General features: G+C 60.2%; 38 protein-coding genes, 2 tRNA genes and 1 riboswitch. Of the genes, 20 read left to right on the top strand and 20 right to left on the bottom strand.

Translation table 11 applies throughout. The features are described 5' to 3' along the window. Nucleotides 1-108 precede the first annotated feature (108 nt). The 6 genes from ACN0X0_RS19410 to ACN0X0_RS19385 form a co-directional block, all read right to left on the bottom strand. Nucleotides 109-183: transfer RNA gene (locus ACN0X0_RS19410), tRNA-Gln, on the bottom strand. 144 nt (nt 184-327) lie between these two features. Then, nucleotides 328-2130: a capsule biosynthesis protein gene (locus tag ACN0X0_RS19405; protein WP_417280530.1), complete on the bottom strand. Its 1803-nt coding sequence runs from the start codon at nt 2128-2130 to the stop codon at nt 328-330. Continuing rightward, the gene (locus ACN0X0_RS19400) at nt 2114-2767 is read right to left on the bottom strand and encodes an ABC transporter ATP-binding protein (protein WP_226552364.1); all 654 of its coding nucleotides are present in this window, start codon (nt 2765-2767) and stop codon (nt 2114-2116) included. Before ACN0X0_RS19400 ends, ACN0X0_RS19405 begins: the two co-directional genes overlap by 17 nt. Nucleotides 2768-2968: 201 nt before the next feature. Then, the gene (locus tag ACN0X0_RS19395; RefSeq protein WP_417280529.1) at nt 2969-4249 is read right to left on the bottom strand and encodes a Na+/H+ antiporter NhaA; all 1281 of its coding nucleotides are present in this window, start codon (nt 4247-4249) and stop codon (nt 2969-2971) included. A 138-nt stretch (nt 4250-4387) separates the two neighbouring features. Next, a complete protein-coding gene (locus tag ACN0X0_RS19390; protein WP_417280528.1) occupies nt 4388-5413 on the bottom strand; it encodes a permease in 1026 nt (341 codons plus the stop codon). After that, on the bottom strand, nt 5406-5771 hold the full coding sequence (locus ACN0X0_RS19385) for an ArsR/SmtB family transcription factor (RefSeq protein ID WP_417280527.1): 366 nt from the start codon (nt 5769-5771) through the stop codon (nt 5406-5408). The genes ACN0X0_RS19390 and ACN0X0_RS19385 overlap by 8 nt, the downstream gene beginning before the upstream one ends. A gap of 93 nt (nt 5772-5864) precedes the next feature. On the opposite strand from ACN0X0_RS19385, the gene ACN0X0_RS19380 reads away from it, so the two are divergent. Continuing rightward, nucleotides 5865-6443, top strand: coding sequence for a uracil-DNA glycosylase family protein (locus ACN0X0_RS19380; protein WP_417280532.1), 579 nt, complete (start codon nt 5865-5867; stop codon nt 6441-6443). An 8-nt stretch (nt 6444-6451) separates the two neighbouring features. Then, nucleotides 6452-7240, top strand: coding sequence for an SseB family protein (locus ACN0X0_RS19375; protein WP_417280526.1), 789 nt, complete (start codon nt 6452-6454; stop codon nt 7238-7240). 41 nt (nt 7241-7281) lie between these two features. Here ACN0X0_RS19375 and ACN0X0_RS19370 read toward each other — a convergent pair whose 3' ends face one another. The 7 genes from ACN0X0_RS19370 to ACN0X0_RS19340 form a co-directional block, all read right to left on the bottom strand. Then, entirely contained in the window at nt 7282-8214 is a 933-nt protein-coding gene (locus tag ACN0X0_RS19370) for a 2-hydroxyacid dehydrogenase (RefSeq protein WP_417280525.1), read from the bottom strand. An 8-nt stretch (nt 8215-8222) separates the two neighbouring features. Continuing rightward, nucleotides 8223-9371: a rod shape-determining protein RodA gene (rodA, locus tag ACN0X0_RS19365; protein WP_417280524.1), complete on the bottom strand. Its 1149-nt coding sequence runs from the start codon at nt 9369-9371 to the stop codon at nt 8223-8225. After that, nucleotides 9368-11287 (bottom strand): penicillin-binding protein 2, encoded by a 1920-nt coding sequence (mrdA, locus tag ACN0X0_RS19360; RefSeq protein ID WP_417280523.1) that lies wholly within the window; start codon nt 11285-11287, stop codon nt 9368-9370. The genes rodA and mrdA overlap by 4 nt, the downstream gene beginning before the upstream one ends. Then, on the bottom strand, nt 11284-11823 hold the full coding sequence (locus ACN0X0_RS19355) for a rod shape-determining protein MreD (RefSeq protein WP_417280522.1): 540 nt from the start codon (nt 11821-11823) through the stop codon (nt 11284-11286). Before ACN0X0_RS19355 ends, mrdA begins: the two co-directional genes overlap by 4 nt. Beyond that, nucleotides 11816-12745 carry a rod shape-determining protein MreC gene (gene mreC / locus ACN0X0_RS19350; protein WP_417280521.1) on the bottom strand — a complete coding sequence of 310 codons (930 nt, stop codon included), beginning with the start codon at nt 12743-12745 and terminating at the stop codon, nt 11816-11818. Before mreC ends, ACN0X0_RS19355 begins: the two co-directional genes overlap by 8 nt. 73 nt (nt 12746-12818) lie before the next feature. Continuing rightward, nucleotides 12819-13856 (bottom strand): rod shape-determining protein, encoded by a 1038-nt coding sequence (locus ACN0X0_RS19345; RefSeq protein WP_321364936.1) that lies wholly within the window; start codon nt 13854-13856, stop codon nt 12819-12821. Nucleotides 13857-14134: 278 nt separating this feature from the next. Continuing rightward, nucleotides 14135-15712 carry a 2-isopropylmalate synthase gene (locus tag ACN0X0_RS19340; protein WP_417264109.1) on the bottom strand — a complete coding sequence of 526 codons (1578 nt, stop codon included), beginning with the start codon at nt 15710-15712 and terminating at the stop codon, nt 14135-14137. 286 nt (nt 15713-15998) lie between these two features. Here ACN0X0_RS19340 and ACN0X0_RS19335 point away from each other — a divergent pair, with 286 nt between their 5' ends. Continuing rightward, on the top strand, nt 15999-16655 hold the full coding sequence (locus ACN0X0_RS19335) for an SDR family NAD(P)-dependent oxidoreductase (RefSeq protein ID WP_417280520.1): 657 nt from the start codon (nt 15999-16001) through the stop codon (nt 16653-16655). Next, complete coding sequence (locus tag ACN0X0_RS19330) at nt 16649-18178, top strand: cryptochrome/photolyase family protein (RefSeq protein WP_417280519.1); 1530 nt, start codon at nt 16649-16651, stop codon at nt 18176-18178. The genes ACN0X0_RS19335 and ACN0X0_RS19330 overlap by 7 nt, the downstream gene beginning before the upstream one ends. Before the next feature lie 2 nt (nt 18179-18180). Here ACN0X0_RS19330 and ACN0X0_RS19325 read toward each other — a convergent pair whose 3' ends face one another. Beyond that, complete coding sequence (locus tag ACN0X0_RS19325) at nt 18181-19617, bottom strand: MORN repeat-containing protein (protein WP_417280531.1); 1437 nt, start codon at nt 19615-19617, stop codon at nt 18181-18183. 234 nt (nt 19618-19851) lie between these two features. Here ACN0X0_RS19325 and ACN0X0_RS19320 point away from each other — a divergent pair, with 234 nt between their 5' ends. Continuing rightward, entirely contained in the window at nt 19852-21525 is a 1674-nt protein-coding gene (locus tag ACN0X0_RS19320) for an NAD+ synthase (RefSeq protein ID WP_417280518.1), read from the top strand. Between the two features lie 66 nt (nt 21526-21591). Then, nucleotides 21592-22827, top strand: coding sequence for an Hsp70 family protein (locus ACN0X0_RS19315; protein ID WP_417280517.1), 1236 nt, complete (start codon nt 21592-21594; stop codon nt 22825-22827). 3 nt (nt 22828-22830) lie between these two features. On the opposite strand, the gene ACN0X0_RS19310 is transcribed toward ACN0X0_RS19315, so the two are convergent. From ACN0X0_RS19310 to ACN0X0_RS19300, 3 genes are all read right to left on the bottom strand, one after another. After that, nucleotides 22831-23784, bottom strand: a complete 954-nt coding sequence (locus tag ACN0X0_RS19310) for a 1-phosphofructokinase family hexose kinase (protein WP_417280516.1) — start codon at nt 23782-23784, stop codon at nt 22831-22833. Between the two features lie 191 nt (nt 23785-23975). Continuing rightward, the gene (locus tag ACN0X0_RS19305; protein WP_417280515.1) at nt 23976-24917 is read right to left on the bottom strand and encodes an MBL fold metallo-hydrolase; all 942 of its coding nucleotides are present in this window, start codon (nt 24915-24917) and stop codon (nt 23976-23978) included. A 96-nt stretch (nt 24918-25013) separates the two neighbouring features. Continuing rightward, nucleotides 25014-25430: a metallopeptidase family protein gene (locus tag ACN0X0_RS19300; protein ID WP_417280514.1), complete on the bottom strand. Its 417-nt coding sequence runs from the start codon at nt 25428-25430 to the stop codon at nt 25014-25016. Nucleotides 25431-25511: 81 nt separating this feature from the next. Between ACN0X0_RS19300 and gltX the strand changes: the two genes are divergently transcribed. From gltX to ACN0X0_RS19240, 12 genes are all read left to right on the top strand, one after another. Beyond that, entirely contained in the window at nt 25512-26834 is a 1323-nt protein-coding gene (gene gltX / locus ACN0X0_RS19295) for a glutamate--tRNA ligase (RefSeq protein WP_417280513.1), read from the top strand. A 139-nt stretch (nt 26835-26973) separates the two neighbouring features. Next, a riboswitch (glycine riboswitch) is annotated at nt 26974-27057 on the top strand. 132 nt (nt 27058-27189) lie between these two features. Beyond that, nucleotides 27190-28329 carry a glycine cleavage system aminomethyltransferase GcvT gene (gene gcvT / locus ACN0X0_RS19290; protein ID WP_417280512.1) on the top strand — a complete coding sequence of 380 codons (1140 nt, stop codon included), beginning with the start codon at nt 27190-27192 and terminating at the stop codon, nt 28327-28329. A gap of 33 nt (nt 28330-28362) precedes the next feature. Then, nucleotides 28363-28722: a glycine cleavage system protein GcvH gene (gcvH, locus tag ACN0X0_RS19285; RefSeq protein ID WP_219786678.1), complete on the top strand. Its 360-nt coding sequence runs from the start codon at nt 28363-28365 to the stop codon at nt 28720-28722. A 12-nt stretch (nt 28723-28734) separates the two neighbouring features. Beyond that, entirely contained in the window at nt 28735-31581 is a 2847-nt protein-coding gene (gcvP, locus tag ACN0X0_RS19280) for an aminomethyl-transferring glycine dehydrogenase (RefSeq protein WP_417280511.1), read from the top strand. A gap of 100 nt (nt 31582-31681) precedes the next feature. Further along, nucleotides 31682-32143: a thioredoxin TrxC gene (trxC, locus tag ACN0X0_RS19275; RefSeq protein ID WP_417280510.1), complete on the top strand. Its 462-nt coding sequence runs from the start codon at nt 31682-31684 to the stop codon at nt 32141-32143. A 167-nt stretch (nt 32144-32310) separates the two neighbouring features. Next, a tRNA-Ala gene (locus ACN0X0_RS19270) sits at nt 32311-32386 on the top strand. A 40-nt stretch (nt 32387-32426) separates the two neighbouring features. Further along, nucleotides 32427-33128, top strand: coding sequence for a recombinase family protein (locus tag ACN0X0_RS19265; protein ID WP_417280509.1), 702 nt, complete (start codon nt 32427-32429; stop codon nt 33126-33128). Between the two features lie 618 nt (nt 33129-33746). Next, nucleotides 33747-34721 (top strand): DUF4123 domain-containing protein, encoded by a 975-nt coding sequence (locus ACN0X0_RS19260; protein WP_417280508.1) that lies wholly within the window; start codon nt 33747-33749, stop codon nt 34719-34721. Continuing rightward, on the top strand, nt 34705-36600 hold the full coding sequence (locus tag ACN0X0_RS19255) for a hypothetical protein (RefSeq protein WP_417280507.1): 1896 nt from the start codon (nt 34705-34707) through the stop codon (nt 36598-36600). Before ACN0X0_RS19260 ends, ACN0X0_RS19255 begins: the two co-directional genes overlap by 17 nt. Before the next feature lie 41 nt (nt 36601-36641). Continuing rightward, complete coding sequence (locus tag ACN0X0_RS19250) at nt 36642-36908, top strand: hypothetical protein (protein WP_417280506.1); 267 nt, start codon at nt 36642-36644, stop codon at nt 36906-36908. Nucleotides 36909-37257: 349 nt separating this feature from the next. After that, the gene (locus ACN0X0_RS19245; protein WP_417280505.1) at nt 37258-37623 is read left to right on the top strand and encodes a hypothetical protein; all 366 of its coding nucleotides are present in this window, start codon (nt 37258-37260) and stop codon (nt 37621-37623) included. A gap of 90 nt (nt 37624-37713) precedes the next feature. Further along, nucleotides 37714-39123: a PepSY-associated TM helix domain-containing protein gene (locus tag ACN0X0_RS19240; RefSeq protein ID WP_417280504.1), complete on the top strand. Its 1410-nt coding sequence runs from the start codon at nt 37714-37716 to the stop codon at nt 39121-39123. Between the two features lie 188 nt (nt 39124-39311). On the opposite strand, the gene ACN0X0_RS19235 is transcribed toward ACN0X0_RS19240, so the two are convergent. Then, nucleotides 39312-40004 (bottom strand): anti-sigma factor domain-containing protein, encoded by a 693-nt coding sequence (locus ACN0X0_RS19235; RefSeq protein WP_417280503.1) that lies wholly within the window; start codon nt 40002-40004, stop codon nt 39312-39314. Next, nucleotides 40001-40582: a sigma-70 family RNA polymerase sigma factor gene (locus ACN0X0_RS19230; RefSeq protein ID WP_417280502.1), complete on the bottom strand. Its 582-nt coding sequence runs from the start codon at nt 40580-40582 to the stop codon at nt 40001-40003. Before ACN0X0_RS19230 ends, ACN0X0_RS19235 begins: the two co-directional genes overlap by 4 nt. A gap of 133 nt (nt 40583-40715) precedes the next feature. Here ACN0X0_RS19230 and ACN0X0_RS19225 point away from each other — a divergent pair, with 133 nt between their 5' ends. Continuing rightward, the gene (locus tag ACN0X0_RS19225; protein WP_417280501.1) at nt 40716-41570 is read left to right on the top strand and encodes a DUF4394 domain-containing protein; all 855 of its coding nucleotides are present in this window, start codon (nt 40716-40718) and stop codon (nt 41568-41570) included. A gap of 342 nt (nt 41571-41912) precedes the next feature. Next, the gene (locus ACN0X0_RS19220) at nt 41913-43670 is read left to right on the top strand and encodes an ABC transporter ATP-binding protein (RefSeq protein ID WP_417280500.1); all 1758 of its coding nucleotides are present in this window, start codon (nt 41913-41915) and stop codon (nt 43668-43670) included. Between the two features lie 46 nt (nt 43671-43716). Here ACN0X0_RS19220 and ACN0X0_RS19215 read toward each other — a convergent pair whose 3' ends face one another. After that, entirely contained in the window at nt 43717-44346 is a 630-nt protein-coding gene (locus ACN0X0_RS19215) for a helix-turn-helix domain-containing protein (protein WP_417280499.1), read from the bottom strand. Nucleotides 44347-44528 lie beyond the last annotated feature (182 nt).

Genomic DNA, 44528 nt, shown 5'->3' with positions numbered 1-44528 from the left:
CGTCCCTCCCTTTCATCGGGGAGGGGCAATCTTAACCGGGGCATAAAACAGGGGCATTTTCCGGCGGGGTTGGTCCGTCGGGTCTTGTTTCATTGTTCTAGAGGAAGATGGCTGGGGTGGTAGGATTCGAACCTACGGTACACTGTACCAAAAACAGTTGCCTTACCACTTGGCTACACCCCAACGTGGGGGGCTAATTAGTCCGTCCCCGCGTCCTGTGCAAGCCCTTTTTCGAGCCTTTTGTGAAAAACCTGAAGGACAAAGGAAAAAGCGCTCAGACGGGGGGATGCAGGCGGAGGCGCCGCGCCGGGAAGGCGCGGCGTTCCATCAGGCCGAAACCTGTTCGCGCAGCACCGCAGCGGTGAGCGAGGCCAGAAGGTAGATGCCGGAAAACACCAGCATTGCCAAAAGCGTATTCTCGAATTTGCGCGGATATGTCGGCTCATCGGGGGCGACGGGGCGGGAGGACAACGACAGGTAGCGCACCTGACGGTTGGCCTCGACACGCGCCATTTCAAGCGCCTGAATGGCAGAGGCGGCCATCGCCTGACGTGTCGCCAGATCGACCTCGGCCATGCGCAATTCGGCGGTGATCCGGGCCAGAGAGTCGGCGCCTTCGTTCGCCTGCGTCAGCTGCGCGCGCAAATCCGTGATCAGGTTGTCAAGCCGACGGATGTCGCCCTGCGTGCCCTCGACACGCGCCTGGTTCGGGCGCGAGTTGTCCAGAAGTTGTTGCAGTTGCAGCCGCTTTTGCTGCAGTTGCGTCTCAAAGGCGGAGACCTGCGACATGATCGCGGCGGTTTCCGCATCCGGCGAAATGATCCCCAGCTGTTCCTGCAGCTGCACGATCTTTTCCTGCGCCGCGATCATCTTGGCCTCAGTGTCATCGAGGCTCTCGCGCGCACCCTTCATCTGGTCCTCGCGCAGGCGCTGGGTCATCTGGTCGACCTGTTCCTCGGCATAGGCGATGAGGTGGTCGGAGAAATCCTGTGAAACCTGCGGATCGGCGGCCACGACCTCCATCCGCAACAGGCCTTCTGTCGGGTCATAGCCGATGGAAACACGATCCAGATAGACCTTGTAGGCCTCTTCATTGGTCGGGTTTTCCGGCAGGCGTTGCAGCGGGTCGATGGCGTCGGAGGAGAAATGCGCCTTGAAACCGGTGTCGGCGTCAAGACGCAGCATCGCTTCGCGTGAGGTCAGGTAATCCTGCACGGTGATCGAATCCTGCGACGTGGCCAGAGGGCTGCCGGACAACAGTCCGCCAATGCTACCGCCAGCCGAAGGGGCTTCGGATTGCTGGATGATAAAGGCCGATTTGGTCGCATACATCGGCGTCGCCAATGTATAGAAATAAATCCCCGCGAGGATCGTCGGAATGCCGACAAAAACCGCCAGGCGGGCGGCAAGCAAGGCCATTTTGCGGCGACGCCGCCGGGCGATGTCTTGCTGGATTTGCGAAATCTCACCATCGCGGGTCAACCGGTCAAGGATGTCCTTGGAGGGCAGATTGGGTTTGTTCTCCACGGTCTTGGGCAGTTTCGGCCCCTCTGTCGTGGTCAGTTCACGCGACGGTTCCTTGCCTTCCGTGGTCACCATATCGAGCATGGCACCGCGTTGAAACGGGTCGATCCCCGCCTTGCGCAAAAGCCGTACCGCGTCGAAATCCGAGGTCGCAGGAAGCCCGTGTTTCTGTGCCACGCGCCGGGCCAGACGCAATTGCCGACCCGTTAGCCCCTCGCGTCGGATCGCGTCGATGTCGGCGTCGATCGCGGTCTCGTCCGCCGGGGTGATGTCGCCATGAAGGGCGTTGTCCTCAGGCGCGTCACCACGCCCCAGAGAGCGCGCGACGCCGCCTTGCGGACGGGCGCGTCGGCTGGGTTGCGATTTGGCCTCAGCGGCCTCTGCGGCGGCGGAGCCAGGGAAGGGCGCGTCGCCAAAGCCATCTGTGCTGGCGTCCGTGTCAAAGAGTTTGTCGTCATCTAGGATGTCGCCGGTCTTCGCCGCAGAAGGCGCCGGGTTCTCAATGATCGGATCGAGCTCCGGCGCAGCAGAGGCCCCCGCCTGAGACGAAGCGGCGCGCGGTGTCCGACGGACGCGGAATTTCTGGGCTTTAACCTTCGTAGTCATAGAGTGCCTTTGCCTCTTCCAGCGTGTCGAACATATAAAGTTGGCCGTTTCTGAGAACGGCAGCAGAACGACAGAATTTTTCTAGTGTGGCGGCCTGATGCGAGACCACGACGATGGTGGTGCGCTCAAGCCGTTCGCGCAGGATGCTGCCTGCTTTGCGGTTGAAATTGACATCTGCGGTGGAGGGCATGCCCTCGTCGATCAGATACATATCGAAATCGAGCGCCAGCAACAGCGCGAAGGACAGGCGTGACCGCATCCCGGCGGAAAATGTCGCCACGGGCATTTCGAAATATTCGTCCAACTCGCAGAGCCAACGGCAAAACGCCTCCACGTAGTCGGGATCGAGATCGTAAAGCTCGGCGATGAACCGCACGTTTTCGCGCGCGGTGTGTTTGCCCAACAGCCCACCCATGAACCCCAAAGGGAAGGACACGCGACAACTGCGGCGAATTTCGCCCTCGTCGGGTTTCTCAAGGCCCGACATCATGTTGATGATCGTGGTCTTGCCCGTGCCGTTGGGCGCCAAAATGCCGAGAGAATTGCCAAGCTCCACGCGAAAAGAGGCGCGATCAAGGATCACCTTGCGCTGCTTGCCGGTCCAGAAGGACTTGCTGACATTGTCAAATTCGAGCATCTCTACGCGCCCTGATACTGCCTCAACACCCAACCCTTAACGGGGCTTGTTAAGGGAACGTCTTAAACGGTCATTCCGGCCATATTATGTCGCCGCGCGCGCGGTAAATCCATCTATGATCGCGCAAATGTGGCAGGAATGCGGCCAAATCGCAAGTTTTTGACCTTGCGAGGGAAACGGTGGCGCGGTCGCAGGGCCGATTCACGCGGATTGTTTCTTCACCCCGCACAGCTTGCCCGCCACGATCGAAACGGCAGCTGCGACAAAGGAGAACAGCGCACCCATCTTAGCCGCCGCCTGAATCGGGGTGTCGCCGAGCATGGCCGTGCCGTCAAAGGCCACCGCCGCAATAAACAGCGACACGGTAAATCCGATGGCCGCGACACAACCGATCACCAGAAGATCGATGGTTCGCATCCCGGCAGGCAGACCCAGCCGCAACACATGCGCGGCAAAGGCGCCCATGACCAGAACGCCCACAGGTTTGCCGATCAAAAGTCCTGCCAGAACCAACCATGTCGGATCGCCGATGGCGTTGAACTCAACGCCCGCGTTCAGCAAGCCAAAGAAGAACAGGATGACCTCGACCGGACTTTTGAGCTTGTGCTCGATGTCGTTCAACAGGTCATGCAGGTGCTCTTCTGCGGCGGCAAAAATCCCGAAGGCGCGGTCCGCGTGCGGGATGGTCGGCACGATGGGCAAGAGGCCCAGAGCCGGGTGAATGCCCGCGCGCATGAAGCCGTACCAGGAAATGCAGCCCGCGATCAGATAGGGCCAGAAGGTCATGTTTTTGCGCACCCAGGTCGAATTCGGACGCAGCTGATTGCCCGCATCCATCTTGCGCGGCAGCCAGTTGGCGAGGACAAATACCAACACGGCGGCAGCCAAGGACAGCAAGAGCCACTGCGGGGCCAATTCGCCGGTCGGATAGAATATCGCCAGGATCACAAGGCCAGCCGCATCGTCTGCGATGGCCAAAAGCAACAGGAAGCGCACCGCCGGATGCCCTGCGCCAAAGACCACGCGGCCCACCAGATAGGAAAACGCGATGTCGGTCGCGGTCGGCACGGCCCAGCCGTTTTTCACCGCATCGAAGGTGTCGGAGCCCATGATCAACGCGAGGCCCAGATAGACCGCGATGGGGCCCAGCATCCCGCCAGAGGTGGCGATCAGGGGCGTGGCGGCTTTCTTACCGCGCAGGCTGCCGTTCTTGAGGATCACCGCCTCCCAGACCTCTTTCGCGGCGATGGCAAAGAAGAAGGCCATGAAGAGATCGTTGAACAGGTAATGCAGCGTCAAGGTGCGATGGACATGACCGTGATCGTCGACATGGGCGTGGCCGATAAAGAAATTCTCGGCAATCGGGTATTCGACAAACGCGTGGTAGGACTGGGCATCCACATTCGCCCAGATCAGCGCCAAAATCGCACCGATGATCAAGAGCAGCGAATAGTTGGTGATAAAATTCCAGACCTTATACATGCTCAGCCCTTTTTAACCCGATCCCGTCGGTTTGGGGGCACCCTGTGGTCGGATGTTCACCAAACCCTATAGCCGGGATAATTCAACTGGGCTTTCAGAGCAAGCGCGGGCCGTGAAAGCCCGCGCGTGCAAGTGGGATTAGAAGGCTGACCAGATCACCCCGGCCAGAACCGCGCCGATGAGGGCAAAGCCGATATAGGCGGCAAAGACGCGGGGTTTCACAAGTGCCCAGACCGCCACCGCCGCCGGGATACAGGAAATGCCGCCCGCAATCATAAAGGACATGGCGGCGCCCTCGGCCATACCTTGCGAGATCAGCCCGGACATCAGCGGCACGGCGGCAAAGCCGTTGAGATAGGCGGGCGCACCGATGACGGCGCCGATCAGGATCGGCTTGAGGCCCTCACCGCCCATCACAGAGGCGATCACATCGGCGGGCAGGTAGGACAGCATGACGCTTTCGAGCGCATAGGCCACCAGCATCCATTTGCCCAAGAAAAGAAGGTTCTTGAGAAAGCTCGATTTGAAGGTCTCGATGCGATCCTGATCGCGCCAAAACGTCCAATTCGGTTTGCCACGCAGGCCGGACGTGGCGCAGCAGGAGGGTTTGTCAAAGGCCTTGAGCGGGTCGGCAAACAAAGCGGTCCCGCCCAAAAGTTTGACGCCCAATCCGCCCAAAAGCCCGATGCCCACGGCGGCGACGGTTTTGGCGACGGCGAAATCCATGCCCAACTCGCCCGCAGTGACAAAGAACATCGCCGGGTCCATCAGCGGCGAGGCCAGCCAAAAGGCCATGACGGCGGACAAAGGCACGCCGACGGCCAGCGAGGCGGCGATAAAGGGGATGACTTGACAGGAGCAAAAGGGCGAAATGCCGCCCACAAGCGCCGCGACAAAGATCATCTGCATCTCGCGGCCTGCGAAGGCCCTGCTCAACAGGGTCTCGGCGCCCGTGGCCTGAACGTAGGCGGTGGCGAGAATGGCGAACAATAGGAAGGGCGCGGCCTCCCACAGGGCTTCCAGTGTGAATTTGAAAGTCGGGAGCAGGTTTGCGGGGTCAAAGAGCGCAACCGCCAAGATCACCATCCCTGTGAGCAGGAGCGCCTTGTCGAGCCGCTTCCAAAGTTGCGGGAGGCGGGGCGGAGTTTGGGTGAGATCAGTCATGGCAATGGGCCTCCGGGGTGCAGGTGTCATCTGTGCAGTCGGCGCAGCATTCGTCCAAAAGACCGGTGAGCTGGCTTTGCAGCTGGTCGTAATCGGCGGCGATGCATATCACCGACCGGCCTTGTTTTTCCTGTTTCACGACGCCGACGGCGGCGAGTGTTTTCATGTGATGCGTGAGCGTCGCGCCGGTGATGCCGGTGCGATTGCCCAGCTCTCCGATCGACAATCCTTTCGGTCCGGCGCGCAAAAGCGTGCGTAGAACGGACAGGCGTTGTTCGGAGCCCAAGGCGGAAAACAGGCTTGCGGCCTCCGCGAGGGATAGATCATCGAATTGCGCGTGCGGTCTTGGGGCGGACATAGGGAACTCCGAAATGTGATTCATTTCTATATTTCTAAAAATATCAAAATGAGTCAAGTGGCCAATTCCCTGCCGCCGCGCTACAACCTCAAAATGACACTCGCTCAGGACATCCAGACCTGTCGCCTCTGCGCGGATCGCTTTGCCGTCACGGCCACGCGGCACAGCCCGCGGCCGGTGGTCTGGTTCCGCCCCACGGCGCGCATTCTGGTCGCCGGACAGGCCCCCGGCGCGCGGGTGCATGAAAGCGGGCGGCCCTTTACCGATGCCTCGGGCGAGCGGCTGCGGGCGTGGTTGGGGCTGGATGAGGCGGTGTTTTATGACCGCGACCGGATCGCGATCGTGCCGATGGGCTTTTGCTTTCCGGGCTACGACGCCAAGGGATCGGACCTGCCGCCGCCCGCGCTCTGTCGAGAAACCTGGCACGACAAGGTGATGGCGGAGCTGACCGATCTGGAGCTGATCCTGCCCGTGGGTCTGCATGCGATCCGTTATCATACGGGTCACAAAGGTAGCCTGACCGAGGCGGTGATGAACTGGCGCGCCGATGCGCCGCGTCTCTTTCCCTTGCCTCATCCGTCCTGGCGCAATACGGCTTGGCTCAGGAAAAATCCGTGGTTCGAGGCCGAGCTATTGCCGGACCTGCGCGCCCGTATCCAAACGCTGTTGTGAGAGATGAAATGACCGAACAGACCCCGATTGATCTGGCCCATGCCGCGATGCAGGCCTCCCCCGACGACGACAACGCCCGTCTGCGGTTTTTCGAACGGGTGGCCGATGGCGAATGGTTCCTGCTTTTGGAGGAGGAACATGACGGCGAAGGCCCGATCACGCCGCGTGTCTTTCCGGTCGAGGCGGATAACTTTGTGCTGGCCTTTGACCGCGAGCAACGTCTGGCGGAATTCGCGGGCCATGCGCCCTATGCCGCCATGTCGGGACGCGTTTTGGCGGAGATGCTGGCGGGGTCGGGCTATGGTCTGGGGCTGAACCTGTCGGTGGCGCCGTCTGAAATGCTTTTGCCGGGGGCGGCGGTAGATTGGCTTCATGCGACTTTGGGCAATGCGCCCTCAGAGGCCCACGGCAAAGCCGAGGAGATTTTTCCGCCCGCAGGTCTTCCCGAAGCGCTGATCGTGGCGCTCGATGCCAAACTGGCGATTGCAGGCGGTTTGGCGAAGCTCGTCTATCTGTCCGGCGTGAAATACGAAGACGGGGTGCGCTCGCATCTCTTGGCTTTCGTGGATCACATCCCCGGTGCTGAGGATGCTTTGGCAAAACTGGTTTCTGAAGCGCTGATCTTTTCGGGTGTCGAAGCGGGGGCTTTGGATGTGGCGTTTTTCAAATCCTCTGACCCGCTCTGTGCGCCTTTGGCCCGCTTTGGCCTGCGGTTCGATTTGCCAGCCCCCGAGCCGATCTCGACCGGCCCGTCGGCGCCGGGCATGGACCCGACCGCCCCGCCGAAACTGCGGTGATGTGAGTATTTTTCGCAGCAAAGGAAACGCAATGGTTGAGGTCAGTAGCCTGCGCTGCGGTCCACGAGATGCAGGAGCGGCTCACCCGCCTCCGAGCGCCGGATGTTTTCCGCGATGACGCCGGAGGCGGTGTTGGCGCGGGTCTCGGCGGCGATATGGGGCGTGACCGTGACGTTGGGATGCGCCCAATAGGGATGATCGGCGGGCAGGGGCTCTGTGCGAAAGACGTCGAGCGTGGCGTGGCCGATCTGATCGCTGTTCAAGGCGGCCAAAAGCGCGTCATCGTCGATCAGCGTGCCGCGCCCCGGATTCACGATCCGCGCGCCTTTGGGCATCAGCGCAAGCGTGTCAGCGTTCAGTGTGTTTTGCGTCGCCGCCGTGTCGGGCAGGAGGGTGACGAGGATCTCGGCGGCGCTCAGCGCCTGAGCGAGGTCATCGGGGCCGTTGAGGCATGTGAGACCGTCAATCCCTTTGGGGCGCCGAGACCAGCCGGTGACGTCAAAGCCAAGTTGCGCGAGGGCCACGGCACAGGTCTGCCCCAATTCGCCAAGTCCCAGAACCGTCACGCGGCGATCCTTGGCCAGAGGCGGCGTGATGTGGTCCCATTGGCCGTTCAGCCCGTGGATATGACGATCCATGCTGAGGTGATAGCGCATCACATGGCCAACGACATAATCCCGCATCCCAAGTGCAAGGCCCGGATCGACCATGCGACACAGGGGCTGGGTCAGCGTCGGATTTGGGGCGATTTTCTCGACCCCGGCCCAGAGGCTCAACACGGCTTTGGCATTCGCGTAGGGTGTGAAATCCCTGAGCGCGTCATTAGGGGCGTAGACGATGTAATCGACCTCTTCGGGCGACGCGTCTCGGGTGAGGCGCGCGTCCAGACCGGCGTTTTCCAAGGCTTTCGTCAGCACGTCTTCGTAGGTAGGCCAAATCCGCTCGGGCGCGGAAAATAACAGGGTCAGCGTCATCTTTTGCCTTACCTTTTGCTGCGGGGCCTGTGGACATGCGCCGATTGCACAATGCCGAAGGCGGCCAGCAGCACGAGCATCGCCGAGCCGCCATAGGACACCAGCGGCAGGGGCACGCCCACAACAGGCATCAGGCCCATCACCATGGACATATTCACCGCGAAGAACAGGAAAAACGTGGCCGCGATGCCGATGGTCACCAGCGCGCCGAAGCGGTCTTTGTTGTTCATCGCGGAGACCAGACAAAAGACGATGATCGCGGCGTAGAGCGCCAAAAGCGAGAAGGCGCCGACAAAGCCGAATTCCTCCGCCAAAGTGGTGAAGATGAAGTCGGTGTGCTTTTCGGGCAGGAAGTTCAGGCGCGACTGTGTGCCCTGCATGAACCCGCGTCCGGTCCAGCCGCCGGAGCCAAGCGCGATCTTGGCTTGGGTGATGTGATAGCCAGCGCCCAGAGGATCGGCGGAAGGATCGAGGAAGGTGTCGATCCTGCGGTATTGATAGTCGTTGAGCAATTGCCACGGCGTGCCGCGCGAGGCGAAAACAGCGGTGATCAGCCCGGCGAAAAGCGCGATGACCACGCCGAAATAGATCCAGCTCACCCCCGCCGCGAACATCACGATGGCGCCGCCCGCAACCAAGAGGATCGAGGTGCCGAGGTCGGGCTGTTTGAGCACGAGGAAGGTCGGCACGAGGATCAGCACGACGGGGATCAGAACCCACAAGGGCCGCGAGACTTTCTCCATAGGCAGCCAGTCGTAATAGGCCGCCAAAAGCATCACGAGAGAGATTTTCATCAACTCGGAGGGCTGAAGTTTGATCGGGCCAAGATCGATCCAACGCTGCGCGCCCATGCCGACGTGGCCGAAAAACTCCACGAAAATCAAAAGCAGGAAGGAAAAGATATAGGCCAGCCCCGCGATGTTGCGCCAAAACCAGATCGGCACCATGGCGATCATCAGCATTGCCACGATCCCCAGCGCAAAGCGCTTCATCTGTGGTTCTGCCCAGGGCTGAAATGAGCCGCCCGCGTTGGAATAGAGCATCAGAAAGCCGACCGAGGCGACAGCAGAGAGCAACACCACGAGCGCCCAGTTCAGGTAAAGCACCTTGGCGATGCCTGTGGGCACCGTCTTGAGCGTGCTTTCGAGATAGCTCATGCTTGGCTCCTCTCGTCGCTCTCACTCTCATCGCCAAGCAGCGGCAGGGTGCGAAAACGCTCGCGGATGGTATTGCGCTGCGAGCTTGGATAGGCCTCAAGCGGTGGTACGGAGCCATGCAGCGCAAAGAGCATCAGATCGCGGGCAATCGGCGCGGCGACAGAAGACCCGCCGCCGCCATGTTCGACCACAACGGAAACGGCATAACGCGGCGCATCATAGGGCGCATAGGACACGAACAGCGCGTGGTCGCGTTCTTCCCATGGCACGTTCTTGTTGTTGACCACGGCCGAGCGCACCTGCGATGTGCCGGTCTTGCCCGCCATCCGCAGTGTTTCATCCGCGATGCGCGAGGCATAGGCCGTGCCGCGGTTGGAGTTCAGCACTTCGAACATGCCCTGACGCACCGCGCGCAGCATGTTTTCGTTGATGTCCAGTGGCCCGCCCCCCAGCACCGGCTGTTCGACCCCATTGATCGAACGGACAACGCGGGGGATCACTTCGCGGTTCGTGGCGAGACGGGCGGTCATCACGGCAAGCTGCAAGGGCGTGGCCAGAACAAAACCCTGTCCGATCGAGGCGTTGAGACTGTCGCCGACGACCCAATCCGCACCGCGATTGGCCAGTTTCCACTGTTTGTCCGGCATGAGGCCCGAATTGATCCCCGACAGCGGCAGGTCATAGGTCTGACCCAGCCCAAGTTTGCGGCCCATTTCGGCGATTTTTTCGATGCCAGCGCGCTGGGCCATCTCATAATAATAGACGTCACAGGAATGGCGCAGAGATCCCACGAGGTTCACATTGCCGTGGCCTGCGCGTTTCCAGCAGTGAAACCGCCGCCCGCCGACCTCCGTGTGGCCCAGACAGCGCACGGTTTCCTCCGGTGAAACCACCCCGGCATCCAAAGCCGCCAGCGCCGTCACCATTTTAAAGGTCGAGCCGGGGGGATAGGCGCCTTGCACGGATTTCGCGGGCAGGGGGCGGTGGTCGTTTTCCAACAACGCATTGTAATTGGAGACGGAAATGCCGCGCACGAAGAGGTTCGGATCGAACGCAGGCGTCGACCCGGCGGCGATGATGTCGCCGGTCTCCACGTCCATCACCACGGCGGCGGCACTCTCGGTGCCCAGACGCGCCTGCACGAAATTCTGCACCTTGTGATCGACGGTCAGTTGCACGTTCGAGCCGGGTTGACCCTCTTGGCGGTCCAGCTCGCGGATGATCCGGGCATGCACGTTCTGCTCGACACGTCTGAGCCCCGCCTTGCCCTTGAGCGTGTCTTCGAGCTTGGCCTCGATGCCGAATTTACCGAGCTGGAATTTCGGAATTTTGTAAACCGGATCGACCGTCTCCATCCGGGAGATGTCATAGCTCGACACCGGGCCGACATAGCCGACGAGATGGGCGAAATCACTGTGCAGCGGATAATAGCGCGACAGGCCGACCTCGGGTGTCACCCCCGGAAGCGCGGGGCCGTTGGCAGAGACGAGGGAGAAGTCCTCCCAGCTCAGGCGATCCGCGATGATCACAGGCGCAGAGGGGCCGGCTTTTTTCAACTCGTCGCGCACACGCGCCTGATCCTCGGCGGTGATGCCGATCAGCTCTTCGAGCTTGATCAAAACGGCGTCCAGTTCGGCGGAATCTTCTTTGCGGATCACCACACGGAGCGTCTGTTCGTTTTCCGCCAAAAGCGCGCCGTTGCGGTCGTAGATCAACCCGCGCGCGGGCGCCAAAAGGAAATCGCGAATGCGGTTTTCCTCGGCCAAAAGCCGGAAGGTGTCGGCCTGATCGACCTGCAAATAGCGCATTCGCAGACCCAAAGCGCCCATGAAAGCCACCTGAGAGCCGCCCAGAAACAGCGCGCGTCGGGTGATCTTGCGGGCGGAGGCGGCGTTTTCCGTAGGCGTTCGTTTCATCGCACATACCTCATCTCATCGGCCTCAGAGGGCGTGATCTTGGCGATGCCAAGCCCGTAATGGGAGATGGCAATGACGATAGGATAACTCAAGATCGTCGAAATTTGTCCCAAAATAGCCAGCCCCAGAGAGGTCTGATCCACCATGAAAATCGCGAGGCTCAAGCGATAGGTCACCGCCATTGCCAGCATGACGCCTGCCACCATCGCCCATTCGATGGCAAAGGGCAGATCGCGCGAAGTGGGTTCGCGGCTACGCAGGAATTCGAGGCCCATGATGCTGAGCGCGGCCCAAAGCCCCGGCGGGCGCAGGAAGATGAAATCGGCCAAAAGCATAACGGCGGCCACAAGAAACACCGGCACGTAATCTGGGCGTCTGAGGACCCAGGCAAAGGCGAAGGCGAGGATCAGATCGGGCCCCGGCCAACGACCTGAGCCGACTTGCAGCGGCAGAAGGTAGAAAAACGTCGCCAAGGCGGTGATCAACAGAAATACGCCGCGAAAGGACCATTTGCGCACCGTGCGGGGGTCAACCATTCTCGGCCTCCGCGCTTTGGTCTGTGTCTTCGACCCCGTCGATTTCGGGCTGCGGGTCTTCGCGTTCCGGGATGATCAAGGCGCCGGGGTCCGTGATGCGTTCGCTCTGATGGGTGCGCAAGACGCGCAGGTAATCCATCCGCTCGTAGTCGGCGGCCAAAATGACGCGCAGGCGCCGGTCCGGGCCCTTGGCGACCTGACCGATCAGAATGCCCGGCGGGAACACCCCGCCATCGCCCGAGGAAATCACCCGATCACCGGGGCGGACAAGCTCGGGCGTTTCGATGAAATCGAGCGAGGGGCGGATGGAATTGTCTCCCGACAGAATGGCGCGCTGGCCCGAGGGCTGGATCGTCACCGGCAGGCGCGAGTTGCTGTCGGTCAAAAGAATCACCCGCGCGGTGTTCTGGCCCACGCCGGAAATCCGGCCCACAAGGCCGATGCCGTCCATCGTCGCCCAGCCGTCCATGATCCCATCGCGCGCGCCGACGTTCAAAAGCACGGATTGCCGAAACGGCGAGCCGCTGTCGGCCATCACGACGCCGGTGACATAGGTGTAGCGCGGGTCTATCCGCACCTTGTTCAGGTCGAGAAGTTTGGCGTTCTTCTGTTCCAGCTGAAGCGCGGCTTCTTTCCAGGCCTGCATCTGACGCAGCTCGTTGCGCAATTCCTGGTTCTGGTCGTAAAGCCGTTGATAACTTTGGAAATTCTCGATCATTCCGATGGTCTTGGTGACCGGCACCAAGGCCCACTCGAAGGAGGGCACCACCTTGTCGACCAGCCCCGCGCGAAGCCGCTCGACCCGGGGGCTGTCGATACGCCAAAGGATGAAGAGGCCGATAAAGCACAGGAGCATGACGCCGATCAGCAAACGCCGGATCGGGCGGACATAGGTTTCCGAATTGCCCTTGTTTCTGGCCATCTATCCTCCGGACCCGCGCGCCGGGCATGCCGCCAGACAATGTGCCGGGGAGGCGCCCAAAAGGCGCGAGCCCTCAGCTGTCGTAATCAATAACGTGCCGGAGTTGTTTCTCATATTCCAGCGCTTTGCCAGTGCCCAGAGCCACACAATTGAGTGACTCGTCGGCCACCGAAATGGCAAGGCCGGTCTGTTCGCGCAGCGCCAGATCCAACTCGCCCAAAAGCGCACCACCGCCCGTCAGCATCACACCACGGTCGACGATGTCGGCGGCGAGATCCGGGGGCGTGGTTTCCAAGGCGGTCATCACCGCCTCGCAGATTTGAATGACCGGCTCGGCCAGCGCTTCGGCGACCTGTGCCTGGTTGATCTCGATCTCTTTCGGCACACCGTTCAACAGGTCGCGCCCGCGAATGGTCAGCACCGCGCCACGTCCGTCATCGGGCATCCGGGCGGTGCCGATGGTGGTCTTGATGCGCTCGGCGGTGCCTTCGCCGATCAAAAGGTTCTGTTGGCGGCGGAGGTAGGCGATGATGGCGTCATCCATCCGGTCGCCGCCGACACGCACGGAGCGCGCGTAGACGATGTCGCCCAGCGACAGAACGGCCACCTCGGTGGTGCCGCCGCCGATGTCCACAACCATGTTGCCGGTCGGATCGGTGATCGGCATGCCCGCCCCGATAGCCGCCGCGATGGGTTCGGCAATCAGCCCGGCCTTGCGCGCACCGGCGGAGAGCACGGATTGACGGATCGCGCGTTTCTCGACGGGGGTCGCGCCATGCGGCACGCAGACGATGATCTTCGGCTTGGAGAAGGTGGTGCGTTTGTGGACCTTGCGAATGAAATGTTTGATCATTTCCTCGGCGGTGTCGAAGTCGGCGATCACACCTTCGCGCATCGGGCGGATGGCTTCGATAGAGCCGGGAGTTTTGCCGAGCATGTGTTTGGCGTCTTCGCCCACGGCCAGCACCTGTTTGCGGCCGTCTTTGACGTGATAGGCCACAACGGAAGGCTCATTGAGGATGATGCCCTTGCCTTTGACATAGACCAGCGTGTTCGCCGTGCCCAAGTCGATTGCCATGTCGGAAGAGAAAAGTCCCGCAAATCCTGCCATATTTATGCCCCGTATGCCCCGTTTAGCCAAAGTGGCCAGCCGCGAAGGGGAGAATCCCCCCGTATCGGCAGACTTATAGGGGGCGTGGTGGCTATGGAAAAGGGGGCGATATGGCGGGTTTTGGCGAAGACTTGCTCAAAACCTCTTTTTGAACATGAAAAAGGCGCCCACAAAGGAGCGCCTCTTCACAATTGCCTGAAAAGAATGCGGCGCAGCAATATCAATTCAGTGTGGCAACGTTTTTCGCTCAATCTGATTCAGATGAAACGAAAAACGCTTTAGCTGGCGTCCGTGTATTTGATCTCACGCACATCGGCGTTGGGCGCGGTTTTGCCGCGACGCACGATCAGGCGGTTCAGCGCGTTGACATAGGCCTTGGCGGAGGCAAAGACCGTATCCGTGTGCGAGCTTTGCCCGGTGGAAATCCGCCCGTCCTCTTCCATCCGCACCATCACGGTGGCCTGCGCGTCGGTGCCTTCGGTGACGGCCTGCACCTGATAGAGCTGCAAACGCGCCTGCGTCGGGTAGAGCGTCTTGATCGCTTTGAAAGTCGCGTCCACCGGACCGTCGCCCTCGACCGTGCAATGGCTTTCGACACCATTGATTTCGAGGATGATGTCGGCGGTTTGCGGCGCTTCGGAGCCACAAATCACGCGCAGATGCTTGATCTTGATGACCTCGTTCTGGCTGTCGGCCCCGGTGGCTTGCATCAGCGCGACGATGTCGTCATCGAGCACTTCTTTCTTGCGGTCGGCCAACTCCTTGAAGCTGACAAAGAGGTCTTTCAGCTGGTTGTCGCCCAAGGTGTAGCCCAGCTCGTCGAGCTTGGCGCGCAGCGCGGCACGCCCGGAGTGTTTGCCCAAAGGCAGGGAGGTGCCCGACAGACCCACGTCCTGAGGACGCATGATCTCGAAGGTTTCCTTGTTCTTCAGCATGCCGTCCTGGTGAATGCCGGACTCATGCGCAAAGGCGTTCTTGCCGACGATGGCCTTGTTCGGCTGGACCGCAAAGCCAGAGACCTGCGACACGCGACGCGAGATGTTCATGATCTTCGTCGTGTCGATCCCGGTCGAAAACGGCATCACATCGTTGCGCACCTTGAGCGCCATGACGACCTCTTCGAGCGCGGTGTTGCCCGCACGTTCGCCCAGACCGTTGATCGTGCATTCGATTTGACGCGCACCGGCTTCGACGGCGGCCAGAGCGTTGGCGGTCGCCATGCCCAGATCGTTGTGACAGTGCGTGGCAAAGACGATCTCATCGGCGCCCGGCACGCGCTCGAGCAGCATGCGGATGATGTCGGCACTTTCGCGCGGCGTGGTGTAGCCCACAGTGTCGGGGATGTTGATCGTGGTGGCGCCCGCCTTGATCGCGATCTCGACGACGCGGCAGAGGTAATCGTGCTCGGTGCGGATCGCATCCATCGGCGACCATTGCACATTGTCCGTCAGGTTGCGGGCGTGGGTTACGGTCTCGTGGATCTTGTCCGCCATCTCATCCATCGAAAGCGCCGTGATGTCACGGTGCAGGGGGGAGGTGCCGATAAAGGTGTGAATCCGGGGACGCGCGGCATGACGCACGGCTTCCATGCAGCGGTCGATGTCGCGCAGGCTGGCGCGGGCCAGACCGCAAATCACGGAGTTCTTGGAATTCTTCGCGATCTCGCTGACCGCTTCGAAATCGCCCTCTGAGGCAATCGGGAACCCCGCCTCGATGATGTCCACGCCCATCTCGTCGAGCATGGCGGCGATCTCGAGCTTTTCATTGTGGCTCATGGTCGCGCCGGGGGATTGTTCGCCGTCCCGCAGGGTCGTGTCGAAAATCAGGACGCGGTCCTGTTTGGATGTCTCGGTCATTTTGAAATCTCTCTTTTAGTCCTTAGCGTTTCTCTCCGGCGCATGCGGTCACCTCTGAGCATCGCGCCGTCGGCACGCTCAGAGGCAGCTAAGAAGGAGGAGGCCACGACGAAGCGCCGCACCAGCGTGCGGGGGCAAGGCAAAATGGCATGCCGCGATATGTGTCGTGCTCGTCATGGGGTCGGAATATACTCCGCGCGGACGGCTTGAAAACCCCAAAAATCCAAAAGTCCGATTTTGAACCATATTGAGCGCGGAGGCGTACTGTCTCTGAGAGGGTAGAGATATGAAAGCATTGGTTATTGGCGCCTCGGGCGGGATCGGCGGGGCCGTCTGTCGCGGGTTTGCGGCTCAAGGCATGTCGGTCACAGGCCTATCGCGGCGCGAAGACGGGTTGGACGTCACCGATCCCGACAGCGTGGCACGGCATCTTGGCGCCCTAGAAGGTCCGTTCGAGCGCGTGGTGATTGCCACGGGGAAACTCGACGGGGCAGGAGCACCGCCAGAGAAATCGTTGCGGATGTTGAGCGCCGAGGCGCTGTTGGACCAATTCGCCACCAATGCCATCGGCCCGGCTTTGATCCTGCGGGAATTGCCTCGGCTCTTGCCAAAAGATGCGCCCTCGGTGGCGGCGGTTCTGACCGCGCGTGTGGGCTCTATCGGCGACAACACTTTGGGCGGCTGGTACAGCTACCGCGCGGCGAAAGCGGCGGCCAATCAATTGACCCGCACGGCGGCCATCGAGATCGCGCGCAGTCATAATGAGGCCTGCCTCATCGCCTATCACCCCGGTACGGTCGCGACGAAATTCACCGAAGGCTACAGCCGTGACAAATTGAGCCCCGAGGAGGCCGCCCGCCATCTGATCGACGTCATGGCGGCGCGGGACGCGGGCGACACCGGGCGATTTTATGACTGGAAAGGCGAAGAGGTGCCGTGGTGAGCCGTGTCATTTTGATCCTTGGCGATCAGCTGTCCCCTGAGATGTCGTCGCTCGAAGAGGGCAACAAAACCCGTGATCTGGTCGTCATGGCGGAGGTCGCCGCCGAGACCGATTATGTCCGGCATCACCCGAAAAAGATCGCGCTGATCTTTGCCGTCATGCGCCACTTCGCTGAAGAGTTGCGCGCGGCGGGCTGGCAGGTGGCCTACACAAAGCTCGATGATGACGACAACACGCAGTCGCTTTTGGGCGAAGCGCGGCGGCGGGCGCAAGCGCATGGCGCGGATGAGATCGTCATGACGGAGGCCGGGGAATGGCGGCTGAGGCTTGAGGCCGAAGAAAGCGCCCTCCCGGTGCGGCAACTCCCGGACACGCGATTTATTGCGACAGAACAGGAATTTACCGACTGGGCCGAGGGGCGCAAGGCGCTTCGGATGGAGTATTTCTACCGTGAGATGCGGCGCAAGACCGGGCTTTTGATGGACGGCGACGCGCCCTGCGGCGGGCAGTGGAATTTCGATCATGACAATCGCAAACCCGCCTCGGATGATCTGTTCCGGGCCAAGCCTCTGACGTTCGAGCCAGATGAGATCACCCGCGCGGTGCTCGATCTGGTCGAGGCGCGGATTGGCGAAAATTTCGGAGAGTTGCACCCGTTCACCTATGCCGTGACACGCCAAGACGCGGACCGCGCGCAGCAGCATTTCCTCGACCATCACTTGCAGGATTTCGGCACCTATCAGGACGCGATGCTTTCAAATGACCGTGTGCTGCATCACTCGCTTTTGTCCGCCTATCTCAACATTGGCCTGCTGGACCCGCTGGCGCTCTGCCAAGCGGTTGAGGCGCGTTATCGCGACGGCAAAGTGCCGATCAACTCCGCCGAGGGTTTTATCCGGCAAATCCTCGGCTGGCGCGAATATGTGCGGGGGCTGTATTTTCTCAAAGGCCCCGACTATCCACATCAGAACAAGCTCAACCATCAACGCGGCCTGCCCGCGCTCTATTGGGGCGCTGAGACCCGGATGAACTGCCTGTCGCATGCCGTGACCCAGACCCGTGAAGACGCCTATGCCCACCACATTCAGCGCCTTATGGTCACCGGTAACTTCGCACTTTTGGCCGGGGTCAATCCGAAAGAGGTGCATGAATGGTATCTCGCCGTCTATATCGACGCCTTCGAGTGGGTCGAGGCGCCCAACACGGTGGGGATGAGCCAATTTGCCGACGGCGGGATGATCGCCTCCAAACCCTATATTTCCTCGGGCAATTACATCCACAAAATGTCGGATTACTGCGGCGACTGTACGTATTCAGTGACGAAAAAGACGGGGGAGGGCGCCTGTCCCTTTAACCTGCTCTATTGGCATTTCCTCGACCGTCATCGCGAGCGCTTCAAAGGCAATCCGCGTATGGGCCGGATGTATCGCACCTGGGATCGGATGGATGAGGGGAAGCGCGCGGTGATATTGAAAGAGGCGACCGCATTTCTGGACCGCCTCTCAAAAGGGGAAACCGTTTAGAGTTATTCAGAGGCCGCAGGCGTCTCCGTCTCGGGCGCATCCTCAGACACCAAAGCCCCATCGACCCATTCGCCCGACACCACCTTGCCATCGGCATAGGTGATCGTGCCGTGGCCGTTGGATTTGCCCGCGACAAACATGCCCTCATAGCTGTCGCCATTGGGGTAGGTCGCCTTGCCGCGGCCCTGAATTTCGCCGTCTTTCCATTCGCCGGTATAGGAGAACCCCGAAGCCATCTGAATCGTGCCGATCCCGTCGCGTTTGCCCGCCACGTAATCGCCCTCGTAGACCGTGCCGTCGACATAGGTGGCTTTGCCTTTGCCCTGACGCTGGCCATCGACCCAGTCGCCGTCGTAGACGAAGCCGTCGGCGTAGGTCATCTTGCCCTTGCCGTGGTTCTGCGCGTTCCGGAACTCGCCCTCATAGGTCAGCCCGCCTGCGTAGCGCGCCACGCCCGTGCCGTCGATCACGCCATATTGCCAATCGCCCTCGTAGGTCGTGCCATTGGGATAGGTGATTTTGCCCTTGCCATGCGACAGGTCATCGAGGAAGTCGCCCACGTAAACCGAGCCGTCCGGGTAGGTCACCTGACCCTGTCCTTCGATCCGCCCCTCGGTCCATGCGCCGACGTAGAGATAGCCATCCGCGCCAGTAAACGTACCTTGGCCGTCGCGTTTGTCGTCGTCAAAGCTGCCTTCATAGACGTCGCCATTGGCGTAGGTCACCTTGCCCTCGCCCTGACGTTTGCCGCCGACCAGCTCGCCCACGAAGACATCTCCGTTGGGCTGCGTGATCGTGCCTTGGCCGTTGCACTGGTTGTCCACCCAGTTGCAGTCGAGAATCATCCCCTCGTCTGTGGTCAGAATACCCGGTCCGTGGCGCATGTCGCGGGCCATTTCGCCCTCGTAGGTGGCACCCTCGGGATAGGTGATCGTGCCACGGCCTTCCTTGACGCCGTTGACCCAGCCGCCTTCGTAGATATAGCCGGTGGGGCTCTCCAAGCGTCCTTGTCCGTGGTGTTTGGCGGCCAGAAAACCGCCTTCGTATTTCACGCCATTGGCATAGACCGCAACGCCCGATCCGGTGGCTTCGCCCTCGGCCCAGTCGCCCTCATAGGTGCCGCCGTCCGCATAGGTGATCTTGCCAAAGCCGTCGGGTTTCCCCTTGGCAAAGGCGCCCTCATAGACCGAGCCGTCGGTAAACCGCGCAAGGCCCTGGCCCTTGATCTCGCCCATCACCCATTCGCCGGTGTATTCATAGCCGTTCGGCAGGCTGTAGGTGCCGACACCGTCCTGCAAACCGTCCTTGAACGTGCCTTCGTAAATCCCGCCTTCTTCGAACTGGCGGGTCTCCACTTTTCCGCTGTCTTGCGCCAACATGGCCGTTGGCAGGGCTGGCATGGCCCCGATCATCGTTGCCGCGAAAAGCGTGATGCGCATTCGTGTCACTGTCTTACGTCCCATTCCCGATGAGGTCATGTGTCTGCCTGTGCTGCCAAGAGGAGCTAGGTGGACTTGTTCTAAGTTCTGGACCTTCCGCATCCTGTCGGGGGCCCCGTCGCGCGCCAGACTAGGGGTAAGACACGCGGTCTTCAAATGTTTTTCCCGTGAGCGCCTTTCCCTTGGGCGTCATTCTGCTAAACCATGCGTGAGACTTCAGGATACATGAGTGCCATGACCGAGACCTTCCGCCAGACCACCTTCCGCCTGACCCTGGCCCAGCTCAACCCGAGTGTGGGTGCGATTGATGCCAATGCCGACAAGGTCCAAAGCGCGTATGCCGAGGCCAAAGCGGCAGGTGCCGATATGATCGTCTTTCCGGAGCTGTTCCTGATCGGCTATCAGCCGCAGGATTTGGTGATGAAGCCCGCTTTGGTGAACACGGCCATGGCCAAGGTCGAGGAACTGGCCGCTTTGACAGTCGATGGTCCCGCCATCGGGGTCGGCGCGCCCTATTCCTATGGCGATGCGCTTTACAACGGCTATTGGATTCTGGCCGAGGGCCGCGTCAAACAGGTGCTGCGCAAACATCACCTGCCGAATTACAAGGTCTTCGATGAGGTGCGCCTCTTTGCCTCTGGTCCCGTCGAAGGTCCCTACGCCATCGGTCCGCTGCGCATCGGCTCACCGATCTGCGAGGACGCGTGGTACGAGGACGTCGCCGAGGCGCAGGTCGAAAGCGGGGCGGAGATTCTGATCGTGCCCAACGGCTCGCCCTATTATCGCAACAAATTCAACACGCGGCTCACCCATATGGTGTCGCGCGTGATCGAGAATGACGTGCCTCTGGTGTATTTGAACATGGTTGGCGGTCAGGACGATCAAGTCTTTGACGGCGGCTCTTTCGTGCTCAATCGTCACGGCAAACCGGCGCATATCCTGCCGGCTTTTGCCGAAGAGCTGCGCCATGTCGATTTCGAGAAAGCCGACGGGTGCTGGGTGGCGCTCGAGGGCGAGGTGACCCCGCAGCCGGATGAGTGGGAGCAGGACTATCGCGCCATGGTCGAGAGCCTGCGCGATTACCTTGGCAAAACCGGGTTCAAAAAGGTCGTTCTGGGCCTGTCCGGCGGTATCGACTCGGCGATTGTGGCGACGATTGCCACCGATGCGCTGGGCGCCGAGAATGTGCATTGTGTGATGCTGCCGTCGGAATACACTTCGCAGGGCTCTCTGGAGGACGCTAAGGACATCGCCAATCGTCTCGGGTGCCGCTACGACTTCGTGCCGATCACGCAAGGCCGCGATGCGATCACCGACACGCTTGCGCCGATCTTTGGCGACCTGCCGTTCGATACGACCGAGGAAAACATCCAGTCGCGTCTACGGGGGCTGCTCCTGATGGCGCTGTCGAACAAATTTGGCTCTATGTTGCTGACAACTGGAAACAAATCCGAAATGGCCGTCGGCTATTGCACCATCTATGGCGATATGAATGGCGGCTATAATCCGATCAAAGACCTCTATAAAACCCGCGTCTTCGAGCAATGCCGCTGGCGCAATGCGAACCATCGCGATTGGATGAAGGGCCCCGAGGGCGAGGTCATCCCCGTCACGATCATCGACAAACCGCCCTCGGCGGAGCTGCGCCCCGATCAGCGCGATGACGACAGCCTGCCGCCCTATGAGGTGCTGGACGCGATCCTCGAAGGATTGGTGGACCGCGAGGAAAGCGTGGCCGATCTGGTGGAGGCTGGTTTTGATCGCGCGACCGTCAAACGCGTCGAACATCTGCTTTATATCTCCGAATACAAACGCTTCCAATCCGCGCCGGGCACCCGTCTGACGCCGCGTGCCTTCTGGTTGGATCGTCGCTATCCGATCGCAAGCCGCTGGCGCGACCCGAGCTGACGCATTCCTCTTGCCCTGTGCGATGTGCGGCGTTAGACAGCGCGCTTTCTGACAAGGAGGCGCGCTATGGAACTCACGGTTGGCATCGACTTCGGCACCTCGAATTCTGCGCTGGGCCTTGCGGTCAACGGCACGCCTTGGCTCGTCGAGCTTGAGCCGGGGGAAAAGACCCTGCCGACGGCGGTGTTCTTTGATCCGCGTGGCAATATGCGGCTTGGATCGGCGGCCAATAAGGCGCTGATCGACGGCGATGAAGGTCGCTATATGCGGGCGCTCAAATCCGTGTTGGGCACGCCACTTTTGCGCGAAACCCGTCCCATCGGCGGCAAGCGTCAGAGCCTTTTGGACGTCATCGCGCAATTTCTGACCGTGCTGAAAACCCGCACCGAAGAGCAGCTGCGCCAACCTGTGACGGGCGTCGTTTCCGGTCGTCCGGTGCATTTCCATTCGAAAGATGCCGAGCGCGACGCGCAGGCGGAACGCGATCTGCGCGAGGCCTATGAGATGGCCGGATTTTCCCGCATCCGCTTTCTGGCCGAACCCGAAGCGGCGGCGCTGGCCTCCAAGGATTTGCAATCGGGCGAGATCGGGCTGGTCGTCGACATCGGCGGCGGCACTTCGGATTTCACGCTGTTTCGCAAGGCAAATGGCAAGGTCGAGGTGCTGGCCTCCCATGGTATTCGCCTTGGCGGCACGCATTTCGACCGCGCGCTGAGCCTTGCGCATGCCATGCCTCTCTTGGGCGCAGGCACCGAATTGAAACGCACGTTTGGCAAGGGCCTTTTGCCGATGCCGACGCAGATTTTCAACGACCTTGCCACATGGCAAAACATCCCCTTTCTCTACACCCGCGACACGTTGACGAAAGTTGAGGATCTTCACGCCCATGCGGTGGAGCCGAAAAAACTCGAACGTCTCGTCGAGGTGATCGAGGCCGAGCTGGGCCATGATGTCGCTTTCGCCGTCGAGGCGGCGAAGATCTGCGCCAATGGCGGGGCTGCGTCCCAGATTGATCTGGCGCTTGTCGAAAAGGGCCTGTCTGCGCCCTTGACCCCTGCCGCTTTGGCAGAAGATTTGGCGGGTTACAGGGCTGAGCTTTCAGAGGCAATCACGGCCATCCTGTCGCTTGCGGATCTCAAGGCAGATGCCGTCGGCGCGGTCGTCTATGTTGGCGGCTCAAGCCTCATGCATGTGGTCGAAGCGGCCTGTCAGACAGTGCTGCCCGAGGCCCGTGCGCTGCGCGGCGAGGCCTTTACGGCGGTCGTCGATGGTCTCGCCTTGGCCTCTGCCGAGGGCGCGTAAACGTCAGAGCGCAATCAAGTCGCAGCCCGGCAAAAGTCGCGCCACCTCTTTGGAGGAGCAAAGCTGTGTGCCTGCGCTCAAAACGGCGGCGGAGGCGGCGGCTGTGCCGAAACGCAGCGCCTCTTGCATCGTATCGCCACGGGTGAGCGCCAATGAAAACGCCCCCACGAAACTGTCGCCCGCCCCCACGGCGGAGACCACCTCTTCGGGATTGATCGCCCGCGAGGCGTGCCAGCGTCCGGTCGCATTGGCAAGCGTCGAGCCGTCCGCGCCGCGCGCGACAATGACGTTTTCGGCGACCCCTTTGGCCACCAGCTCCGAGGCAAAATCCGCCGTGTCCTCGCGCGTCGGAAGCGGGTGCCCCGCCAAATCTTCTGCCTCGACATCATCCATTCTGAGCACATAGGGATTGGCCGTGTGTTTCACCAATTCGTGCAACGGCTGCCCCGAAGTGTCGACAAAAAGCTGCACGCCTTTCGCAGCCAGATGACGCGCCAGACGGGCCGGGTAATCCATCGGCACGCCCGGCGGCTGTGAGCCGGAGAGCACGACGACACCGCTCGCGGGCGCGGCTTGTGCGATGGCGTTGAGCGACTCGTTGACCATCTCGTGGTTCCAATAGGGCCCGGGCATGACAAAGCGGTATTGCTGTCCGGTCTCTTGTTCGGTCACGGCGATGGATTGCCGGGTTGCACCGCCGGTGACGGAAAAGGCGGTGAAGCGCACGTGTTCTTTTGCCAAAAGCCGCAAAAGCTGTGCGCCTGTTTCGCCGCCAACGGCGGTAAAGGCGGTACTCTCTCCGCCCAGAAATTTGATCGCGCGCGACACGTTGATGCCGCCGCCACCGGGATCGGCCTCCGGTGTGACACAGCGCAGTTTCGGCCCTGCTTCGACGCTTGCGGTCGTGGTGGACAGGTCCACGGTCGGGTTCAATGTGATGGTCAGGATATGGGCCATGGGTATCTCCGAGTCACGACTCTCTCACTTTTGGCCCTATTGTAGCGCCGGTAGCGTTAACATCATTGATGCAGGTCACGCCGCAATGCGGCACGCGTGTTTTTTACGCAGTCCCGCTATGCACTGTCTAATGCTTTTGCAAATGATATGTGACATCGGGCCTCAAGACGGGCCCTTAATCCGGGTGTCCGTCAGCCTTCGATCATCGTCTGGTAACTCGCGGGAACATATTCGAAATTCCCGTCCTTCGCGGCGACATAGCCCAGCGCCGGGAAGGGCATGTGATAGCCAATGAAGGGCACGCGGTCCGTCGCCATCATGTCCAAAAGCTTGCGGCGGGTGGTGGCGGCCATCGCCTTGTCGGTGTCGTAGAGCACCTCCCAATCCGGGTTGGCGAGCGAATAGACGTAATGGTTGGCGAAATCCGCGCCGAGGATCAGGCGCTCTCCTTCGCTTTCGAGGTGAAAGGCCATGTGCCCCGGCGTGTGACCGAAAGCGGCCATGGCGGTGATGCCGGAGGTGACGTCGGAGCCATCGTCCAGCAGGTCGAATTGGTCTTGCAGGGGGCGGATTTTGGCCTCGAACCCGTCATTGCCGGACATGTCCCAGTGATCCATCTCCACCGAACCGGTCGAATAGGCGGCATTGGCAAAGGTCGGGGCGTCCGCATAGATGCCGCCGATGTGGTCGCCATGCATATGGGTGATCACCACGCGATCGACCTGATCGGCAGTGTAACCGGCGGCCTCAAGTGCGGCGGTGATGCCCTCGGGCGCGAGGCCGGTGTCAAAGAGGATCAGCTCGGAGCCGGTGTTCACCAGCGTCGGCGTAAAGAAAAACTGCGCGGCATCGGAGGGGATAAAGGCGGCCTCGGAGGCGGCGGCGAAGTCTTCGTCAGAGGCGTTGAGGCCAAAGATCGTGTGCGGATCGGGCACGGTGCGTGTGCCGGCCAAAAGCGTCGTGACCTCGAAATTGCCAAGAGTAAAGCGACGGTAGGGAGCCAAAGCCGCGCCCATCATCGGCGCCTCGGCGCGGGCGCCAAAGGGCAGGCCGGCGGCCAGGGGCACAGCGGCGGCGCCCAGCAAAAGATGGCGGCGGGACAGATAAGGCGTTCTCAGAGAAGTGTTTTTCATGATGTGCGTCCTCCGGTTTCGGATATGATCCGGATCAGAATAGCACAGCTTCTCTTCGGCAGGATGACAATTGCGTCAGGTCAGGAAAGTCCCTGCTCAGTCGTATTCCCACCACTTGTCGATCGTGGCGATGTCCTCATCCGACCAGCCGAAATGATGCGCCAGCTCATGCACGGTCACATGCGCCACCATCTGCTGCAAAGTCACAGTCCCGCGCATGCACCATTCGTCCAGAATGGGCCGCCGAAACAGCCAGATCGTATCGGGCGCCATGGCCTGATCCATCGTTGATTTCTCGGTCATCGGGATGCCGGTATAAAGCCCGGTCAGCTCAAAGGGGTCCTCGATGCCAATCTCGGCCAGCAAATCCTCCGGCGCGAAGTCCATCACGGTGAGTGCCACGTTCGAGGCCTGCACTTTGAAAGCGGGCGGCAGGTCGTTCATCGTGGCGCGGGCGATGTCCTCGATCACATCGAGATCGGGCGCGGTTGCATCAAGAAGCGGTGAAGACATGTCTGACCTCCGGTTGGGACTGGCTCCGATATGGACTCTTTGGCCGCGATATGAAAGAGGAAGCGCAACAGGAGACCCACGATGATCGTCACACGTTTCGCGCCTTCGCCCACGGGCTTTATTCATGTCGGCAACCTGCGCACTGCGCTGTTCAACTACCTGATCACCCGCAAGGCCGGGGGGCAGTTCATTCTGCGCCTCGACGACACGGATCAGGAACGCTCGAAACAGGAATATGCCGACGGCATTCTTGAAGATCTCGAATGGCTGGGCTTCACCTGGGATCGCTTTGAAAAGCAATCCGAACGTCTGGACCGCTACCACGCCGCCGCCGATGAGCTGCGCGCGAAAGGCCGGTTCTACGAGGCGTTCGAGACGCCAACAGAACTGGACCTGAAGCGCAAGAAACAGCTCAATATGGGCAAGCCGCCGGTTTACGACCGTGCCGCTTTGGCGCTCTCCGAGGCCGAAAAAGACGCCCTGCGCGCCGAGCGTGGCGATGGCGTTTGGCGCTTCAAACTCGATCAGGAACGCATCGAGTGGAATGACGGCATTCTGGGCGACATCTCAATCGATGCGGCCTCTGTGTCCGATCCGGTGCTGATCCGCGCCGACGGTCAGTTCCTTTATACGCTTGCCTCGGTCTGCGATGACGTCGATTTCGGCGTGACCAACATCGTGCGCGGCTCCGATCACGTCACCAACACCGCGACGCAAATCCAGATCATCGAAGCGCTCGGCGGCTCCGTGCCGTCCTTTGCGCATCATTCGCTTTTGACCGGTCCGCAGGGTGAGGCGCTGTCGAAACGTCTTGGCACGCTGAGCCTGCGCGACCTGCGCGCGGCGGGGGTCGAGCCGATGGCTCTTTTGTCCCTGATGGCGCGTCTGGGCTCGTCGCAGCCGGTCGAACTTCGGACCTCCATGGAAGAGCTGATCGAAGGTTTTGATCTGTCGCACTTTGGCGCTGCTCCGACCAAATTCGATAGTCAGGACCTGTTCTCCCTGACGTCGCAGATCAACCACGCCAAACCCTTTGCGGATGTGGCCGACGAAGTGGCAGCACTCGGTGTGCCCGCGGAAATCGCCGAGCTGTTCTGGACCGTCGTGCGCGAAAACATCACCGTCAAAGCCGATATGAAAGGCTGGTGGGAGCTGTTCCGCGATGGCGCCGAGCCGCTGGTCGACGATGAAGACAAAGGCTTCATCAATGAGGCCTTCGCCATGCTGCCCGAACCGCCCTACAGCTCTGAGAGCTGGAAAGAGTGGACGACGGCCGTGAAAGAGGCCACGGGCCGTAAGGGCAAAGGCCTGTTCATGCCGCTGCGCAAGGCCGTGACCGGCATGGCGCATGGCCCGGACATGTCCAACGTCCTGCCGCTGATGCAGAAAAAGCCGACGCTTTAAGCGTTTCTGTTCGAAATTACACGAAAAGCCGCCTCGGGGTCGCCCGCATGGCGGCTTTTTACTGTCGAAATGTCGTAAGTTTCCTATCGGAAATATTTTCGGCTTGTCCCGAATCTGGACCTTGCATAATGTCGCCGCAAATCGTGCGTTGGGAGAAGGGACTTCCCTACCGAAGGAGCAACCGCCCCGGAAAACTCTCAGGTAAACGGACCTTCGCACGGTCAAGGACTCTGGAGAGAGGGGTGTGACACCTCCGCCGAAGGGATAACGATCTCAGGCGCATAGGACAGAGGGGGCATCATATGGGCACCGGCGGTTTTGGGTCGTGGTGCCAGAGAGATGCAAAGGGGATAGAATGTCGGATCAGGCGACGGCGCTCATGCGCACACCGCTCTATGAGTTTCACATCGCGCAGGGCGCCAAGATGGTGCCGTTTGCGGGCTATGAGATGCCGGTGCAATATCCCATGGGCGTGATGAAAGAGCACCTGCACACGCGGGCGGGCGCGGGGCTTTTCGATGTGTCGCATATGGGGCAGGTGATGCTCACCTCGCCCGAAGGGGTTGAGGCGTTGGCTCTGGCCTTGGAAAGCATCGTGCCTGTGGATGTGCTGGGGCTTGCGCCGGGGCGTCAACGCTATGGGATTTTCACCGATGAGAGCGGCGGCATTCTCGACGATCTGATGATCTCCAACACCGGCGACGGGCTGTTTCTGGTCGTGAATGCCGCTTGCAAGGTGGAAGACATCGCGCATCTGAACGCCACCCTGCCGGACCATGTGACGGTCACGGAAATCACCGACCGCGCGCTTTTGGCACTGCAAGGGCCGATGGCCGAGGCGGCGCTGGCGCGTCTGGTGCCGCAGGTCGTGGAGTTGAAATTCATGGATTCTGTGCGCATCACCGTCGATGCCGTTGAGTGGTGGATTTCGCGCTCGGGCTACACTGGCGAGGACGGGTTTGAAATCTCGATCCCCGCCGCTCTTGCGCCGAGCATCGCAGAACAACTGGTGGCCATGGAAGAGGTCGAACCCATCGGTCTTGGCGCTCGCGACAGCCTGCGGCTTGAAGCCGGGCTCTGTCTCTATGGCCATGACATCGACACCACAACCTCGCCGATTGAGGGCAATATCGCCTGGGCCATTCAAAAGGTGCGTCGTTCTGGCGGCGCCCGCGAAGGCGGTTTTCCCGGCGCGGATCGTATCCTCTCTGAACTCCACAACGGCGCAGAGCGTAAACGCGTGGGCCTTTTGCCGCAGGGCCGTGCGCCGATGCGCGAAGGCACGCCGCTTTTCGCCACCTCTGAGAGTGACGACCAGATCGGCGAAATCACCTCTGGCGGCTTTGGCCCCTCGGCTCAATGCCCCATTGCTATGGGCTACCTGCCTATCGCTTTCTCTCAAAACGGCACCGAAATCTTCGCGGAACTGCGCGGCAAGCGCCTGCCAGTGACGGTCGCTCCGATGCCGTTCCACGCCACCTCTTACAAACGCTAAACACAACTAGGGACCTTATTTATGGCCGCTGACATCAAATTCACCGAAGAACACGAATGGCTCCGCGTCGAGGACGATCTGATCGTCGTCGGCATCACCGAACATGCCGCCGAACAACTGGGCGATGTGGTCTTCATCGAACTGCCCGAAGAAGGCACCACCGTGTCGAAAGACGATGAGGTCGTGGTGATCGAAAGCGTCAAAGCGGCCTCCGACATCTTGGCACCTCTGGACGGCGAGATTGTCGAGGTGAACGACCCGCTGACCGAAGATCCGGGCAAGGTCGGCGAGGACCCGATGGGCGACGCGTGGTTCTTTAAAATGAAGATCGAAGACCTCTCCGCGCTCGACGATTTCATGTCGGAAGCGGAATACAAAGACTTCATCTCGTAAGGAACGCGCACCGTGGCCTATACCCCGTCGAGCTATAACCCCTATGATTTCGCCAACCGCCGGCACATCGGTCCGTCTCCCGACGAGATGACCGAGATGCTCAAAGTGATCGGCGCCACGTCTCTCGATGCACTGATCGACGAGACGGTGCCAATGGCGATCCGTCAGATGGAGCCGCTCGACTGGGCGCCGATGACCGAACATGAGGTGCTGGGCCATATCCGTAAGGTGGCCAAGCGCAATCTCGTGATGACCTCGCTCATCGGGCAGGGGTTCTACGGCACCGCCACGCCGCCCGCGATCCAGCGCAATATCTTGGAAAATCCGGCGTGGTACACGGCCTATACGCCCTACCAGCCGGAGATCGCGCAGGGGCGTCTGGAGGCCTTGCTAAACTTCCAGACCATGGTCAGCGATCTCACCGGCCTGCCGGTTGCCAACGCCTCTCTCTTGGATGAGGCCACCGCCTGCGCCGAGGCGATGACCATGGCGCAGCGCGTCGCGAAATCGAAGGCCAAGGCGTTTTTCATCGACGAAAATTGTCACCCGCAGAACATCGAGGTGATGAAAACCCGCGCGGCCCCTCTGGGGATCGAGCTGATCATCGGGAGCCCTCGCGCTTTGGTGCCCGCAGATGTCTTCGGCGCGATCTTCCAATATCCTGGCACTTATGGCGATGTGCAGGATTTCACCGCGCAGATTGCAGCGCTCCATGAGGTCAAAGCCGTGGCGGTCATGGCGACCGATCTGATGGCGCTGACGATGCTCAAAGAGCCGGGCGCCATGGATGCCGACATTGCCGTCGGCTCGGCGCAGCGTTTTGGCGTGCCGATGGGGTTCGGTGGTCCGCATGCGGCCTTCATGTCCTGCAAAGATGCGATGAAACGGTCGATGCCCGGACGCATCGTCGGTGTCTCAGTTGATGCCAGTGGCAACCGCGCCTATCGCCTGTCGCTCCAGACCCGTGAACAACATATCCGCCGCGAAAAGGCGACGTCGAACGTCTGCACCGCACAGGCGTTGCTGGCCGTCATGGCGTCGTTTTATGCGGTCTTCCACGGGCCGCAGGGCCTGCGCGCGATTGGTGAACACATCCACGCCAAGGCGGTGAAACTGACCGAAGGTCTCAAATCCGAAGGCTTCAAAGTCTCGCCCGCCACGTTTTACGACACGATCACGGTCGAGGTCGGCGCGATGCAGGGCGTGATCTTGCGCTCCGCCGTCTCCGAAGGCCTGAACCTGCGCAAGGTGGGCAAGGATCGGATCGGGATTTCGATGGATGAAATGGCCGATGACGAGGTGATCGCCAAGGTCTGGCGCGCTTTCGGGCATGAGGCGGAGGTGCCTTCGGGCTTCCCGGGCCTCGGTTTCTCCGAAAAACTGGTGCGTGAGAGCGCCTATCTGGAGCATCCGATCTTCGGCATGAACCGCGCCGAGGGCGAGATGATGCGCTACATGCGGCGTCTGGCGGACCGCGATCTGGCGCTGGATCGCGCGATGATCCCGCTTGGCTCCTGCACGATGAAGCTGAACGCGGCCGTCGAAATGATGCCGATCACTTGGCCCGAATTCAACGCCATCCACCCCTATGCGCCGGAGGATCAGAGCGAAGGCTATCGCTACATGATCGACGATCTGAGCGCCAAACTTTGCGAGATCACCGGCTATGATGCCATGTCGATGCAGCCGAATTCCGGTGCGCAGGGCGAATATGCCGGGCTTTTGACCATTCAGGCCTATCACCGCGCGAACGGGCAGGGTGGGCGCAACATCTGCCTCATTCCGATGTCCGCGCATGGCACCAATCCGGCCTCCGCGCAGATGGTGGGTCTCAAGGTCGTGGTGGTGAAAACCGCCGAGAATGGTGACATCGATCTGGATGATTTCCGCGCCAAGGCCGAAGCTGCCGGAGACAAACTCGCCGCCTGCATGATCACCTATCCCTCGACGCACGGGGTGTTCGAGGAGACGGTGAAAGAGGTTTGCCGCATCACGCATGAGCACGGCGGGCAGGTCTATCTCGACGGCGCGAACCTCAACGCCTTGGTCGGCCTCGCCAAACCCGGCGAGATCGGCTCCGACGTGTCGCACCTCAACCTGCATAAGACCTTCTGCATCCCGCATGGTGGCGGTGGTCCCGGCATGGGGCCGATCGGGGTTAAGGCACATCTTGCCCGTTTCCTGCCGGGCGCGCCGGATGGCTCGGGCGATATGGGCCCGGTGTCGGGGGCGAATTTCGGCTCTGCCTCGATCCTGCCGATTTCCTGGGCGTACTGTATGCTGATGGGCGGTGCGGGCCTGACGCAGGCGACGAAGGTGGCGATTTTGAACGCCAACTACATCGTAGCGCGTCTGAACGACGCCTTCCCGGTGCTCTACAAAGGCAAGCAGGGCCGTGTTGCGCATGAATGCATCGTCGATCCGCGCGGGTTTGAGAAGGCCACGGAGGTGACCGTCGATGACATCGCCAAGCGCTTGATCGACAGCGGGTTTCACGCACCGACCATGTCCTTTCCGGTGCCCGGCACGCTGATGATCGAACCGACGGAGAGCGAGACCAAAGCCGAGTTGGATCGCTTCTGCGAGGCAATGTTGTCGATCCGTCACGAGATCGCGCAGATCGAGGCGGGAGAGCTTCCGCAAGACAACAATCCGCTGAAGCACGCGCCGCATACGGTCAATGATCTGGTCGCCGATTGGGATCGGCCTTACCCGCGTGAACAGGGCTGTTTCCCGCCGGGCGCCTTCCGCGTCGACAAATACTGGCCGCCTGTGGGCCGCGTCGACAACGCCTATGGCGACCGCAATCTGATCTGCCTCTGCCCGCCGCCCGAAAGCTATATCGAAGCGGCGGAGTGAGGCTGTGATCTCAGGTCGAAACAGAGACAGTTCGCCCTCTTGAACCGTGTTGTGTCAGGTTACATATATTCTTCAACTCGAATATAAATGGAGGCAGGCCATGGCCGCCGCTCTTGATAAAACCGATGTGAAACTGGCCTGTCCGACCTGTGGCCAAGTCAACCGTGTTCCCGTGGCAAAACTCACCGCAGGTCCGAAATGTGGCACCTGTGGTGAGCCGCTGATGTCCGGCAAAGTGGCGGAGCTGGACCCTAAGGGGCTTGAGGCGCTGTCGAAAAAGGACGATCTGCCGGTGCTGGTGGATTTCTGGGCGCCTTGGTGTGGGCCGTGCCGGATGATGGCGCCGGAATTCGCTAAGGCGGCGCAGGAACTTAAGGGCCGCGCGCGCTTTGCCAAGATCAACACCGAAGATCACCCCAACGTGTCGATGAAAAACGGCATCCGCGGCATCCCTGCGCTGATCCTTTACCAAGGCGGCAAAGAGGTGGGGCGTATCGCCGGCGCCCGCTCGGCGCGCGAGATCGTGGCTTTTGTCGAACAAAACGGCAAATTGCCGCGCTGACGCCGGGGGCGGGCCGCTTGACTTTGCGGCCTGAAATACCCACTTCTTTCGCTAGAAGTGTTTCGCATTAAATCTGCTTCACAGATTTGGTGTGAAGCGCGCAAAACGTTTATATTTCGCACTGCGTTTTCTTTCCTGTCTCAGATAAAAAGAAAAACGCATTAAGTGGGGTCGTAGCTCAGTTGGGAGAGCGCGTCGTTCGCAATGACGAGGTCGTCGGTTCGATCCCGATCGACTCCACCAATTTTCCAAATTTTTGTCATTGGACCATAAGAGTGCATTTTTGGAGCATAAACGTGCATCTCAGTGTCAAGAAAATTCTGAAACACAAGATGTAGTAGATGTTTCGCAGGTCCAACACGAACACGCTCCGTTTTTAGCTCTCTCCGAAAGGTCTCCAATGTCCGAAAATCGCTATGGCGTGATCTCTGGACTGCGAAGCGCGGAGGATCGGCAGCTCGCGATTGCACGGCTTGAATCTGAAGGTATTCCGACGGATCAGATTTTCACGACCAATCCCGAAGAGCCAAATGCACCGCCCGTCTGGCTCTACTCCATGAGCGCGAATTCGGAACTGATCGCTCCGTCTCTGAGCGACCTCAATCTATCAACACAGGGCATCGCCGCCACGCTGGAAGCCGCGCGGGAGTTGGGCATTCATATCCGCAGCCTTGATGAGGCATTCGACAGCCGAACCGATTGGCAGTCCCAAATCGGCACTCTACTGAGCGCCCTCAACCGCCTCGACCGCAAAGGCTTCTCGGACCGGACCAAGATCGCACTGCAAGATGCCAAGGCCCGTGGTCAGCGCCTGGGGCGTAAGCCGAGCATGACAGATCTGCGAAAAGCTGTTGCCATCCAAATGATCGAGGCCGGTTATAAAGGGATCAAAATATGGAAAACCCTCGCGATTCTGGAAGGCCCGCCGATCAGCCAATCGGCCTATTACCTCTGGCAGAAAACATGGCTGGCTGAGAGGCAGTGATCAGACGCGGAGGGCGGGGAGTTGCCGTTCGCTGCGTAATGCTTGAATGTCGGTTTTGCGAAATGTTGATCCGATTTCGTGGTGCATGAATACCTTTTCGCAAGGTGTTTCATGCCCAAGCCGCCTATAATAAAGTTGATCGAGAGCATACCACAGGATCCAGATGACGGAAGGTTCAGAACTCGCTGATGTGGTAATCCGATCTCTTTTGCAGGGGATTGATCGTAGCATTCACACGACCATTATTATTTTTAAGCAGGTACGATGCCGTTGTTTCTTATGTTGGAGCGACCGTTGTTGTAAGTCCGTAGCTATTCCGTTGCGATCTTGCTGAACCTCGTCGATGCTCACGAAAGAATGGAGGGCCAGCCTTCCGAGACAGACAAAGGCGTCCTAAATCCGATCCACCAGACGTCGAAGCTGCACGCCTTAAGCAAGTTTTTTACTATGATGTTTATCGTTGGCTTCTTGCGCCGATAGCGACCGCGATGCATACTCCCCGCCATGTTTTAGGTATTGTTATGTAAGGCCGACGTGAGCGAAGATTTTTGGCTGGATATTGAGAGTGTTGCTGTGCAACGGGCGGACCGTCCTCTGGTCCTTCAGATCGAGGACATTTTGAAGGTCGAGCCGTTGGATAAGCAGTTTGGGGTCGATCCGAAGCGTTCCGTCCCGGATGTTTTGCGCCCGGCTGTCTTTGGTGGACAGGATGGCGCCTCGCAGTGCTTTGCCATTCTGGATGCGGGAAAGGTCGAGAACTTGCCTGAGATGCTGGCGACGTCCGGTCTTGAGTATCGCTGCTTGTTCAAAGGGGAAACGGCAGAGGAACTGAGCGAGGTTGCGCCTTGGCTCGTGCGGCTGGAGGACGGCAATAAGTTCACGATGGGTCTGTTCACCCGGTCAAACGCGCCGTGGCACTTGTGGGGTCGCCAGCCCGGTTTGTATCTGCGCTCGAGTGCGAGCTTCGATCAGCTATGGCAGCATCTGCGTAAATTCACCCGCATCTGCGATGAGGCTGGGAACTGGTTCTACTTCCGGTTTTGGGACAACGGCAGTCTCATCGACTATCTGCGCTATGCCGACGGCCGCGCGGAATGTGATTTACGCCCGATCTTTGGCTTTGATGCGCAAGATCCGTCACGGCCGTTGGTGCGATCCTACATACATGCTGACAAAGACCGCGCCGTGATCTGCACGGCAACACGTATCAGTGGACACAACACCCGCCCACGCACTGAGTTTGACATGCCCGTGCTGCGCTTTTTGACCCTGCGCAACCATGCGCATCGCTTTGCCGATAGCTTCTTCGCGGATCACACCATCAGCCCTGAAACACGGCGTAGAGCCCATGACGCCGCGGTCCGCGTGGCTCTGCAGTATCACGCATATGGCTTCAAAAGCCGCTACCACTTGGGCAGCTTTGTCTATTGGACGCTTGCGCTGAGCCGGGACTTCAAGACGGCCTCTCCACGCATTCAACAAGAAATTTCCGCCACGAAGACCGACGCAGAGGCCCGCTTTGTCGCGATCTCGCGCGAGATGAAGGCGCTTTTCGGAAACAAGATTAGGAATTTCCATGGCCACCGAGGCTGAGTTTTACTTGCCCCATGACGATTGCACGAAAGGCGGCACCTGCCCCGGTGAAGGCGTTTTCATCCCGCAGCAAATCGGCAATGTGGCGATGGATAAGCTGTTTGTAGGATCGGCGGCGGACAGTCAGCTTGATCTGGGCCTTGCCAATGTCGATAGCTACCCGCTATCGGATGAGGTGTTTCCCGTCATCTATGACGGCGCCTATCTGACGCTTGACGGGCTGATGGATTGCTTTGCGCGCAAATACCCAGAACGCGCCCAGCTTCTGAGCATCCTGATCGAAACCCAAGGCTACAAGGTTGTCTTCGAGGAGAACCCGACCGCTGCCGAGGTCGCTTTGGAAAAATGGCTCGATGATTATGGCACGTTGGTCCGCAGGCAGACCCGTTCGGTTGTGACCAATGACGATTACGCGCTTCTGAACAAGATGCGCGACACCTATGCCAGCGAGCAGCGCAAGCTGGGTGCCATGCGACACTGGCATATTGCGAATGGCACGATTTACCTCAGCACCCGCATCAACCGAAACATTAATGTAAACAACTTCTTCCTTGGCGATGACGGGGATTACATCAACCGGATGCCGACCAATGCCGAGGGCGCGGATTGGCTGAACGCGGTGATGGGCGACTGGATGGCGCGATCCGGCCTTCCGGGGGCTAGCGCCGACGAGGAATTTTCCGACAACTGGAGTGCCCGCATAGCTTGGGGCGGGATGAATATCGTCTTTGGCGCGGCGGAATTTATCGGCGGCGTGGCGCTGACGGCGGGAACGCTGGGGTGGGGAACGGTTGCGGGTGGCGCTTTGTCCCTCGCAGGCTTTGAGGCAATCACTCAGGGCATCGACATGTGGCACACGCCGAATGAAGCCGCCCACAGCACCGGCTGGCTGGGCGATGCCACCTATGCCATGATGAACACGTTCGGTGTGCTTGATCAAAATGATCAGGCCTCGTTCAATCGTTACTGGTCCTTTGCGATGCTGGGGTTGAGTTTGGGCGGCGCGGGCGTTCTGGGCTATGCAGGCAAAGCCGTGCAGGCCGGGCGTGTGGGGCAAGCCGCACGGCAGCTCGATTTCATTGCCGAGGTGTCCAAACGCACTTTGGCGTCGGCCCGCACCGCCATCGTCGGCATCAAGGGCGCGCGTTTCGGCGAATTAATTTTACATTATGCTTCGCTCCCTTCTGGGAGGATTGCAATGAATATCAGAGGCGTAGGTCGCCTCGTCGTTCCGCATTGGGAAAGCTTACCCCGCCTGCGTCTCAGGATGAATACTGCGAAGCAGAGCGTACTTACGGCCAACATGAGCAGAGCGCATGCAGGATACGCAAGCGCTCGACGTGTGGCTGGAGACCTGGACGCTGAAAAGTTAGTGGAGGAAGCGGCCTCTCATCTGGGGATTGCGGACTATAGGCTCTACGTCGACGTAGTGAGATATGAGCCAACAGGATCCAGTTACTTTACGATAGAGAATGGGCAACGCATCTTGGCTTTGTCGGGTGAGCAAGTTAATGTGCTCGGACAAGCAGGGAAATTGATAACAGCTGGTCATGAGCTTCAGCACGCAAAGATATTCAATCTCCTCCGTAGATTGAGTAATTTGTCCGATGACGCATTCACCAATCTGCACTTCAGCCATCCTCAACTTTCAGTCGCCTATGTACGAGAGGAGTTCATCGTCGAAGGCGCGGCTCAGCGCAGAGTTTTGCGATCTTTGGATGCACAGGGGATCAAAATCTCGCCGAGCGATCTAAGGGAGACGAAAGAGTATTTCGCAGCACACAAATCCGCATTCGATTACTTTAAACGTACCGGAAACTGGCCACCCAAAGGTCAGAACTTTTACATTGATTACTATCGTGATGCAGGGGGGGGATGATGCGCGGAACACCTGAACAGTTAAATAAGACACTTCAATCCATGAAACTGACTGAGCCACAAAAATGGATGGTCCAGCTTTGCGGCTATCAGATCAATCCTCGATGGCTTGTGACACCACTCCCAGAGGAGACCAAAGCCATACAGCAACAAAAGGCGCGGGCCTCTCTTGTTGCTCTTCTGGGCAAGGATTTTGGGAGTAATCTCTTGGATTGGCACCAAGCATTAAAAGGTAGTCAAGCCTATGGAGAGCGATATTGGCACGAGCGGTTTGACCGAATTATCGAAAGCATTTCTACTTCCAAATGACGATTGAATGTTAACGGTCCCCTTGATCCGCTCCCAAATTCACGGGCACGACCTAGGTGGTAATAATGCTTGGAAATTAACCAAGCTCTGCCGTGGCGTTTGTCAAAGGAGTTATCCGCCAGCTTCATGCGTAATCTCTGATTTCAACTTTGCGGATTTTGGTTTCTGGATTGGCCGGCCAGAGCCGGTCATTCGCTGCACCTAAAACGATTGACAGCTTTGGGCCGTATGCGGCCATCCGTCATTTTGGGCGGGTAGCCATTCTATTGCTCTTAGGGTGAAAGTCGGCTTTCTGCGTGAGCGCTCCGTCGCAAATACCATCATTCACATTTGCAAGAGTTGCTGGCATATGAAGTGGATGACAGTTCGGACCTCGACCATCTTCGCTTTGCTGCTTGGCTTCGGCCTCGCGGTGACGAGCGTTGTATCGGCGACCCATATGGCCCCCAACAGAACCGGCAATGCCCAGGCCGTCTATGCGATGGTCTTCGGATTAGAGGCGGAAGATTTCTGTGGTAGCGATGCGGGGCATGGTGAGCACGCGCACAATTGTCCGTTCTGCCACGCTCTCCCTAACGCGCCGCAAATGAACGCGCCTGACCTGTGCCTGGCATTCCGGCCGCATGAACAGTGGCGACAGATAGAGCCACTGCGACGTGCAGCCTCGGCGCGCAACATCAATCATTCCACAAGGGCCCCTCCGCGGATCGCCTGATTGGCAAAGATTCGACGGCCCTGTCGCCTGGCGCGCAGGGCAAATCCCATGCCCGTTCCCGCCCAAGAGGGGGAACTAAGGAATGTTCAAATGACTGACACACCAAATCGTGCAGCAGGCGCTGCACTCTATCGCGCCGTCTGGCGTTGGCACTTCATCGCGGGGCTTATCGTCCTGCCTTTCGTTCTGATCCTGGCCGTGACAGGCGCAATCTATCTCTTCAACGACGAGATCAACAACACCGTGCACCGGAACCTGCGCTTCGTGGAGGCCCAATCTGTGGCCCTGTCCGCCTCGCAGATCACCGGGGCCGCGCTGGCTGCCCATCCCGGCACGCTTCGCGCCTACACTCCTGCTTCTGCCCCGGATCGCAGCGCCGAGGTCGACATCGTCGGTGAGGATGGGCTGCGCAACACGATCTACGTCGATCCCTACGACGGGCGCGTGCTGGGCACGCTCTGGGACGGCGGCGCGGCTGGCAGCCCAATGATGTATGTCGTGCGCAAGCTCCATTCTCTGGAATACGTCGGCTGGTTCGGCAACCGCCTGATTGAGGCGGCGGCGGGCTGGATGGTCCTTTTGGTGGCCAGCGGCATCTACCTGTGGCTTCCGCGTGGCCGCAAGACCGTGGGGACGCTACGTATAAAGGCCTCTCGGGGACGTCCATGGTGGCGCGATCTGCACGCGGTCACCGGGATTTACACCGGGGGCTTCATCGTCTTTCTTGCCATGACGGGTCTGCCTTGGTCCGGCGTCTGGGGGGCGAAATTCTATGACACCGCCTACGCGTTTGGGCTCGGAATGCCCGATGGTTACTGGTCCAAGACACCGCAATCCGAGGTTCCCACACAGGACGTGGTAGATCGCGCGCCCTGGATCATGGAGCGCCAGACGATCCCGTCTTCGCAGCTCCCTGAGGGTGGCGCTCATACAGGCCATGGCGAACATGCGACGACATCCCCCACGCCGGAGGGCATTGAGCTTCCGCTCCTCGACACAGTGGTCGCCACGGTCGAGCGACTGGGCATCGTGCCGGGTTATGCCATCAATGTGCCGACCACGCCGACCGGGGTCTTCACGGCTTCCGTATATCCTGACGACATCACTTTTGAGCGGGTTATCCACCTTGATCGCTACACGGGAGAAGTGCTCTACGACGCGGGTCTCGAAGACCTGGGCACTCTGGGTCGCTGGGCGGAATGGGGCATCTCGGTCCATATGGGCCAGGAATGGGGCCTTCTGAACCAGATCGTCCTGCTGCTCGCTTGCCTCGCTATGGTCATGCTTTGCGTGTCAGCGGCAACCATGTGGTGGAAACGTCGTCCCTCCGGTGCCTTGGGTATTCCGACCGTTCCGACCGATTGGCGCATTCCCCGGACCTTGCTCGGGATGGCCGTCGTGGCGGGGATCTTCTTCCCGCTGGTGGGGCTGTCGATGTTGCTTCTGCTGGGGATTGAGTTGGTCGCTCAAATGATCGGACGTCGCAGAAAGTTCGCATGAGACCCAGTGCAATATGGGGCTCAGACAATAGATACTTTAAGAGGGGCCGGTGCTGGCCCCTCTTTTTATCTGCCAGGGACTGTCACCAAAGGGCAAGAGCGGACTTTCGCCATTAACAATCACGAACGACCGTTTTGAGCCGAAGGCGTCGATTGAGGGCCGCCTGAAAGCGTATCGACAGAAATTTTTTAACCCGCTCCTATGACATTGGCGATATCGACCGTGCCGAAGACGCGACCAGAGGGCGACCCTGTCAGCGAGCCTCCGGGCGGTTCTTCGGAAACGCCCAGAGTGAGCGTCCCGTGCACCGCGGCGATGTCTGGCGGCAGCGGCAATCTGATGCTTTCGCCCGCAGGCCACAGACCGACCGACTGGGCCGGTTCATCGGGGCCATGTGCCCAGACCTGAAGGATGCGCCCCTCGGGAGCGCCGCCCAGGGTGCGGGTCAGGATGACCTCTTGGCGGGATTTGTCGACCACGGCGACGACACGGAAATCTCCGATGCCCGATGTGATCTCGGCGGTATAGAGCGGGCCCGTTGTGTTGGGGCCACGCAGCGGCGCCAGTGCGAGAACGAGCACAAGCGCGACGGCCATCGCCCCGCCTGTCAGGGCCTGCCAAACCCCGAGCCGTTTCCAGATGGGCGGCTTCACGGTCTCGGGAAAGAGATCCGCCATCAGCGCGGTCTTGACCGAAGACGGCGCCGTCACGGGCGGCAAATCCGCCATCGTGGACAGGCGTGTTTCCCACCCCCGCACAAGCCCCGCAAACCCGGAATCGGAGGCGGCGCGGCGTTGCACTTTGGCCCGCTCGTCGCCCTCAAGCAGACCGAGCGCCAACTCAGCGGCGAGCATCTCATCATCGTCATGGGATTGGGTCATCCGTCCATACACTCCCTCAATGCGCTCAGCCCACGTCGCAGCCATGTGCGCATTGTGTTGAGCGGCACTTTGGCGGCCTCGGCCAGTTCGGCATAGCTTTGCCCGTCGAGATAGGCCCCGGTGATGGCGGCGCGTCGATCCTCGGGCAGGGTGTCGAGACAGGCCACGATGCGCCGGGCGTCCGAGGCGATGATGGTGGCTTGCTCTGGTGTCTGGCTGGGCGCGGCCAGCGTGTCTTCGTAATCGCCGACATGGGCGTGATTGCGCCGTGCCCTGAGCCGATCAATCGCCGTATTGCGGGCAATGGTGATGAGCCAGGTCATCGGTGAATGACCTGTCACTCGGTAGCGTCCGGCGTTCTTCCAGATTTTGACATAGGTGTCGTGCATGGCGTCCTCGGCCGACTGGCGTTCCCCCAAGACACGCAGCGACACGGCGAAAAGTTTCGCGCTGGTCAGGTCATAAAGTTCGGAGAGGGCGGCCCGCTCGCCCAGTGACACGCGCGCGATCAGCTCTTCGACCCTGTCTCGGGGCGGTGGCGCATTGTCTTCTTTGCAGCCCTCTTTTGCCTCTGTCACGCTGCCGTCCTCAAAAAAAATCAATCGGGCTGAAACTCTTGCCCGTGTCCCCCCGTGGTTAAAGGCGATTGATCCGTAAATCTCGGCTCAACGCAAGCCAATACCTAGGCCAATACATAGGAAGGAAACCACGATGACCACCCTGAAACTTGCCCTGACTGCCTCTGCCGCACTTGCCACCGCTGCGCCGACCTTCGCCATGGACCATGCCGGCACCATGGGCTACGCACTTGCCGAAGACGGAAAAACCCTTGTGACCATGGCCGATATTGCCTCCCCCGGCGAGGTGATGACCCACGATCTGGAGATGCCGCTGCGGGCCATCGCTTACCGTCCCGTGACCGGACAGCTTTTGGGCTATGCCGATGGCATGATCTTTGAGGTCGACCCGATGTCGGGCGCTTTGACGGACCTTGGCGCGATGTTCATGGAGGATGCGATGATCGGCGAAGGCGCGGTTGCCTTCGATTTTAACAACAAGATCGACGCGGTGCGTGCCGTGGGCGCCGATGGTGCAAACCTCGTCTATTTCCCCGATGGGTTCGGGGACGGCGATGAACGTGCGGGGTCCGTCCGTCGCTTTACCGATACCTTCTATGCCGAAGGGGACATGAGCACTGGCGCCGAGCCGCTGATCTTTGCCAATGCCTATACCAATGCGATCAATGGCATGACGGCCGGGTCCACGGCACAATTTGCGCTCGATGCCCGCGCCAACGCTCTGGTTTCGCTGGCCAACAACGCGGGGGAATTGACCTCGGTCGGCTATCTGACCCTCGACGGCGAGACTGTGGATGTGACCGATTGGGGCGGCTTTGACATCGTGTCTCCCGAGGAAGGCATGGACCATGCCTATGCCATCCTCCAGATCGACGGCGAAAGCGCCGCAGGCCTCTATTCCGTGGACCTCTCCTCCGGCGCGCTGACCATGCTCAGCGATCTGGGCATGGGGGGCTTTACGGGCTTTGCTGCCTCGAAAGGCATGTAAGCCGATCAGGCCGATCGCTTGCGGTCATCCATAAATCAAAACGAACACCCCGATCTCAGGATTGGGGTGTTTTTCTAAGGCATCTTCCCTCAGGCGATCCTCAAGTTGCACTTGACGGACCATAAAATCCCCAACTACAACACACGTGATGACACACCTTGCATGGAGGACGCACATGACGATTGCTTATCGCTTCCTCCCGGGGTCGTCCGGTTTCGGAGCCGCCCTTATCTGACGCTTTCGTGGCGCTTTCGCCCACAAGCTACAGATTGACTGGTCCAAATGGACCCACTTTCCAAACCCTTCGCAAGGCGCAACCCACCCGGTTGTGAAATTGTTATCATGATCCATTTTTCTGCTCACGGCGCGTTTGCGCGTGTTTTCTCATTCACCTTCCGTCTTTGGATGCGTCAAAAGGGGAAGGTTGTCACCATTCTGGCCTTGGTTCTGATCTCCGCGGCCTCCGATCTCTCCATACCTGTTTTCACGGGACGCCTCGTTGATGCTGTGGCCGCGTCTGAGACGCCTTGGCCTGCCTGCGGGGCGCTTTTGGTGTTTGGCGTCCTCTCCGTCGTCGCCAAAATTCAAAGCTATTTTGCCATCATCGACCTGACCATCCCTTCGATGCGCGCCGCCGAAGCCGAAGCCTTCGCTCATGTTCAACGGCTCCCCGCTGACTGGCATGCGAATGCCTTTGCCGGTTCCACCGTGCGTAAGATCACACGCGGGGCCTGGGCCTTGGATGAAATGGCAGACCTTTTGTTGTTGGCACTGTTGCCCTCGGCGCTGATCCTTTTGGGCAGCATCGGAACGCTGACGGCGTTTCGCTGGGAGGTGGGTCTGGTTGCCGGGATTGGCGCGCTTGTGTTCCTGGCCCTCTCCCTGTCTTTGACGCTGTTCTGGGTGGCGCCTGCGGCGCGTTTGGCCAATGCGCAAGACAGCCGCGTCTCCGGCGCGCTGGCCGATGCGATCACTTCCAACGGGGTCGTGCGCGCCCATGCGGGCGAGCTGCGCGAAGACAGGCGGCTGGGCCTTGTTCTGGACAAATGGGCACATCGCAGTCGGCGCACATGGCGGCGCGGCACAGTGTCTGGCCTGTCGCAGGACATGACGATTTGGGCCTTGCGGGCGATGGTTCTGGGCGGGGCTCTTGTCGCCTATACCCGTGGTCTGGCCAATGCGGGCGAAATTGCCTTTGTGGTCTCGGCCCTCGGCATGCTCGATGGCTATTTACGCCAGATGGGCAACCATGTGCGTGGTCTGCAAAAGGCGGTCAACGATGCCGAGGAACTGGTGGCCCTGATGGCCGTCGCCCCAGAAACCTCTGTCGCGAAGATGCCTGAAAGCGCCTTGCCGCCCCGCGCGGCGGCATTGGCGTTCAATCATGTGGATTATGGCTACGACGGGGCTGCAACACCGCTTTTTACCAATCTGGATATCGCGATCCCAGAGGGCCAGAAAGTCGGATTGGTTGGGCGGTCTGGTTCAGGCAAGACCACTTTCGTGAAGCTGATCCAGCGGATTCACGAGATCAACGACGGCACCGTCACATTGGGCGGCGTCGATATCGCGCGCGTTCCCTTGGAGGTGTTGCGCCAACACATCGCGCTTGTCCCGCAAGAGCCTGTGTTGTTTCACCGCTCTTTGGCCGAGAACATCGCCTACGCCCGTCCCGGCGCGTCGATGCAGGAGGTCCGGGAGGCTGCTGAGCGCGCAGGGGCTCTTGATTTCATCGAGCGTTTGCCCAAAGGCTTTGGCACGAAGGTGGGCGAGCGGGGCGTCAAACTGTCGGGGGGAGAGCGGCAGCGGGTCGCCATCGCGCGCGCCTTTTTGTCGAACGCGCCGGTTCTGATCATGGATGAGGCGACATCTTCGCTCGATTCAGAAGCCGAGGCCAAGGTGGCTCAGGCCGCAGAACGGCTGATGGAGGGGCGCACCACTTTGGTGATTGCTCACCGTTTGGCGACCGTCGAACGGATGGACCGCATCCTCGTCTTTGATCGGGGACGGATCGTCGAAGACGGCACGCCTTTGGAGCTCATGGCCCGCGAAGACGGCCTCTACCGCGCCCTGCGCGCCCGGCAGGCCTTGGTGGGGTGAGGTCACTTGAGCGGTAACTCATGCACGCATGGCGGATCAGCCGAACTTACCCGCCCTCCTTGCTGGAATAGGGCGCAAGCGGCGACACACCGGGGTTTGGGCGCAGCGGGTGCCCCGTCATCGGGAACGCCCGCTGCGCGCAGTTCTGGCGATCACAGATTTTGCAGCCCGCGCCAATCGGCGTGGCAATGTCGGGGTTCTTCAGGTCCAGCCCCCGGGAATAGACAAGCCGCTCCGCATGCGACAAATCACAGCCGAGCGCCACGGCGAATTCCTTGACCGGCGCGTCGAAGCCACCCGTTCCGTGACGTACCGTGCGCGCAACCCAAAGGTAGCTGCGTCCATCCGGCATCTGCGCCACCTGCGTCAACACCTCGCCGGGTCGCGAGAAAGCCGCGTAGACGTTCCACAGCGGACAAGACCCACCGATCCGCGAAAAGTGAAAGTCGGTCGCGGACTGACGCTTGGAAATATTGCCCGCGCGATCCACCCGGACAAAGAAAAACGGCACGCCGCGCGCCGCGGGCCTCTGGAGGGTGGACAGCCTATGGCAAGTCGTCTCGAACCCCACGCCGAACCGATGGGCGAGCCGCTCGATGTCATAGCCTTCGGCCTCTGCAACCTCGAGGAAACTGCTGTAGGGCAGGATTACAGCCCCGGCAAAATAGTTCGCCAAGCCGATGCGCAGAAGCGCGCGGCTGTCTTCGCTTGCTATCTCGGCCTCTGAGCTGCTGCCGGTTTCGTGGACACCGAGATAAGGTGTTTATGAAACTGGAGAATTTACATGACCAGAAGGATGTTCAGCCGCGAGTTCAAACTAGAAGCGGTGGAGTTGATAACGAAGCGTGGTGTCAGCAT

Source organism: Celeribacter sp. (genome assembly GCF_048270365.1).
GTDB lineage: Bacteria > Pseudomonadota > Alphaproteobacteria > Rhodobacterales > Rhodobacteraceae > Celeribacter.
This window is presented reverse-complemented; position numbering and strand designations above follow the sequence as displayed.

What these genes read in the sequence shown, in the direction of transcription:
- ACN0X0_RS19405 (WP_417280530.1), bottom strand. Translation starts at nt 2,130, where the DNA reads ATGACTACGAAGGTTAAAGCCCAGAAATTCCGCGTCCGTCGGACACCG.
- ACN0X0_RS19400 (WP_226552364.1), bottom strand. Translation starts at nt 2,767, where the DNA reads ATGCTCGAATTTGACAATGTCAGCAAGTCCTTCTGGACCGGCAAGCAG.
- ACN0X0_RS19395 (WP_417280529.1), bottom strand. Translation starts at nt 4,249, where the DNA reads ATGTATAAGGTCTGGAATTTTATCACCAACTATTCGCTGCTCTTGATC.
- ACN0X0_RS19390 (WP_417280528.1), bottom strand. Translation starts at nt 5,413, where the DNA reads ATGACTGATCTCACCCAAACTCCGCCCCGCCTCCCGCAACTTTGGAAG.
- ACN0X0_RS19385 (WP_417280527.1), bottom strand. Translation starts at nt 5,771, where the DNA reads ATGTCCGCCCCAAGACCGCACGCGCAATTCGATGATCTATCCCTCGCG.
- ACN0X0_RS19380 (WP_417280532.1), top strand. Translation starts at nt 5,865, where the DNA reads ATGACACTCGCTCAGGACATCCAGACCTGTCGCCTCTGCGCGGATCGC.
- ACN0X0_RS19375 (WP_417280526.1), top strand. Translation starts at nt 6,452, where the DNA reads ATGACCGAACAGACCCCGATTGATCTGGCCCATGCCGCGATGCAGGCC.
- ACN0X0_RS19370 (WP_417280525.1), bottom strand. Translation starts at nt 8,214, where the DNA reads ATGACGCTGACCCTGTTATTTTCCGCGCCCGAGCGGATTTGGCCTACC.
- rodA (WP_417280524.1), bottom strand. Translation starts at nt 9,371, where the DNA reads ATGAGCTATCTCGAAAGCACGCTCAAGACGGTGCCCACAGGCATCGCC.
- mrdA (WP_417280523.1), bottom strand. Translation starts at nt 11,287, where the DNA reads ATGAAACGAACGCCTACGGAAAACGCCGCCTCCGCCCGCAAGATCACC.
- ACN0X0_RS19355 (WP_417280522.1), bottom strand. Translation starts at nt 11,823, where the DNA reads ATGGTTGACCCCCGCACGGTGCGCAAATGGTCCTTTCGCGGCGTATTT.
- mreC (WP_417280521.1), bottom strand. Translation starts at nt 12,745, where the DNA reads ATGGCCAGAAACAAGGGCAATTCGGAAACCTATGTCCGCCCGATCCGG.
- ACN0X0_RS19345 (WP_321364936.1), bottom strand. Translation starts at nt 13,856, where the DNA reads ATGGCAGGATTTGCGGGACTTTTCTCTTCCGACATGGCAATCGACTTG.
- ACN0X0_RS19340 (WP_417264109.1), bottom strand. Translation starts at nt 15,712, where the DNA reads ATGACCGAGACATCCAAACAGGACCGCGTCCTGATTTTCGACACGACC.
- ACN0X0_RS19335 (WP_417280520.1), top strand. Translation starts at nt 15,999, where the DNA reads ATGAAAGCATTGGTTATTGGCGCCTCGGGCGGGATCGGCGGGGCCGTC.
- ACN0X0_RS19325 (WP_417280531.1), bottom strand. Translation starts at nt 19,617, where the DNA reads ATGCGCATCACGCTTTTCGCGGCAACGATGATCGGGGCCATGCCAGCC.
- ACN0X0_RS19320 (WP_417280518.1), top strand. Translation starts at nt 19,852, where the DNA reads ATGACCGAGACCTTCCGCCAGACCACCTTCCGCCTGACCCTGGCCCAG.
- ACN0X0_RS19315 (WP_417280517.1), top strand. Translation starts at nt 21,592, where the DNA reads ATGGAACTCACGGTTGGCATCGACTTCGGCACCTCGAATTCTGCGCTG.
- ACN0X0_RS19310 (WP_417280516.1), bottom strand. Translation starts at nt 23,784, where the DNA reads ATGGCCCATATCCTGACCATCACATTGAACCCGACCGTGGACCTGTCC.
- ACN0X0_RS19305 (WP_417280515.1), bottom strand. Translation starts at nt 24,917, where the DNA reads ATGAAAAACACTTCTCTGAGAACGCCTTATCTGTCCCGCCGCCATCTT.
- ACN0X0_RS19300 (WP_417280514.1), bottom strand. Translation starts at nt 25,430, where the DNA reads ATGTCTTCACCGCTTCTTGATGCAACCGCGCCCGATCTCGATGTGATC.
- gltX (WP_417280513.1), top strand. Translation starts at nt 25,512, where the DNA reads ATGATCGTCACACGTTTCGCGCCTTCGCCCACGGGCTTTATTCATGTC.
- gcvT (WP_417280512.1), top strand. Translation starts at nt 27,190, where the DNA reads ATGTCGGATCAGGCGACGGCGCTCATGCGCACACCGCTCTATGAGTTT.
- trxC (WP_417280510.1), top strand. Translation starts at nt 31,682, where the DNA reads ATGGCCGCCGCTCTTGATAAAACCGATGTGAAACTGGCCTGTCCGACC.
- ACN0X0_RS19255 (WP_417280507.1), top strand. Translation starts at nt 34,705, where the DNA reads ATGGCCACCGAGGCTGAGTTTTACTTGCCCCATGACGATTGCACGAAA.
- ACN0X0_RS19250 (WP_417280506.1), top strand. Translation starts at nt 36,642, where the DNA reads ATGAAACTGACTGAGCCACAAAAATGGATGGTCCAGCTTTGCGGCTAT.
- ACN0X0_RS19245 (WP_417280505.1), top strand. Translation starts at nt 37,258, where the DNA reads ATGAAGTGGATGACAGTTCGGACCTCGACCATCTTCGCTTTGCTGCTT.
- ACN0X0_RS19240 (WP_417280504.1), top strand. Translation starts at nt 37,714, where the DNA reads ATGACTGACACACCAAATCGTGCAGCAGGCGCTGCACTCTATCGCGCC.
- ACN0X0_RS19235 (WP_417280503.1), bottom strand. Translation starts at nt 40,004, where the DNA reads ATGACCCAATCCCATGACGATGATGAGATGCTCGCCGCTGAGTTGGCG.
- ACN0X0_RS19225 (WP_417280501.1), top strand. Translation starts at nt 40,716, where the DNA reads ATGACCACCCTGAAACTTGCCCTGACTGCCTCTGCCGCACTTGCCACC.
- ACN0X0_RS19220 (WP_417280500.1), top strand. Translation starts at nt 41,913, where the DNA reads ATGATCCATTTTTCTGCTCACGGCGCGTTTGCGCGTGTTTTCTCATTC.